Genomic DNA, 41,244 nt, shown 5'->3' with positions numbered 1-41,244 from the left:
CCCCGCCGCTAAGCGCTCCGCTCGAGGTGCCGCGATATGCCGTCGATCGTCTGCGGCACCATCGCGGCTGGTCGCGCAGTTCCCCGCGCCCCTTTGGGGCGCTGCCGAACCGCAGCGGACTTCGCCCGACCTACTTAGTCCCTGCCGTCACACTCCCGCCTGCCCCGCGACGCTGGCCCTGACTAGCGGTAAGGGGCCGGTCTCCCGCGAGAACGTGCTGTGCCGCCACCGGCGCCCTCGATGGCTACGCTCGGTGATGGGCAGCCGGATGGCGGTCCGGTCTGTGGTGGCGGCCCGTTCGGGGGGAGCATGGTGGAGCGGGACGAAACGCGGTGAACCGGGCCACGGGCCGGGCCCGGCCGGAGAGCCGGTACGGGACGGCGTGCCGTTGCGCACGGTGGAGGCGGTGCCTGGGATGACGTCAGGATCCTTCGTGGCGGGTGGCGAGGAGCCGGTGCGCGGGTCCGCGGGGCCGAGCGGGCTGCTGGACGTACTGGGCGTGGCGGCGGTGCTGCTCGATGCGCAGGGGCGCATCGTCCTGTGGAGTCCGCAGGCCGAGGAGCTGTTCGGTTACACCGCCCAGGATGCGCTGGGCCAGTACGCGGCCCGGGTCCTGGTCCACGAGAAGCACCTCGATGTGGTGACCAAGCTGTTCGCCGATGTGATGGCGACCGGGAGCGGCTGGGCCGGGGCCTTTCCCGTACGGCACAAGGACGGCGGCGTACGCCTTGTGGAGTTCCGCAACATGCGGCTCCTCAACGATCGCGGAGACTTCTACGCCCTGGGGCTGGCCGCCGATCGGGCGGCCGTGCGCCAGGTGGAGCGGGATGTCGCGCTGTCCATGCAGATGGTGACGCAGTCGCCGATCGGGCTCGCGGTACTGGACACGGATCTGCGGTTTGTGTCGGTCAACCCGGCGTTGGCGCAGATCAACGGCGTGCCCGCCGAGGACCACATAGGCCGCACGTTCCACGAGGTCCTGCCGTTCCTGGACATCGACGCCATCGAGTCCGCCCTTCGGCGCGTGCTGATGACAGGCCGGCCGCTGATCGAGCGGTCCGCCGTGGGGCGGACTCCGGCGGATCCGGGCGAGGACCACGCCTGGTCGGTGTCGTACTACCGGCTGGAGGACGCCGCGGGGGCGGTTCTGGGGGTGGCCATCTCGGTCCTGGACGTCACCGAGCGCCACCGGGCGGGCGTCGAGGCCGAGACCGCCCGGCGGCGCCTGGCCCTCATCGCCGACGCCTCCGCCCGCATCGGCACCACGCTCGACCTGAACCGGACAGCCCGCGAACTCGCCGACATCGCGGTGCCCGAGCTCGCCGACATCGCGACCGTGGACCTGCTGGACACGGTGGTGGAGGGCCGCCGCAGCGGCCTCTCGAGCGGCGACGCGGCGGTGATACGCGCCGTTGCGGTTCAAGCAGGCCATCCCACGGAGGCGCTCAAGGCGGCCGACCCGGAAGGGCAACTGGCCTGGTATCCCGCTGATCGCCTCGTCACCGAGTGCGTGCGCACGGGCCTCCCGGTCATGGTGCGGCACGTGACGGACCAGGATCTGCGCCGTATCGCCCGCGACGAACAGGCGGCGGCACACCTGGCCCGGGCGGGCATCCACTCCTATCTGGCGGTGCCGCTCATCGCCCGCGGCGAGGTGCTCGGCGCCCTCGACCTCAAGCGCAGCCGCAACCCGCGGCCCTTCAGCGAGGACGACCTCGTCCTGGCGCGTGAGCTGGCCTCCCGGGCGGCCGTGGCGATCGACAACGCCCGCTGGTACCAGAACGCGCGCAACACCGCCGTCACGCTCCAGCGCAGCCTGCTGCCCGAGCGCCCGCCCGCCGCTCCCGGTCTCGAGGTCGCATCGCGCTATCAGCCGGCCGGAGCGGCCAGTGAGGTCGGCGGGGACTGGTTCGACGTCATTCCGCTGGAAGGCGACAAGTCCGCGCTGGTCGTCGGCGACGTCATGGGCAGCGGCATCGACGCCGCCGCCACCATGGGCCGGCTGCGCACCGCGACCAGCACCCTGGCCTCCCTCAACCTCGCGCCCGCCACGCTCCTCGAACACCTCGACAAGATCACCGAGGGCCTGGACCACTACATCGCCACCTGTGTCTACGCCGTGTACGACCCCCACACCCAGCGCTGCGAGATCGCCAGGGCCGGACACCTGCCGCCCGCGCTGGTACGCCCCGGCCGCCCCCCGGAGCTGCTCGATCTGCCGACGGGTGTGCCGCTGGGCGTGGGCGGTGTCCCCTTCTCCACGACCACCGTCGACCTGCGCCCCGGCGACCAGCTCGTGCTGTACACCGACGGCCTCGTGGAGACCCGCCAGCATTCGCTCGACGAACGTCTGAGCACGCTTCTGTGGCTCCTCAACGAGCCGGGCCGCCCGCTGGACGACACCTGCGACCATCTGCTGCGGGCGCTGCGCCATCCCGACAACCACGACGACGTCGCCCTGCTCATCGCCCGCGCACGGCGGTGGAATCCATCAGGCCCCTCATCGCCGACGCAGTGACGGCACACGCTCAGCAGGGTCGAGGACCAGGGGTCAAGAGGGGGTCGGCTTGATCCACCCGAGCGCCCGCTCGACGGCGCGCTGCCAGTTGTCGTACTCCGCCTCCCGTCGGCCGGGGTCCATGTCCGGCAGCCATTGGGCGGCGCGGTGCCAGTTGCGGCGGAGTCCTTCGAGGTCGGGCCAGTAACCGACGGCGAGCCCGGCGGCGTAGGCGGCGCCGAGGGAGACCGTTTCGGCGACCATGGGGCGTACGACGGGGACGTCCAGCACGTCGGACACGAACTGCATGAGCAGGTTGTTCGCCGTCATGCCGCCGTCGACCTTGAGCTCCTTGAGAGGGTTCGGCGAGTCGGCGTTCACGGCGTCGACGACCTCGCGGGTCTGCCAGGCGGTGGCCTCCAGTACGGCGCGGGCGAGGTGCCCTTTGGTGATGTACGACGTGAGGCCGACGATGACGCCGCGCGCGTCGCTGCGCCAGTGGGGGGCGTACAGGCCGGAGAACGCGGGGACGATGTAGCAGCCGCCGTTGTCGTCGACGGTGCGTGCGAGGGTCTCGATCTCGGGTGCGCTGCCGATGAGTCCCAGCCGGTCACGGAACCACTGCACGAGCGAGCCGGTGACGGCGATGGGGCCTTCCAGCGCGTAGACCGCCGGCTCGTCCTTGATCTTGTAGCCGACCGTGGTCAGCAGCCCGTGCCGTGACCGGATCACCTGGGTGCCGGTGTTGATCAGGAGGAAGCTGCCGGTCCCGTAGGTGCATTTCGCCTCGCCGGGCGCGAAGCAGGTCTGTCCGAACAGCGCCGCCTGCTGGTCGCCGAGGGCCGCTCCGATACGGACGCCGGGCAAGAGCGCATCCGCGACGGCGTAGGGCTCCGCCGAGGGCCGTATCTCGGGGAGCATCGCGCGGGGTACGCCGAAGTACGCCAGCAGCTCCTCGTCCCAGGCGAGGGTGCGGGTGTTCATGAGCATGGTGCGGCTGGCGTTGGTGACGTCGGTGATGTGCCGTCCCCCGGCGGGTCCGCCGGTGAGGTTCCAGATCAGCCAGGTCTCCATCGTGCCGAAGAGCACGTCGCCCCGTTCGGCGCGCTCGTGCAGGCCCTCGACGTGGTCGAACAGCCAGCGGATCCGGGGTGCGGAGAAGTAGGTGGCGAGGGGCAGGCTGCAGCGGTCGAGGAAGAAGTCGTCCCCGGTCGTGCGCCGCAGGTCCTCGACCATCGCATCAGTGCGGGTGTCCTGCCAGGAGATCGCCCTGCCCACGGGAGCGCCCGTCGTCCTGTCCCACAGCACCGTCGTCTCACGCTGGTTGGCGATGCCGATGGCCGCCACCTGGCCGTCTTCGACTCCGTCCAGGGCCTGCGGCGCGATGCGCTGGAGGTTGCGCCAGATCTCCACGGCGTCGTGCTCGACCCAGCCGGGGCGCGGGAAGTGGTGCTGGTGCTCGCGCTGGGCGACCGACACCAGGCGCCCACGGTGATCGAACAGGATGCATCGCGTGGAAGTGGTGCCCTGGTCGATGGACATCACATAGCGTTCAACCATGAGCGGGCCTTCCGTCGGATGCGGGCGAGGAGGGCGTGGACGTCACTTCACCAGCGGGCGGCTCCGAGATCGCGGGAGACCGCGCGGGCGGCGTCGCGTACCAGGGCGACGAGGTGGGGATGGGGCCGGCCCCGCGTGTCGCAGATGCGCTCGACCGCTCCGGACACGCCGATGGCGCCGACCACGAGGCCGCCCTGCCCCCTGATCGGCGCGGCGATCCCCGCCTCACCGATGATCATTTCCTGGATCTCGGCGGCCCATCCGGTGTCCCGGATCTCGGCGAGCGCGCGATCGAGTTCCTCGGGGGTCGACACCGTGTGGCGGTTGTACGCCTCCAGGCCGGCCTCCACGAGCGGCGCCACGGGCGTGCCCCCGTAGGCCAGCAAAACTTTGCCGAGCGCGGAGGCGTGGAGCGGCAGCAGCGAGCCGACGTCCAGGGTCTGGAGCGTGTCGTCGGGCCGGAAGACGTGATGGACGACCAGTACCTGGCCCTCGAGGGGCGTGCCGATGCGGACCGCCTCGCCGCTGCGGGCCGCCAGGGCGTCGGCCCAGTTGATGGAGCGGGACCGCAGTTCGTTGACGTCGAGATAGCTGGTGCCGAGGTGGAGCAGGGCTGCCCCGAGCTGGTACTTGCCGGTCGCCTGGTCCTGCTCGACGAAGTCGACGTGCTGCAGGGTGCGCAGGATGCCGTGGGCGGTGCCCTTCGCCAGGCCCAGTGAGGCCGCCACCTCTCCGAGCCCGAGTCTACGGTGGCCGCTGGCGAGCAGACGCAGGATCGCCGCAGCTCGCTCGATCGACTGGACCGCGCCGGGCATGGTGCGATCGTAACTCCGCCTCGGTGTTCGGCACTGTCGGGCCGCACGCAGGCGGCTCTCGCCAGGCTGGGCAACCGGTCCGGATTTAACCGAATGTTTCGATTCTCGTTCGATGGCCGACATCTTCGTTCGGCATTGTCGACCGCTATTCATTGACCGGCCGCGTCTCGCTCCCTAGCGTGCCCTATTAGCGCAGTTTCCACCATTGCGCGGCGCGCGACGTTCCCTCGTCGACAGCGCGCCGGTGGCGCTCGACATGTGCGTCACCACCGAAGGGCGTCCGGAGGAGGACACGTGGTAGCACGGCTGAACACCCCACGGCCGGGCTCGTCGGCGAGCTCGCGGGGCGGCAGCACAGCTGGCGTCCCTGGCCTGCCGTGCCTGCTCGCCCGCTCGGACGCGCGTCCGGCCGCCCGGCTACGGGCCATGGCAGGCGTACTGTGAGCGCCACCGCCGTGGGCGGGTTCCCCGGTGCTCGGATGACGCCGAAGGCGGACCCAGGCATTGAGCACGGCAGGCACGGCATCGAGCATGTCTGTCCGGTGCCGCACATACCCGAGGCCGTGGCCGCTGTGCGCCAACACGCTCGCACGGTCCTGGCCGACTGGAAGCTGCCTCCGGACACCACCGAGGACGCCCTCCTGGTGGTCTCGGAACTGGTCACCAATGCGGTCACCCACGCCCGCCCTCAGACCGTGCTGCGACTGGCCTGGACCCGGCTCGACGGCCGCCGCGCCCTGCGCATCGAGGTGACCGACGGCGGTCCCGTGTCGCTCGCCGAGCGACCGGCCGACCTGCAGCCGGACGAACACGGCCGCGGCATCCCGATCGTCGCCGCCCTGTCCGCCCGGCACGGCGTCCGCAGCGACTGCGGCGGGGTGACTCGGTGGGCGGACATCGAGACATCGTGACTGTTAGTCGACTGTGAGTCGACTGTGAGTCGCCGTCACAGCGCCATCCGTGCGCGGATGAGTCGCGCAGCCGGTGCTTACTCCCCGTATTCGCGGTCGTGGACCGGCGCATCCGGCAATTGGCTGTCCAGCGATTCCCGGTAGCGGACGCATCCGCGCAGGAAACGCGGCCATGGCGGCACCGCCACGTCCGGTTCGACGCGCTCCGGCAGCAATCCCCACAGCCGGGGGTGGTGCCAGCACAGATCGTGCCCGGAACTGTCCCTGTGCTCACGGATGCCCGTACGCAGCCGCCGCACCTCGGCCACCAGTTCGTCACGGCTCAGCCGACCGAGATCATCGTCCAGGTCCATGGCCCGCACCCTAGACCCGGCGGCAGCTCTCAGCCGGCTGAACCACGCCGTATGTCAGTCGTCGTCCGCGTCAGTCGTCGTCCGTGTCACGCGGGTCGAAGGACCGCGTGTCCACCGTCAGCGGAGTCGGGAAGGCCGACGCCACCGCGTCCCAGCGCACGAACTTGAAGTTCGTGGCGTCCCGGTCGCCGTCCTCGGGAGCGGCCTCTCCGTCGTGGGTGACCAGCAGGCCCTTGGGGAACGACGCGCCCAGCGGGACGTTGACCACCATGGCGCCGTCGGACTCCTGCACGCTGTCGGTCGCCGGGCCGTCGGCGATCTCGAACTGGCCGACGTACGCGTTGCCGCTGTCGCGCCGGTACACGGCGAAGGTGTTGTCGCCCTGGCTGGAGGCGAGGACGTAGCCCTTGCCGTCAGCCGCGTGGTACACGGTGATGCCCTCGGCGTCGGCGGACAGGTGCGTGCCGCCGTAGCCGGGGTCGTTGGCCGTGTCGATCACGCACTCCTCCTCCGCTGCGTCGTACGTCCACGGCACGCCGTACTCGCGGACCTTGTCGATGAGGGCGGGCGTCTCGAACTCCGCGTCGTCCAGGGGGATCCGCCACAGGCCGACGTCCTCCTGTGCCGCGTACAGCACGTGCTTCTCCTGGTCGACGGCCATGCCCTCGAACTGCGCACGGTCGCCCGGGTCGGCGCACGGCGTCCACTGCTGGCCGTTGGGCAGCGTGAACGAGCCGGGCATGTCGATGGTGTCCTCGGTGGCGTAGCCGACCTTGCCGTTGCTCGCGGTCAGCTTCAGCAGCTTCAGGCGGGTCTCGGAGCGGCGGCTGACCACGACGTACACGTTGCCGTCCTCGACGTATGCGGCCAGGCCGTACGCGGTGCGCTGCTCGTCGACCGCCGTCTCGGAGGCGGAGAAGACCGGCGCCACTCCGGCGGCGGTCACGTCGGTCAGCGGGGGACGGCCCTCGGACACCGCCTTCGGGTCGATGGCGTAGATCCGGATCCGGTCCCGGCCGCGGTCGCTGACCAGGGCCAGGTCGGTCTTCTTCCCGGCGAGTTCGAAGCCGTAGACGACGTCGACGTTGTTGAACCGGCCCGGCTCCGCGTCCTCGCTCGGCGCTGCCGGAGCGGCGATGTGCTGCAGACGCTGCCCGTTCAGGCCGTACACGTCGAGTCCGGCGTTCTTCAGCGTGCCGATGACGATGCTGCGCGCAGGGTCGGCGGGGTCCACCCATACGGCGGGATCGTCCGCATCCGCGTCGCCGCCGGCCTCGTCGTCGTACACCGCCGGGCTCTCCACCGACGCCGTGGTCGCGACCGGCGCAGGCACGGAGACCGCGAACGCGGCGGGGGCCGAGCCGGCCAGCAGCAGGGCGGCGAGCGCGGCGAGGGTACGGGGACGGCCGAAACGGGATGACGCGGACACTCTGGGGGCTGCCATGAGGCTCCTCTGTCAGGAACAGATCAACATGGATCGTTTTCGCTCGGGGGCGGTCCCGAAAACTAGGCCCCACCGGTGAACTGCGGCCGCCGACCGCATGGACAACCACGGCACGCCGCGGAAACGATCACCGGTACGGCGAGCACCGGCCCAGCCCGGAAGAGTGACCGGCCCAGCCCGGAAGACTGACGGCTCTCCGGGTGACGACAGGTCGGAGCATGCCAGTCCGGCGTGCGCCCCGAGCGGCAACCGAACTCCCGGCGAGCGTAAGGGAGTTGACGGATCGGCATGATCTTGATCCTCCCCCAACAGAGCCAAACGGTCGATGATCGTCACCACGGTCGAGGCGAATGGATCGTGCTAAGCGAGGTCTATGAGACTGTCCCGATTCGCGGCATGTGCCTCCTCGCTCCTCCTCGCCGTCTCCTGCGCTGTCACCGGCGCCGCGACGGGGCAGGCGTCCCCAAGGGAGGCGGCAGCCACCGGTTATGTGGCCCTCGGTGATTCCTACTCCTCCGGTGTCGGAGCCGGAAGCTATATCGGCTCCAGCGTCGACTGCCTGCGCAGCAACAGGGCGTATCCCGTGCTGTGGGCCGCCGCCCACTCACCCTCCTCGTTCAGCTTCACCGCGTGCAACGGCGCTTCCACGCGCGACGTCCTGGCCCGCCAGCTCGGGCCGCTCAGCGCCCGTACCGGCCTCGTCAGCATCACCGTGGGCGGCAGCGACGCGGGCTTCGCCGACGTCATGACGACGTGTGTGCTGCAGGACACCAGGGCATGTCTGTCCGACATCGCCCAGGCGCACGCGTACATGGAACGGAAGCTGCCCGACGCCCTCGACCGTGTCTACACGGCCATCAGGAGAAAGGCCCCGGCTGCCCACGTCGTGGTGCTCGGCTACCCGCGCCTGTACCAGCTCGACGGCACCTGTACCGGCGGCCTTTCGGAGACCGAGCGGTCCGCCCTCAACGACGCCGTGGACCATCTGAACGGCGTGACCGCGAAGCGCGCCGCCGACCACGGATTCACCTTCGGCGACGTCAGGACCACCTTCTCCGGACATGGGATCTGCTCCCGCCGGCCGTGGCTGCGCAGCATCAACTGGCTGGCCCTCACCGAGTCGTACCACCCCACGGCGACCGGACAGGCGCGTGGCTACCTTCCCGTGTTCACCGACGCGACGTGACCTCCGGGGGCCGACACACAGGCTGACCTGCTGTGCTTACGCCTTCACCGCCCCCGCCGTCCTCCCGGCGGGGGCGGGGGCGGCAGCGACTGACTCCGGCTAGCCGAGCGCACGGTCCAGATTGAAGGCCGCGCTGATCAGCGACAGGTGGGTGAAGGCCTGGGGGAAGTTGCCCTGCTGCTCCCCGGTTTGGCCCACCTCCTCGGCGTACAGGCCGAGATGGTTGGCATACGTGAGCATCTTCTCGAACGCGAGTCGGGCCTCGTCCAGGCGGCCGGCGCGGGTCAGCGCCTCGACGTACCAGAACGAGCAGATGGAGAAGGTGCCCTCCTCGCCGCGCAGGCCGTCGGGGCTGGCCTGTGGGTCGTAGCGGTACACCAGGGAGTCGGAGACGAGGTCCTCACCCAGCGCGTCGAGCGTGGAGAGCCACTTCGGGTCGGTGGGTGAGATGAACTTCGCCAGCGGCATCATCAGCAGGGACGCGTCGAGGACGTCTCCGCCCTCGTACTGGACGAAGGCCTGCCGCTTGTCGGACCAGCCGCGGCGCATGATCCGGCGGTAGATCGCATCGCGGGCCCGCCCCCAGCGCACCAGGTCCGCCGGCAGCCCGCGATGCCGGGCCATCCGCATCGCCCGTTCGATCGCCACCCAGCACATCAACCGCGAGTAGAGGAAGGCCTTGCGTCCGCCGCGGGTCTCCCAGACCCCCTCGTCGGGCTGGTCCCAGTGGTTGCACACCCAGTCGACCAGGTCGCAGATGCTGTCCCAGTGACCGCTGGAGATGGGCTGCCCCCACTTGTCGTAGAGGTAGAGGGAGTCGATGAGCGCTCCGTAGATGTCCAACTGGAGCTGTTTGACGGCACCGTTGCCGATGCGTACGGGGGCCGAGCCGCGGTAGCCCTCGAGGTGGGGCACTTCGCGCTCGGGCAGCTCGTGGCGTCCGTCGATGCCGTACATGATCTGCAGCGGACCGATGGGGCCGGCCGACCGGGGCTGCTCACGGCTGATGTGCTCGGTGAGGAAGCCCATGAAGGCTTCCGCCTCGTCGGTGAACCCCAGCCTGAGCATGGCGTACACGCAGAACGCGGCGTCGCGGATCCACACGTAGCGGTAGTCCCAGTTGCGCTCGCCGCCGATCTGTTCAGGAAGGCTGGTGGTCGGTGCGGCGACGATGGCGCCCGTCGGGGCGTATGTCAGGAGCTTCAGGGTGAGGGCGGAGCGGTGGACCATCTCCCGCCATCGGCCCCGGTAGCGCGACCGGGACAGCCACCGCCGCCAGTAGCGGACGGTGGCGTTGAACTGCTGTTCCGCCTCGCTGAGGGCACAGAACCGGGGTGCCACGCCCCCGCCGACCCGGTCGAGGGCGAAGACGGCCGACTCGCCCTCGTGCAGTTTGAACAGCGACCACACGTCCTGGCCGGTGACCTCGACCGGGACCGTGGACGTCAGCGCGAGGGCGAGCGAGGGCGTCTCGAAGATCGCCTGACCGTCCTGCACGTGCACGGTGTGCGGCTGTGTCCCGTACTCGAAGCGGGGGGCCACGCGGGCATGGAACGGCAGCGATCCTCGTACGCACACCACGCGCCGGATCAGCCGATGCCGGTCGGCCTCGCGCGAGTCGTCGACGACCGGCATGAAGTCCTGGATCTCGCCGACTCCGTCGTCCGCGAAGAAGCGGGTGATCAGCACGTTGGTGTCGGGGAAGTAGAACTGCTTCGTACGTGCCGGGACGTCCGCGGCGAGTTCGAAGGATCCTCCCTTGTCGGCGTCGAGGATCGAGGCGAAGACGCTGGGCGCGTCGAAGCGCGCGCAACAGTACCAGTCGATGGTCCCGTTCGTGCCGACCAGCGCCGCGCTGCGCAGATCACCGATCAGTCCGTGCTCGGCGACCGGAAGATAGCGGCTCGCGCCGCGGCTCGTATCGGCGCCGCCGGGCCATCCGCCCGGGGAGCCGGACCTGCCCGCGGCGCCTTCGGCCTCGACTGTCACGTCGGCCTCTGTCACGTCAGCCTCTGTCACATCGGCCTCCTGCGGCGTCTCCCACTTGTCCGCGGCCCCGCTCTTCAGGCTACGAGTCGCCGGGCCGCACAACCACGCTTGTGCGGCCCGCCCGCGAAAGCCTGGACGCGGCGAGGCGTCCAGGCTCGAGACAGCGCGGCGTTCGTGGATCAACGTCCACGCTTGAAGGCGTCCTTCACGTTTTCACCGGCCTGCTTGACGTCGCCTTTGACCTGCTCGGTCTTGCCTTTGGACTCCAGGCTCTCGTCGTCGGTCAGTTTGCCGGTTGCTTCCTTCGCCTTGCCCTTCATCTTCTGGGCGGCGTTCGAGGCCTTGTCTTTCCTGGCCATCACATATCTCCCAGCGATGTGCATTTCCGGACGAAAACACCCAATCTGCGCATACCCGGATTCAAGGGTCCGAACCTGCGGCGCTGGGAGACGCCGCCGTACCCGATCAGGCCGTACGCGAGCAGCTCGTTCCCGTCGTTTCGCCGTCACGATACGGGCTACCCGAGCCGCGACAGTCACAGGAGGTGAGCGGCGATGCAGCATGACGAGTTCATCGGCCAGGTGCAGTCACGTGCCCGCCTGGACAGCCGGGGCGCGGCCGAGGCGGCGACCCGCGCGACGCTGGAGACCCTAGCCGAACGCATCCCTGCCGGGCTGGCTGAGAACGTGGCCGCTCAGCTGCCGCAGGAGATCGGCGAGCACATCCGGCGTGTCGAGACGGCCCCGGACCACCCGGTCGCGGGCGTGCGCATGACCCGGCAGGAGTTCTTCGACCGGGTTGCTCAGCGGGAGGGCAAGGACGTCCCCAAGGCGGTCCACGATGCACGTTCGGTGATCGAGGTCGTCGGCGATGCCGTGCAGGGTGGTGTGACGGACAAGATCCGACGGTCGCTGGACGACGATACGGCCACCGTGCTTTTCGCGGGCAGCACGGGGACCGCCGGCGGTTAGGAGCTCTGGTCGGCTTCGGGCAGCGCTTCGACCCTGGGAGCCTGCGGCGACTGATAGACGCCGGTGACCAGCATGCGCACCTCGCCGGCCGGGCTGATCTCGGCACGGAGTATGCCGGTGGGATCGCTGTACACGGGATGTCCGCCCGGTCCCACAGCGTCGGTACGCTCGACGATCACCTCGTCCGTCACTACGCCGGCCCCCGATGACCGATCGGTGAACGTCAGCCGGTAACGGTCGACGGTCTTCATGACGGCCTCCCACAGACGAAACCCCACATGGCGGACAATTGTGAGCCTCTCTTTCATGATGCCCCCGGAACATCCCGACAAAGTGCGCTCTCCCGACGACTCCGATGCGTTCTGTTGTGCCCGGACCAGGGGTTCGGTGCGGTGGTGTGGGGCACTCGGGTCGCCTCGGGAGGTTCCAGAGTCCGGAGGGACATCATGGGCGTTCCAGTACGAGACACCAGCGGTCCGGTGCGGGAGAGGATGCTCGGCATCTACCTCAATGATCATGTGGCCGGGGCGACGGGCGGCGTCGAGCTGGTCCGCCGTATGGTCAAGGAGCACCGCGATACGGCGTACGGCCCCGATCTGGAGGGCCTCGCGACCGAGATCGCACAGGACCGGCATGCGCTGCTGCGGCTCCTGGCAGACCTCGACGTGCCGGCTCGCCGTTACAAGATGTACGGGGCCTGGCTGGCCGAGAAGGCCGGGCGCGTGAAGCCGAACGGCCGTCTCCGGCGTCGCTCGGGCCTCACCGTCGTCATCGAGCTCGAAGCCCTGCGGGTCGGCGTCGAGGGCAAGGCACTGCTCTGGCGTTCCCTGCTCGCGGCCGCCGCGCGCGACTCCCGGCTGGACGCCCGGCGGCTCCAGGAGCTGCTCGACAGGGCACGCACGCAGACCGAGGTCCTGGATTCCCTGCACTCAAGAGCCACGTCCGCGCTGCTGTCGCCCGGCCCCAGCGCACCGGTGGGAGTGCAGGCAGGCGTCGCTTCGTGAATCCGACTACGCCCGCGTCCCGGCCGCACTCCACCCGCCTCCCGGCCGGACTCCACCCGCCGCCCGGCCAGACTCCACCGGCTGCCCTCGGCCCCACTCCACCTGCCGTCCTCGCCTGACCTCCCTCGGCCGGCCTCCCTCGGCGTGAGATCGCGGGATCCGCGCCCGCGAGATCCCCGGAATCGCCATCCAACGACCGCTCTCGGACGTATCCCGTTCGGGGACACGTTGGAGGAGGGAAGCTGAGGAGGGAAGGTCATGCTGATCTTCAGTGATCTATGTCCCGCCAAACACGATCACGACAAGAAGGGCAGGACGACGTCGAAGCGAACCGACACGACGGGCAAGCGGCGCCGTCGCCGTCGTCGTCGCCACCACCACACCCGCGACCACAAGTGGTGATCTGCAAGTGACGGCTGAGCGGGCCGGAGCCCGGAGGCGGGAGCTCTCGGCCCGCTCGGCCCGCGATCCCGTTTTCTGAGGAACGCGTGCCATGGCGCGTGTCTCGCGGCCTGCCCGGCTGCCCGGTTGGTGGTCTGCCCGGCTGGCCGGCCGGTGGTCTGCCCGGCTGGCCGGCCGGAGGTCTGCCCGGCTGCCGGGACGGCGGTCTGCCCGGCTGCCTACCCGGAGATCTGCGCCCCGCTCTGCCCAGCGATCTGGGCCGCACTCTGCCTGGCGATCCGAGCCACGGTCTGCCTGGCGGCGGCCCCTCCTGCGGCGCCTGCTGTCGGTGGCCGAGGACTCCGACGCCGTGGTGGCCGCCGCGCCGCCCGTCCGCCCGCGCGAGGTGTTCCGGCGCTTCTGGCCCTACACGCGGGGCGGTCGGCGCTGGCTGCTGCCCATACTCGGCTTCAGCATGGTCGGGCCCCTCATCGACGCGGCGGAGATCTGGCTCTTCAAGATCGTCGTGGACGACGTCCTCGTCCCTCGCGACCTGGACCCGTTCCTGTGGATCGCCGTGGCCTATCTGGGACTCATCGTCTGCTCCGGCGTTCTGGGCTTCGCCGACGACGTGCTGTCGACCTGGGTCAGCGAGCGTTTCCTGCTCGCGCTGCGGTCGGATGTGTTCCGGCACGTCCAGAGCCTGTCGCTCGGCTTCTTCGAGCGGCGGCGGCTGGGGGACGTACTGGCGCGTGTCACGGGCGATGTCGACGCGGTGGAGACATTCCTGCTGTCGGGGGTGGCGAACGCCCTGTACCACGTGATCCAGCTGGGTGTCTTCCTCGGCCTCCTGTTCTACCTGCAGTGGGACCTCACCCTCCTCGCCCTCGTCATCGTGCCGCTGTTCTGGCGTGCGGCCCGGCACTTCTCCCGGCTGATCAAGGCCGCGTCGCGCGAGCGCAGACGGCGCAGCGGTTCGATCAGCGCGATCGCCGAGGAGTCGCTCGGCAACGTCGCCCTGGTACAGGCGTATAACCGCCAGGCGTGGGAGCAGCGCCGGTTCGACCGCGAGAGCACCGGCAAGTTCCGGGCGGCGATGGCCTCGGCACGGATCCGTGCCGTCTACGAGCCGATCGTCGAGGTCGTCGAACTGGCCGGCGCGCTGGCCGTGATGGGCCTCGGCACCTGGAAACTGGCACAGGGTCAGCTGACGCTCGGCGGGCTCCTGGTGTTCATCGCGCTGCTCAGCAGGCTCTACAGCCCGATCCGCGATCTGTCCCACCTCACCAGCACGTTCTACGCGGCCTCCGCCTCCGCCGAACGGATCATCGAACTGCTCGATCAGCGCCCCCAGGTCACCGAGGCCGCGCATGCCCGGCGGATCGGGCGCGCCCGGGGAGATGTCGAGTTCGACGGCGTGTCGTTCCGTTATCCGGGTACGTCCCGGTGGGCGCTGTCCGGCGTGTCGTTCCACGTGGCGCCCGGCGGAACACTGGCGCTGGTCGGGGCGAGCGGCGCGGGCAAGTCCACCGTCGCGAAGCTGCAGTTGCGCTTCTACGACCCCGACGAGGGAGTGGTCCGCCTCGACGGCGTCGACCTCCGCGACCTGCACCTGTCCGAGCTGCGGGAGAACGTCGCCGTGGTGCTCCAGGAGACGCTCGTGTTCCACGGCACCGTGCGGGAGAACATCGCCTACGGCCGACCGGACGCGACAGAGGCGGACATCGTCGCGGCAGCCCGCACCGCAGACGCGCACGGCTTCATCCAGCTGCTGCCCGACGGCTACGACACCGTGGTGGGGCAGCGGGGGCGCACACTCTCCGGAGGGCAGCGCCAGCGCCTGGCGATCGCCCGCGCGATGATCAGGGACGCGCCGGTCCTGCTCCTCGACGAGCCGACCACGGGCCTGGACGTCCAGTCGGGCCGGCGGATCATGGAACCGCTGCGCAGGCTGATGGCCGGGCGCACCACCATCGTCATCTCCCACAATCTGCTGACGGTCCGCGACGCCACCTGCATCGTCGTCCTCGACCGCGGCCGGGTCGCCGAGTGCGGCACCCACCAGGAACTGGTGCGGCGGGGCGGGGCCTACGCCCGGCTGCACCGGCTGCACGAGATCACCGGCCCCATGCCGGCCGGGTCTCCGACCGGATCCTCCTGGCCCCTGAACACGGGGACGGTGCTCCCGTGACGCACGGCGGTGCCGCCCTTGCGGACGTTCTGGCCCCCGGGACGAGCCCAGCGCCGGGCTACGAGATCCTGGCGCACCTGACGCGGACCGGCTGGCTCGATCTCTACGACACCTGGAGCGAGGAACGGCACTGCCGCTGCGTGACCAAGCTCGTGCGGCCGGACCGCCGCCACGAGGAGCGACTCCACGAGCGACTGCTCCGGGAGGGCCGCTGGCTCCGGGCGTTCACCCATCCGCACCTGGTCCGCGCGTACGAGGTCGTCGAGTCGCCGGAACCGCTCGTCGTACTGGAGACGCTGACCGGCGAAACGCTGTCCCACCTCATCCGGCGGCTGCGGCGCCGGCCGGCCGCCCGGGACGTGGCGCTCCTCGGCGCGCAGCTGTGCTCCGCGATCCACTACCTCCATGGTCAGGGGCTGCTCCACCTCGACCTCAAGCCGTCCAACGTCGTCGTCGAGTGCGGGCGCGCCAAAGTGCTCGACCTCAGCGTCGCGCGACCGCCCGGCACGGCGCCGCCGGGCATCGGCACGTTCTGCTATCTCTCCCCCGAACAGGCGCGCGGCGCACCGCTGTCGGCAGCGGCCGACGTATGGGGCATCGGCGTCACGCTCTACGAATTCGCCACGGGTGACGCACCGTTCGACAGCGGAGAGACCGTGGACGACGGCGGCTCGGCCACACCGACCACGACCGTCGTCACATCAGCCACACCGGTCACATCGGGCGGCAGCGCGAGCGGCAGCGACGACTGGTATCCGCAACTCGAAGGCACCGCCCCGGCATTGGCGTCCCGCCGACGCCTGCCGCACGGACTCGCGCCGGCCATCGACGGCTGCCTCAGCCCCGATCCGGCCGCCCGGCCCACTGTCCGGGAACTGGCCGTCGTGTTCGACGCGACGCTGAACCGACTGATGCACGCGGCGAACCGCCTTTGAGCCGGACGGGATCGGCGAGCGGTCGGCGGGCCGGGGCCGAGGGCTGGAGACCGGGGGACTGTGAACGGGGGGCTGGGGACCGGGTCGGCCGTCACACGTCTGAAAGGCCGGCCGCGTACCGCCAGAAGTCCCGCATCAGAAGCGGCGGGGTCGGCCCGGGCATCTGCACCTGGGTGAGCAGGATGGCCGCCGTGCCCGTGGACGGGGTGATGTGGGCCGTCGTACCGGTGCCGCCGATCCAGCCGTAGCGTCCCGGCACGTTCCAGGGATCGACGGCCTGGACGTCGACCGAGCCGCCGAAGCCCCAGCCCTGGCCCTCCAGGAACAACCGGCCGGCCTCGCGCTGGGGCGGGGTCAGATGGTCGGTGGTCATCTGCCGCACCGAGTCGGGCGACAGGAACCTACGGTCGTCCACGGTGCCCCCGGCGAGCAGCATCCGGGCGAAGGCGTGCAGGTCGTCGACGGTCGACACCAGCCCGCCGGCGCCGGACGGGAACGCCGGCATGGCGGACCACTGCCCGTCAGGGGCGTCGATGAGTTCCAGGCCGCCCGGTGGATCGGTTCGGTAGTAGCTGGTGAACCGGTCGAGCTTGCCGGCCGGTACCGCGAAGCCCGTGTCGGCCATGCCGAGCGGCTCGAACAACCGCTCAGCCAGGAACTCGGGCAGTGGCCGGTCCGAGACCCTCGCGATCAGCACGCCCTGGATGTCGGAGCAGGTGTTGTACAGCCAGGCCTCGCCCGGCTGGTGCAGCAGCGGGATCCGGGACAGAGTGGCCATCCAGTCGTCGGGCTCGGCGACGTTCTGCGGTTGCGGCGGTCCTTGTTTCAGATCGCTGAACAGCGGTCCGACCGCCGGCAGCGAGAAGTCGGACGGGAAGCCGTACCCGGCGCGGGAGGTGAGCAGATCGAGCACCGTGATCGGCCGGGCCGCCGGAACCACGTCGTCGACGGGACCGGCCGGTGTCCGGACGACGACCGGAGACGCCAGCTCCGGCAGCCATGGCGCGACCGGGTCGTCCAGCGCGATCCGGCCGTCATCCACCAGCATCATGACCGCCGCGGCAGTGACGGGTTTGGTGATCGAGGCGATACGGAAGATCGAGTCCCTCGCCATGGGGGCCGTGCCCTCGGCATCGGCGGAGCCAGCGGCCTCTGCCTCGATGCGGTCGCCACGCGCGACCAGGGCCACGGCCCCCGGCACCGATCCGTCACTGACGTGCGGCTTCAGAAAGTCGTACAGGCTGGTCATCGGTCGGCCGGGTCCTTTCGGTCCTCGCGGTCCCGCCTGCATGGCGCTGCCGGGCGGGCTTGCGGACATAGGACTCCCACGGCGGAGCGGAATCATCGGTCGGGCGCCGTCAGATCCGACGCGACGGTCGGCCGCAGCTCACCGTCACCACCTCACGGTCACCACGCCACCGTCACTGCGTCACCGTCACGGTGGTCACCATCGAGGCCGTCGGCCGGCCCCAGGCCTACGAGGCCGCCACGAAGCGCGCCACGGCCAGGACCGTACCGTCGGCCGAGGTCAGACGGACGCCCGAGAGCGTCGACGGATCCACGGGGGCCGGGGCGCCCCAGTAGCCGTATCCGTCATGCACCTCGAACGTGCCCACTTTCACGGTGGTGCCGTCCGTGCGCTCCAGCAGGCAGGTGATCTTCCCGCTGTACGAGATCCCGGCGTCGTCGAGGTCGACGGACATGTAGACCCAGCCCGGCTCCCGGGCGTAGGCCCAGATCTCACCGGCTTGAGGCCGATCGGGACCGGCTCCGGTCAGGTCTGCCCACAACAGGCCCGAGGGGGATTCGGCCTCTTGCGAGGGGGCGGCCGTCCAGGTCTCGATGGCCGTGCCGACGGCCCAGCCGCCGAAGCCGAAGACGAGCGCGAGCGCGGCCGCGGCAGCAGCGACCCGGAGCCGTAGCCGACCCGGTCGTCGTCCGCGGAAACCCCTGGGCGCGCGGCCGAGTCCGCGCCCGGGCAGACGTCGTCCTTCATGCGCGCCCGACGCCTGGGTCAGCGCCCGCGCCACCCGGGTTTCGAACCCGACCGGCGGCTCGCTGCCCGGCAGCAGGCCGATCAGCCCGTCGCCGACGAGGGTCAGCTGCTCGACGTACTCCCGGCAGTCCGCGCAGCGGTCCAGGTGCGCGACCCCCTCGGCCCGCTCGCGGCCCGGCAGCACGCCCAGAGCCAGCTCGGCCCCGATTTCCCGCAGCGTCTCGCAGGTCACGTCATTGGACATGGTCGCCTCGCTTCGGGGACGTGAGCGTGGTCCGCAGCTTGCCCATCGCTGTCCTGATGCGGGTCTTGGCCGTGCCCAGGGGGATGTGCTCCCAGTCCGCGATCTGCTGGGCGGTCATTCCGTAGATGCCCGCCATCACCAGGGCGCGGCCCTGTTCGCGCGGCAACTGTGCCACGGCGGCGCGCAGCCTGGCCGACGCGTCGTCGGCCAGCGCACGCTGCTCGGGGGTGTCGGTCACGACGTCGAGGAGGGCGTCGAGGTCCTCGGGCGCCACCGGCTCGGGCCTGCGGGACCGGATGGCGTCGATGGCGAGGTTGTGTGCGATGGTCGTCAGCCAGGTCGTCACCGATCCGCGGCGGGAGTCGTAGATCTGCGCGTGCCGCCACGCGCGCTCGAACGTCTGCTGGGCGATGTCCTCGGCGAGCTGCGGGTCGCCGGTCACGGCGATGGCGACGCCGAAGACCGTGTGCTGGAACCGCCGTACGAAGGTGACGGCGAGCTCTGGATCGCCCGTGGCCAGGCCGGACAGCAGAGCCTCGTCCGGGAGGCGGCCCACCGGGAACCGAAACCTCTGCATACCCGTATATACGGTCCGTATCGGCTGCGGGATTCCCCGGCGGCCGCGGAGGATCCTCCTTCCGTGTAAGGCGAATCCGCCGCGCGATCCATCGGAGCGATCCATCGGAGCGATCCGCCAGTGCTTGCAATCCTTCGGCCGCTGCGGCCCGTATCCCATGTGCTGGGCTTCGTCCGCCCTCTCGCCCTCTCGCTCTCTCACCCTCATGCCGACAGCCGGCCTGTTCGCCGTCATCTTGATGCATGGAGGAAAGAGGAGAAATCTAGTGATTTGTCGCTATGTCGGGTCGGGCTGGTGAACGAGAGGCACATCGCACCCGTCGGCACCCCGCCCCCGGCCATGGAGCCCTGCGTCGACATCCGGGGGCAGTCGGTGCAGAAAGCGAACCATCCATGAAAGTGACCGCTCCGCGGCTCCGGACCGCGTCGCGTCCGGACGCCGCCGCTTCCCCACCCCTGACCACGTCCGCCGCCGACGTCGGGATGCTTCTGCTCCGACTCGCCGTGGGTCTGCTGCTGGCCGGCCACGGTGCGCAGAAACTCTTCGGCATCTTCGGTGGCCCCGGGCTGAGCGCGAGCGGCAAAGGCTTCGCCGAGCTCGGCTACCACCCCGGTGAGTTCTTCGCCGGCCTCGCCGGTGCCTCGGAGCTCCTCGGCGGGCTCGGTCTGGCCGTCGGCCTGCTCACCCCGCTGGCCGCCGCGGCCGTGGTCGGCGTCATGATCAACGCCATGGCCACGACGTCGTCGAACGGTCTGTGGGCGGACAAGGGCGGCATGGAGTATCCGCTGGTCCTTGCCTCCGCCGCGATCGCCGTCGCCGCCGTGGGTCCCGGGCTTCTCTCGCTGGACCGGCCGTTCCGGTGGCGGCACGGCGGATGGCTCCCGGCCGGCGTGGCGGTGGGCCTGGGCGCCGTCGGCGCCGTCGTCGTCCTCGCCTTCACATGACGTCTGCACTCGATTGACGTCTGACGGCCGCAGGCAGCTCACGTCCTCGGCCGCGGCGTCCCGAGCCGCCCTAAGCCGCCGCTACGTCGACGCCTCGCGCGCGGGCGCCGCGGTTGTTCTCACCGGTTCATACTGAAAAAGGAGGCAGTACCAGCCGCTGTGTGGAGAATCTGCTATGCCGGATCCCAGGCCTGCGGGGGACTGGAGAGCCCTGGTCGACGATCAGGCCGGAGCCCGGTGGGACGTGCTGCCGGTCGCCCTCGTCGTCCTCGACGGCGGCGGACGCATAGTGCAGTGGGCCCAGGCAGCCACCGACCTGCTCGGTTACGCGGCCGACGAGGTCCTCGGCCGTGACAGCACCGAGTTCGTGCTCCCCCAGCAGCGGGCTGCGGCCCGATCCCTGCGGGAGGCCGTCGCAGCCGGGCGGAGTGCGACCGGGTCCTTTCCCGTACGCCACAAGACCGGCCGCACCGTCCAGCTGGAGGTGTGGCTGTGTCCGGTTACCGGTCCCGGCCGTGCGGGCCGGGGCATGCTGTGCCTGGCCGCCGACGCCCGCGAAGCACAGCGCACGCGCAGTGGTCAGGCGCTGCCTGAGGGGTGGTTCACGGGCTCGCCCGTCGGCCTTGCCTTCTTCGACACGGAACTGCGGTTCCAGCAGATCAACCCCGCGCTGGAGGCCATGAACGGCCTGCCCGCGGCGGCGCACCTGGGCCGGCGCCCGGTGGAGGTGCTGCCCGGCGTCAACTCCGAGCAGATGGAGGCTGCGCTGCGCCGGGTGCTGGACACCGGCGAGCCGGTGGTGAACTTCCGCCGCATCGGCCGCACGCCCGCCGACCCGCAGCGCGACCGCGTCTGGTCCTGCTCGTACTTCCGTCTCGACGACCCCGCCGGGCGGCCGCTGGGCATCAGCGGTTCGATCATCGACATCACCACCGACGAGCGGGACGACCTGTCCAGCACCACCGCCCGCCGGCGCGTGACCATGCTCAACGAGGCGACGCTACGGGTCGGCTCGACCCTCGACGTCGCCCGCACGGGTCAGGAACTCGCCGACCTCGCCGTTCCCCGGCTCGCCGACATCGCCACGGTCGACGTCCTGCGGACGGTCACCGATGCCGCCGAACCGCTGACCGGACTGGCTGCGGACGCCGCCCTGCGCCGCCTCGGCAAGGCGCCCGTGTACGGATCCCGCATCGCCGACGTCCTCGCTCCCGTCGGCCGCATCCTGTACTTCCCGGCCGTCGCCCCCTACACGCAGGCGCTCGTAGACCGCCGCCCCTTCCTGCTGCCCCTCGTCGACGCCCGCGCCGTCGCCCCCGCCGCCCGCTACACCTCCACACCAGAGCAGATCCGCCGCATGGGTGTCCACTCGCTGATGATGGTGCCCCTCATCGCCCGCGGCCTCGTCCTGGGCGTGGCCACCTTCCTGCGGGCGGACGAACCCAGCTCGTTCGACTCCGCCGACCTCGCGCTCGCGGGCGACCTGGCCGCTCACGCCGCCATCTGCATCGACAACGCACGGCTGTACCACCGGGAGCACGACACCGCTCTCACCCTGCAGCGCAGCATGCTGCCCCGCCGTCCGCAGGCCCCGGCGGGCATGGAGATCGCCCACTGCTACCGCCCGGCGTCCGACATCAACGAGATCGGCGGCGACTGGTACGACGTCACCGAGATCACCCCGGAGAGAACCGCGCTCGTCATCGGCGACGTCATGGGCCACGGCATCACCGCAGCCGCCGTCATGGGCCAGATGCGCACCACGGTGCGTGCGCTGTCCCATCTGGACCTGCCTCCCGACCAGCTCCTCGACCACCTCGACCAGGCGATGCAGGAGCTCGACGACCCACTGCTCGCCACCTGCCTGTACGCCGTGTGCGACACCTCGACCCACCGCTGCCGGTTCGCCCGCGCCGGCCATCCCCCGCCCGCCGTGATCACACCCGACGGCAACGCACGTCTGCTCGACCTGCCTCCCGGCGCACCGCTGGGCATCGGCGGCATCACCTACACGACCACCGAGGTCGCCCTGCCGCCGGGAAGCCTGCTCGTCCTCTACACCGACGGCCTCATCGAGGCCCGCGGGCACGACCTCGACGAACGCCTGACGGAACTCACCGATCTGCTCGGGCACACCGGTCAGCAGCCTTCCGGCCTCTGCGACACGCTGGTCACGCACCTTGCCGCGACCCCGGCGGAGGACGACATCGCGATCCTCATCGCCCGCGTCGGCACGCCGACGCCCTGAGGGCGTCTCCGCTCGCCGGACGGCGAGCGGAATCGATCCCGGCGGGCGAACTCCGGTCAGCGAGCTGCGACCGGCGGACGCCGGCCGGGCAACTCCGGCCGGCCAACTCTGGACGCCTAACTCTGGCTGGTGAACAACAATTCACCTACAGTGGTGAATTGCTATTCACCGAATTCTGCTTCCGCGACTCCGCTCGGAGCATGCCGATGTCTCGTGTCCCGGGTGCTCCGGCGCCACCCCTCAGGGAGCGCCTCACCGTGCCCGTGCTGGCCTTCGGCGGGTCGCTCATGGCGGTCATGCAGACGGCCGTCGTACCCCTGCTGCCCGATCTCCCGCGGCTGACCGGTTCCTCGCCCACCGCCGTGTCGTGGCTGGTCACCGCGACGCTGGTGGCGGGGGCGGTGTTCACCCCGGTCCTGGGCAGGGCGGGCGACATGTACGGCAAGCGGCGGGTGCTGCTGCTCGCGCTCGCGCTGATGACGGCCGGCTCGCTGGTGTGCGCCGTGACGTCCGACATCCGGCTGCTCATCGCGGCCCGCGCCCTGCAGGGGTCGGCCGCCGCGGTCGTGCCGCTGTCGATCAGCCTCCTGCGGGACGCCTTGCCGCCGGCACGGACCAATTCGGCGGTCGCGCTGATGAGCTCAACGGTCGGTATCGGCGCGGCGCTCGGGCTGCCGCTCGCGGCGGCGATCGTGCAGTACGCGGACTGGCACGTCATGTTCTGGGTGACGACCGCGCTCGGTGCACTCGGGCTGGTCCTGGCACGGTGGGCGGTCCGGGAATCGCCCGCACGCACCCCGGGCCGCTTCGACGCCGTCGGCGCGGTCGGGCTGAGCACCGGCCTGATCTGTCTGCTGCTGGCCATCTCGCAGGGCGGCGACTGGGGCTGGACCAGCCCGGTGGTGCTGGGTCTCGCCGGTGCCATGGTGATCGTGCTGGCCGCCTGGTGCCTGCACCAGATGCGGGCCCGCAATCCGCTGGTGGACCTGCGGCTGTCCGCCCGGCCCCGGGTGGCGCTGCCACACCTGGCGGCCCTGTTCACGGGCTTCGCCTTCTACGCCAATTCGCTGGTGACCGCCCAGCTGCTCCAGGCCCCGGCAGAGACCGGGTACGGCCTCGACCTGTCCATCCTGCAGACCGGCCTGTGCATGCTGCCGGGCGGCCTGATCATGCTGTGCGTCTCGCCCATATCCGCCCGGATCTCGGCCGCCCGGGGCGCGAAGACCGCCCTGGCCGCCGGGGCCGCCGTCATCGCCGCGGGGTACGGGGTGCGCCTCGCGGACAGCGAGCGACTCTGGCTGATCATCGTCGGTTCGGCCGTCGTCTCGGCGGGCACGGCCCTGGCGTACTCGGCCCTTCCCACGCTCATCATCGAGTCGGTGCCGCCCCACCAGACCGCATCCGTGAACGGCGTGAACGTGCTGCTGCGCACCATCGGCCAGGCCACGTGCAGCGCCGCGGTCGCCGCCGTGCTCACCCACCACACGATGTCGCTGGGCGGCATCGCGGTGCCCACGCTCCACGGCTATCTGCTGGCGTTCGGCATGGCTGGTACGGTCGCGGTGCTGGCCTGCGCCCTGGCGCTCGTCATCCCGCGCCGCCGCGACCCGGCCGGCGGGGCCGGGCCGCGTGTGCGGTCGGCGGCTCCTGCCGCGGCGGAGACGGTGGAGGGAACGTGAGCGGGCCGAGCGCCACCGCCGGGCAAGGCTCCCGGCGCCGGGACGCGCAGGCGTCTCGGGACGCCATCCTGCGCGCCGCCCGGGTCATGTTCGCCCGCCATGCCTACACCGACATCACGCTCAAGGCCGTGGCGGAGTTGGCGGGAGTCAGCGCGCCGCTGATCGTGAAGTACTTCGGCAACAAGGAACGGCTGTTCGCCCACATCCTGTCCTTCGAGGAGGACGCCGACGCGCTGCTGGACGCTCCGCTGGAGGAACTGGGCCGGCACATGGTCGTCCAGCTGCTCACCAGCCAGGCCGAGCGCGCAACGGCTCCCGTGCTGCGTATCGCCTTCGCGCCCCTGCACAGCAGTCATGGCGAGTACGGCGAGGTGCTCCGCGCCAACTTCAGGAGGCAAGTCGTCGCCCGCCTCACGGAACGCCTCACGGGACCGGACGCAGCCGTGCGCGCCGAACTCGCCCTGAGCATGCTGCTGGGCCTGGGCATCATGTACGGCATCGCCCGCGGCGACGCCGTACGCGCGGCCAACATCGACGACCTCGCCGACCGTTACGCCCCCGCCCTCCAGGACCTCCTCAGCGGCAACCGCTGACCCGCGGGCTCCCGGCGGCCGTCCGGCCACTGAATGCCGCAACAGCCTCCACCGGACCCGCCATACTGGGACGCCATCGGAGGCAGGGAGGTGGAACGGTGAGCCAGCAGCAGGATGACGACGTCCTGGTCGTGGGCGGCAGCGGCGTCGACACCATAGTCCGCGTCGACTCCCTGCCGGTACCGCTCGCCGACTCGGTCCTGGTCGACCCCATCGAGGAGTGGCCCGGCCACACCGGCGGGAACGTCGCCCTCGGCGCCCGGGCACTCGGCCTCCGGGTCACACTGCTCGGCCTCATCGGCGACGACTGGATCGGCGCGCAGGTACGCGAGCGACTGGCCAAGGGGGACGTGGAGTTCGCCCCGGTGATCTCCCACGAGGGCACCCGACGCGCGGTGAACCTCGTGGACCCGACGGGCCGCCGGATGTCCTTCTAGGCGGTCCGCAGGCCCGTGAGAAGATCCCTCCGCAGTGCGCGCCAGATTCGACCATGGCCATGGAGGGTCACGATGTACGCGATATCCCTGGGCGACGACGGCGCGGAACTGCGCCCGCTCGAGCCGTGGCAGGCCCAGGAGTTCCTGACCCACATGGACCGGGGCAGGGAGTTCGTCGGCCAGCACATCGCGCTGCCGGACTTCGTCACGGACCTGGAGTCGAGCCGCTCGTTCCTGCAGTCGTACGCGGACAAGACCGCGGCCGACGCCGGGCGGATCCACGGCATCTGGGCGGAGGGCAAGCTGGTCGGCGGAGTCCTCTTCCGGACGATGGACGTCCAGCAAGGGAGCGCCGAGGCGGGCTGCTGGCTGGAGCCGTCGGCTGCCGGCAGGGGTCTGGTGACCAGGGCCGCGCGCGTGATCATCGACTGGGCCGTCGAGGAGCGGGGCATCCACCGCGTGGAGTGGGTGGTCTCGGCGGCGAACGAGCCCAGCATCGCGGTGGCCCGGCGGCTCGGGATGACGAAGGAGGGCGTGCTGCGGGAGAGCTACCGGTACCGGGGGAAGCGGCACGACATGGAGGTCTGGTCGGTCCTCGCACCGGAGTGGCGGGCGGCCAAGCGGGCGTCCAAGCAGGCGCCCTGAAGGGCATCTGCCGACCGCCGGTGAGGCCACACCTAGGTTGTGCCCACCCGTTCCTCCCCCAGAGCCTCAAGGGCCTGGGGGCGCCCCCAGCGGAACGCCTGCCCACAACGGTCAGCGGCGCGCCTGCCGACAACACGTCAGCCCGCCTCGCTCCACAGGGAGAAGGCCAGCCCCAGGCCCGCCAGGGCGATGGCGATCCGCAGCGGCTTCTCCGGGACACGCCGCACCACGACCGGCCCCACGCGGCTGCCGAGCAGACATCCGAGGCTGAGCACCGCCGCGGCTCCCCAGTGGACAGGGGCGAGGAAGGCGTAGGCGATCGCCGCGGTGACGTTGGCCGCTCCGGTGGCGATGTTCTTCACGGCGTTCGTGACGCGCAGCGGCTCGTTCGCCGACAGCGACAGCACCGCCAGCATGAGTACGCCCGCGGCGGCGCCGAAGTAGCCGCCGTAGAGGCCCACGAGGAGGACCGCACAGGTCAGCGGCAGTCTCGCGCGCAGTCCGCTGTCGCCCGGCTGCAGGCGCTTCGCGGCCAGTCGGCGGAGCGGTTCGCGGACCAGGATGAGCAGCGAGCCCAGGGCGATCAGCCAGGGCACGACGCGTTCGAAGGCCGAGGACGGAGTGCCGAGCAGTAGCGCCGCGCCCACCGAACCGCCCGCGGCCGCGAGGAGCGCGAGCCGCACGAGACGGCGCCGCTGGCCGCGAAGCTCCTCCCGCGAACCGGCCGCGGTACCCACCGTGTTGGAGAACAGCGCCACGGTGTTGGTCACGTTGGCGGCCACCGGAGGGAGGCCCGCGGCGAGCAGTGCCGGATAGCTGAACAGCGAGGCCAGACCGGCGATCGACCCGGCCAGGCCGGATGCGACGCCCGCCGCGGCGAGCAGGAGTACGGAGTGGTCCGCCACACGACCTTCCTTTCTGAGCGTGGACGGCCCATCCTCCCCTCTCTCTGCGTCTCATATGAAAAGGCCGTCTACATAGGGAGACAGCAGGGGCTCCCTCCCCCATCGACCTTCGCTTGGGGCGGTCACCCGGCCTCAGGCGTACGGGTCGAACGCGATGCCCGCCGGCTTGGCACTCGCAAGGTGGGCGTTGAAATTCCCGTCCTTCAGGCCGAAGTTGGCGCTGCCGAAGTCGGCCTGGCTCAACTTGTCGCGGAGCCCTGCGGGGTAGCCGTTCCAGCCGACCAACGCGGGGAACTGCCACGTCTGGTAGTGGTTCTCCGGCGGCTCGTCGTTGGAATTGGCGGCTCGGAAGCAGTGCGTGCTCGCACCGTCCTTGTGGTACACGATCTTGGGATGCGTGCCGTCCCACCGGATCCGGTCGCGGCTGTGGACGGTGAAACTGCCGTGGTTGGAGGTGGAGACGTACTGCGCCTGGTTGTTCTGCACCCACACCACGACGTGCTCCCAGTCGTGGCGGTGCCCGCCGAGGCTGCTGCCCGCCACGGCCTGGTCCTTCTCGAAGTAGAGGCCGTACATGAGGGCGCACCAGCCGTTGTTGCACTTGTAGCGCGCGTATCCGTTGGTGTTGTCGAGGTCCCATGAGTCGCGGCACTGGCCGTTGAGGGCACCGGTCGGATTGAGGCCGCCGTTCAGGGTGCCGTCGGGGCCGATGGCGGGCGTGGGGTAGCAGCCGTCGGTGTCGTAGTCGTAGGCCGGTTGGAACGTCTGCTCCAGGCTGTCCGCGTTGGCGGGCAGGGCCTTGGGAGGGTCGGCGAGGGCGCTGCCCGGGAAGGCGACGACCAGCGCGATGGCGCTGCCGAGTATGAGCGGGACCTTGCGCGTGAGCGAGCGTCTCTTCACCGCGTCCTCCTGAGTGACCGCGCCTGGGGGGTAGGCAGGCCAGATTGGCATGCTCAGCTCACTCTTGCGGGCGTCATTGACAACGTGAGCGTCAGGAGGTGTCAGATCGATGAAAGAACAGCCGACGCGGCCTGCTGCTCCGTGCGTTGGCGATTACCGCCAAATTCATCGGGCGAGCGCGCGGCTCAAGTCCCGGATGCGCCTTCGCCCTTGAGTGACGGCCCCGCCACGGACGCGGCCGTGGCCTGGGTGATGCGGTCCAGATCGACGGCCAGTCCCTGCAGCCATGCCTCGGCGTCGTAGTAGAGCGGCGGTGGATCGGGGCTGCCTTGCGGCTGCAGGCTGTCGGCCTTGCCGGAATCCGGGTGGCCGGACGGCGACGCCGGCGGACGTGCGTCTGCGAGGAGGGTGCCGACCAGCTCGTACCGCCTGGCCAGATCGTCACCGTCCCTGGCAAGGCCCGCCCCGTGAACGGGCGCGAGCGGCCGGCCGCCGTCCCACGTCCCCGGATCCAGCAGGCGCCGTGACCCCCGCAGGGCGTGGTGCCCGGCCATCAGCGCCGCCTGCCAGTCCACCCCCGGTGTGCCGGACCGGCGCGGTTCGCTCTGGTACTGCGCATAGGACGACTCCGCCAGGACCAGAGCGTGCTGCAGCGAGGGCCCGCTCCCCCGGTCCTGCGCCTGCCCCCCGGTGAGGACCGACGTGGTCGAGCTGATGGTCGAGCCGATGGTGCCGAGCAGCACGGCGACGTCGCGGCGCAGCTCCTCTTGGGCGCCCCGCGGCCAGGCGAGCAGGCCGATCACCAGCCCGATCACGCTGCCCGTGAGAACGTCGAGGAAGCGGACCTCGGCCAGCTGCCAGGTGGCCGGCGCGAGCTGGGCGAACACGAAGGACACGACCAGAGTGAAGAGGCCCTGCGCCCATCCCGCACCGCGTGTGGGGCCGATCCAGAACGTGGCGAGCATGACCACGGGGAGTGCCACGGCGTAGGCCGTGGTGTTCCCTCCGACGGACACCAGCAGGGCGGCTGCGGCCAGCGCACCCAGCAGGGCGCCGACCAGGGCCTGGCGTACGATCGCGCCCGTCTGCGCGGCCGTGGTGCGGATCAGGGTCAGAGCGGCCAGCATGGCCCAGAATCCGTGCGGCAGGGAGTCGACCCCGGCCACCGTACGTGCGGCCGCCAGGGCCAGGCTGATGCGCACGGCGTTCTGGAAGTACACCGAGCGGGGGCTCAGGTGCGCCACCAGCCGGTGCGCCCACAGCCGTACCGCGCCGTGGCCCGCGTACCAGAAACCCGCGTCCTGCGCCGGGGCGGGCAGGCGGCGGCGTCCCAGGGCGAGATCGGCTGCCGTCGCCAGCGTCACACCGGCATGGGCGGCCTCGATGAGCATCGCCTGACGGTGCATCACCATGCTGGTGGTCTCGCGTGTCGCACCGTCCGCCGGCACCGTGCGGAGGCGCCGGTACCGGGCCAGGGCGTCCGGCAGCCGTACGGGGCCTGCCGGGCTGCCGGTGCGCAGCGCCGTGGCGGTCCGACGGGCCGAATCCGCGATCTCGTGCAGAAGTTCGACGGATGGGGGATGGCGGCCCTGGGGTCCGGGAGCGGGTACGTCTTGCAGACGTGCCAGGAGGACACGGGCGGCCATGCCGGTATGGGCGAGCGCCCGTTCGCGCGGTCCTGGTCCGGCGGGACGCTCCGACTCGGGTACGTGAAGGGGGCGCAGCGCCTCGCCGGCCGACCGTGCCGCGCTGCGCGACTCGGCTGACAGCGTCCATGGCGGGTTCGCGAGTTCGGTCGCGCACCGGGCGGCGGTCGCGGCCGCGTCCGCCGACAGGGCGCGGTACGAGGTGGCGGGCGGGTCGGGCAGCAGCAGGATCTCGGCGAGCACGAGCAGCAGGATGCCCAGCGTCATCCCGCTCAGCCGCTGCCCCAGTGTCTCCGGGGCGTAGGGAGGGAAACACGGCAGGATGTACAGGAGTTGCAGGCCCGGGGCAGCCCCGCCCAGCCGGGGACCGGCCGCCGCAGCGAACGCCAGCAGGAAGCCGATCACCAGCATTCCCGCCACGGCGGCCCACGTGTTCACCGCCAGCAGCGTCCCGGCCGCCACGAGAACCCAGCCGACCGGGAGCACCCGGAGCACCACGGCCGCGCGCTGGCGCCCGGTGCCGGGGATACGGGAGAGACCGGCCATGGCCACCGCCGCGAACAGGGCGTATGTGGCGGTGACCGGCTGGTGCAGGCCGTAGAGGCAGAGGTAGAAGGCGGCGACGGCCGCGACCGTCACCCGGACGGCCCGGCGTGCCGCGCACGCCGATGCGCCCGTGCCGTGCCGCAGCGTGGCGGCCCGGCGCATCGCCCGGGCTGGGCGGGCACGGGCCCGTGCGGTGGCACTGCCGGTGTCCTCCGCCTCAGGGCCCATGGTCAGCATCCCTGCCCGCTCGTCGTCCCTCCCATGATCACATCGGTCCCGAGCGGACGCACGGCCTCCGCCAACGCCGGCGGGAGCGCGTTCGGGCACAAGGGGGCCCGGAGGCGGAGGCTGCGGTGAGGGTTGTCAGCCTTCGGTCTCCGGGCCTATGGGCGTCGCTGTGTGGGCCTGAGCATCGTGTCCGCCAAGGGCATCTCCCTTCGTCGGGCCTACGTGCCGTACGGGTCGCTCCAATCGCATCTCCCTTCGCTACGCGTGCCGTCCGAATCCGCGATCAATCGCGACTCCCTTCCGTACGGGCTCCCTAGGCGGCAGCGGCGCCCGCGAGCAGGTCGAACCACACGACCTTGCCCACGGCCGTCGTCCTACTGCCCCAGCAGTGGGAGAGCAGCTCCAGCAGGTGCAGTCCCCGCCCGCACTCGTCCTCCTCCGAAGCGTGTCGCACGCGGGGCGGGGTGGGATCGCCGTCCTCGACCTCGCAGCGCAGTCCACCGCCCGCGGGGTGCAGCGAGAGCGTGAGCCGGATCGGCCCGCGCGTGTGGCGCAGCGCGTTGGTGACCAGCTCGCTGACCAGCAGCTCCGCGTCCTCGATGTACTCGCCGAGCGACCAGAGCGCCAGCTGGGCGACGGCCAGACGGCGCGCCCTGCGTACCGACGACGGGTCGTGCCGCAGCACCCAGGTGGCCCCGCAGGCGGCCCACTCGGGGGCCGGGCCACGCTGCGGGGTGCGGGGACGCGGTGCGATGGTGAGTGCCGAGTTCATGCTGTCGGTCCGTGATGCGTCCGAGGGGCCGGGATGACGCGTCCGTCGGGTTGGATCTCGCCGTCGTCGGTGAAGACCACCACGCCGTTGCACAGCAGGCTCCAGCCCTGCTCCGGATGGGAGGCCACCATGCGTGCCGAGCCGTGGTCGGGGGCGTCGGCGCGTGGGCACGGGGGTCGGTGGTCGCACATGGAACGGGCCTTCGTGGTCCTCCGCCGGCCGGCGACGGAATCTTCCAGGAACCCAGTCAGGATCGTCCGCACCGCGGAGCCATGGGGAGGGGAGAAATCCCCGAATGGGTACCTGACCCGCTATGGGTAGATCCACCGTTGTCGACGTGGAGTGATGCGGCGATCGCCCTCAGGCATGGGTGCGGGGCATCCGGTTGCCGAAGGGCTCGTACGATCAAGGCGGCGTCCGCCGGAGCATCACGCGTGCGTGGGAGCGGGATCGTGCAGCGCGTGTCCGACGGCCGCGTCCGGCGCCAGCCCGGCCCCCGCCCTGAACGCGTCCTCGTACGCCTGCTCGCCGAGGTCGCCGCGCAGCCGCGCCGCGGTCTGCTCGTGCCCGGCCGCCAGATGCCGGAACCCGGACGGCGACGTGCCGATCGAACGCCACATCGCGGCCGCCGAGCCCAGCATCCGGGCGCTGGCCTCCGGCTGCCCCGACGAGGCGGCGAACCAGGCCAGCACCTCCAGGCACTGCGCCATACCCCATCCGTCCTGCACGGCCCACCGGGTGCGCAGAGCGTCACGCACAAGCTCGGTCCCGCGCCGCGCCTCGCCCTGGCGCCAGCTGTACAGCCCCAGCGCCCACAGCGCGTACGAGCGGGACCACTGGGCGCCTGCCGCCTCGCACAGCGCCAGGCACTCCTCGCCGAAGAGGGCGGCCCGGTAATCGCCGTAGAGGGCGCAGGCCATGGTGAGGTGGTAGAGACAGGTCATCACGCCGTTGCGGTCACCGGCCGCCCGGTGGCCGGCCAGCGCCTCCTGCAGGAGGCGCCCGGCCCGCGGGAAGTCACCCTCGTACAGGGCGAGGGCACCCAGGTGCTGCGTGCACCGGGTCCGGGTGGGGGGATGGTCGAGGTGGAGCGCCAGCGACCAGCACTGCGCAAGCCGCGGCCGCGCCGACGCGGTGTCGCCCTGGGCCGTCGCCAGCCAGGCGTCCACCCACAGCGCCCGGCCGCGGGCCACAGTCGCATCGGGTGCGAGCCGCAGCAGCCGGCCGAGCCAGTGGCGGCCCTCGCTGAGGTGTCCGCCGCAGATCCAGTGCGGCCACAGCGCCGCGGCGATCTCAAGACCCGGCCCGGCCTGGGCGGGATCCGCGCAGGAGAAGTCCAGGGCGGCCCGGAGGTTGGCGTGCTCGCTGCGCAGCCGGGCCAGCCACTGCTCCTGGCGCGGGCTCAGCCACTCCTCCTCCGCCCGGCAGGCCAGCCGGTGGTACCAGTCCCGGTGGCGCCGCTGCAGTGCCGGCGCGAGACCGAGCCCGGCGAGGCGGTCCGCCCCGTACTGCCGGATGGTCTCCAGCAGCCGGTACCGCACCCGATCGCCCTCCTCCTGCCGGACCAGGATCGATTTGTCGACCAGTCCTGCCACCAGGTCGAGGACGTCGTCGCGGGCGATGCCGTCGCCGGAGCAGACCTCTTCCGCGGCCTCCAGGTCGAAGGACCCGGCGAACACCGACACCCGCGCCCAGAGCGCCCGCTCGCCCGGGGAGCACAGGTCGAAGCTCCAGTCGATGGCCGCGGTCAGGGTCTCGTGTCGCGGCGGCGCCGCGGCGGTGATGCCTCGCGCGGGCTCCAGCCGCTGGTCCAGCCGGTGCAGGATCTGCTCGGCGGTGAGCGTCCGCAGCCCGACGGCGGCCAGTTCGATGGCCAGCGGAAGGCCGTCGAGACGTCTGCAGAGCCGCACCACGTAGTCGAGGTTCTCAGGGCCCAGTACGAACCCTTGTACCGCCTGCCCGGCCCGCAGTGCGAAGAGCCGCACCGCCGCATGGTCGGCAAGGCGTTCCGGGGAGTACGCCAGGTCCGGCGCGGGCACCGGCAGGGGTTCGACGGTCATCACCGACTCGCCGTCCAGCCGCAGTGGCTGGCGGCTGGTGACCAGGACCCGGAGCCGGGGCGCCTCCCGCAGCAGGCGGTCGGTGAGCAGCGCGCAGCCCGTCAGCAGGTGCTCGCAGTTGTCAAGCACCAGCAGGGCCCGCTTGTCCCGCAGGTGGTCGACGAGCAGCTGCGTCGGGTGCGGCGCGGCCTGGTACCGGAGTCCGAGTGCGCCCGCGACCGTCTGCGGCAGCAGGCCCTCGTTGTCCAGCGGCGCGAGTTCGACCAGCCATACGCCGTCCGGGAAGGCCGCGCGGACCTGGTCGGCGACGCGGCGCGCCAGCCGGGTCTTGCCGACGCCTGCGACGCCGGTGAGGGTCAGCAGACGCACGTCGGCGAGCAGCCTCCCGGCCTCGGACAGCTCCTGTCGGCGGCCGACAAGATCGGGTTCGCCGGGGAGGTTGCCCCTGTGCCGCGTCGGCGCGTGCTCCGCCGCCATAGTGTTCTCACGCTAGGTCCGGCCACCGAACCGGTCAAATGCAGGTCAAATGCCGCGGCCGCCTGGAGAGATGCCTCCCAGCGCGGTGCGTACGGGGCGGCCCGGGCATAGCCTTGAGGTGTCGGCCCGGTCCGAGCGGGTGAAAAGCCGCTGACCGGGGCTGATTCGAGGCATTCATGGGCGCGGCGGCGACGAACACCTCGGCGGGCGCACAGCCAGGCAGGCTCCCGGCCGAGGTGACCAGTTTCGTGGGACGTCGGCACGAGGCGGCCGACGTGAAGAGAATGCTGGGCACATCGCGGCTGGTGACGCTCACCGGGGTCGGCGGGGTCGGCAAGACCAGGCTGGCGCTGCGCGTCGCCGACGATGTGCGCAGGGCGTTCCCCGACGGCGTATGGCTCGTGGAACTCGCCGCGCTGGGCAGTCCGGACCTGCTCGTCCAGAGCGTCGCCGAGGCGCTGGAGATCCGGGACCACTCGTCCCGGCAGGCCATCGACGTCCTCACCGAACACCTGCGGGACAAGCAGGCTCTGCTGGTGCTGGACAACTGCGAGCACATGGTGGACGACTGCGCGCTGCTCACCGACCGCCTGCTGCGGGAAGCGCCCGGGCTGCGCGTCCTGGCCACCAGCAGGCAGCCTCTGGGCATCGCCTGCGAGCAGACCCTGCCCGTACCGACGCTGGCGCTGCCGGACTCCGCGGGCCGCCGGCTGTCCGCCGCCGCCCTGGCCCAGTGCGACGCGGTGCGGCTCTTCGTGGACCGTGGCGGGGCGATCCTGCCCGGATTCGCCGTCACCGAGGCCAACCGTGACGCGGTGGAGCAGGTGTGCCGCAGGCTGGACGGTATTCCGCTGGCCATCGAGCTGGCGGCGGTACGGCTGAGAGCGCTCTCCGTGCAGCAGCTCCTCGACCGGCTGGACAACCAGTTCCGGCTGCTGACCACGGGGTCGAGGGCCGTGCTGCCGCGTCATCAGACGCTGCGGGCCCTGATCGCCTGGAGCTACGACCTCTGCACCGACCGGGAGCAGCTGCTGTGGGCCCGGATCTCGGTGTTCGCCGGGAGCCTCGATCTGCAGGCGGCCGAAGCGGTCTGTGCCGGGGACGGCATCGCCGACGAAGAGGTCTTGGACCTGGTAACCGGGCTGGTGGACAAGTCGGTGCTGCTCCGCGAGGAACCCTCCTCGGGAGTGCGCTACCACATGCTGGAAACCCTCCGGCAGTTCGGCAGGGAGAAGCTCGCCGAGTCCGGCGAGGAGGCGGCCCAGCTGCGGCGGCACCGTGACTACTACCGCCGGCTGGCGGCGGACGCCCGGGCGGAGCTGTTCGGTCCTGGACAGGTGGCCTGGTTCTCGCGCCTCCAGCTCGAGCACGCCAATCTGCGCCTCGCCCTGGAGTACAGCTTCGCCCAGCCCGACGAGGCTCCGGTCGGCCTGAGCATCGCCACCGACCTCCTCTACCACTGGATCACCAGCTACTACCTCGCGGAAGGGCGCCGCTGGCTGGACGAGGGGCTAGCCGTATGCACCGAACCCACCGAGGTCCGGGCCCGCGCACTGTGGACCGACTCCTGGCTGGCCATCATCCAGTCCGACACCGACGCCGCATCCGCCATGCTGGACGAGGCCCGCGACCTGGGCACCCGGCTCGGCCTTGACTCCGTCCTCGCCTACGTCGCGCTCTACTCCGGCATGGTCGCCATGTACCGGGGCGAGATCGAGTCCGCCATCAGGCTCTACAAGGACGCCGTGGCACGCCATCGCGCCACCGGCGATCCCGTCGGGCTGGCGCTCTCGCTCATCCGCCTCTCGCTGGCCCACTCCTTCTCCGGTGACTCACCGGGCGCCATCGCGCTGGGTGAGGAGTCGCTCAAGGTCTGCGACGCCTACGGCGAGGGCTGGCACCGGGCATACACGATGATGGCGCTCGGGATCGAGGTGTGGCGCCAGGGCGACACGGAGCGCGCGGCCGCTCTGGAGAAGGAGAGCCTCGCGTTCAACCACTCGCTCGACGATCCGCTCGGTGTCGGGGTCAACGTGGAGGTGCTGGCCTGGATCGCGGCCACCGAGAAGCAGTACCGGCGGGCGGCGGGACTCCTAGGAGTCCTGCAGACCATCTGGCAGGCGATCGGCGCTCCCCTGTCCGGATACGGGCACCTGGTGCACTACCACGAGGAGTGCGAGGCGATCACGCGCCGCGCCCAGAGCAAGTCGGCCTTCGAGAGCGCCTTCAGCCTGGGCGCCGGACTCTCGTACGAGGAGGCACTGACCTACGCGCTCGAGGACAGGCTCCCGGCGGCAGAGCCGTCCGACGAGGCGGAGACGCCTTCGCCGCTCACACCCCGGGAGACCGAGATCTCCCAGCTGGTCGCGCAGGGCCTCAGCAACAAGGAGATCGCGGCGACCCTGGTGATCGCCCAGCGGACGGCGGAGGGCCACATCGAGCACATCCTGAGCAAGCTCGGCTTCAACTCCCGCGCGCAGATCGCGGTGTGGGCGGCCGAACAGCAACGGGCATCGGTCAACGGCGATGGCTGAGGGCCGGTCGTCGGGGCTGGTTGCCAGTCGGCCGCTGGCCGCAGTGGTCGCGGTGCCACGTGTTGCGCGGCACGGCGGGACGGGGCCGGCCGGAGGTCAGGCGGGTGCCGGGTGAGAAGACGATCACCACCCATCGGCGGGGCGCGACGCGTGGACGCCGCTCGCCGAAGGCTGACGGTGGCGGACCGGCCCCGTCCGGCACTCATCCTTGTTCGCTCCCCCCGTTATTGCAAGTAACTCGCAATAACGGGTGTGCCTGGAGACGGGTGAGCCTGGAGACCGGAGCTCATACCGGCCGCTGCTCCGAGGACGCCCGCTGCGAGGGAATGAGATGCGCCGATGCGCGACCGTCGGCCTCGTACCGTGGCCGCCCGCCGCCGGCGGTGACCCGAGCCTGCGGGCCCGCAGCGGCAAGGCGGTGCCACGCGGCGGGCAGCAGGACGGATCCGGCTGCCGCTGCCAGGCCGATCGTCCACCCCGCAGGGCCGAGCGGCCGGCTTCCGAAGAACTGGCTGAGGCCGGGAACGGCGACCACCAGCACGAGCACCGCCAGCGATCCCGCGGCCGCGGCGGCCACGACCGGGTCGCGGCCCGCGTCCGCGAGCGTCTGCAGGAGCTGCGATGCGACGAGGGCGACCAGGGAGACCGTGTCGGCCCGGGCGCGGGTGCCGGTCATGCGGGCGATGATCCAGGCAGTGCCCGCCGCGGCCGCGGTGTTGGTGGCACGCAGGCGGATGTGGCGCGTGAGGGCCTTGCCCAGCGACGCCTCGGGCCCTTCCGCGAGCAGCCTTTCAGCGCGTCCCGCCGGGGGCCGGGCGGCGATGGCCATGGCGGGCAGCATGTCCGTGAGGAGGTTCACCAGCAGCAGCTGACGCGCGTTCAGCGCACTGCGCCCCGTCAGCAGGCTGGTCGCCAGGGTGAAAGCGATCTCGCCTAGGTTGCCGCCCAGCAGGATGCCGAGGGCCTTGCGGACGGAACCCCACATCGCCCGGCCCTCGACGATGGCGTCGACGATGGTCTCGATGCGGTCGTCGGTGACCACCACGTCGGCTGCGGCGCGCGCCGCGGGCATCGCCCGGGAGCCGATGGCGATGCCGACGTCGGCGATGCGGATGGCGGGTGCGTCGTTGGCGCCGTCGCCCGTGACGGCGACGACCCGCCCTGCCGCGCGCAGCGCGGTGACGATGCGTACCTTGTGGGCCGGGGTGACCCGGGCGAAGACCGCGACATCCGGGAGGGTCCGGGCGAGGGCGTCGTCGTCGAGGGCTTCGAGCTCGGCCCCGGTCATCATCCGCAGCTCCGCGTCTGGTTGCAGTTCGCCGGCGATCGCGGCGGCGGTGCTGGGGTGGTCGCCGGTCAGCATGACGATCCGTACTCCCGCCGCGGCAAGGCGGTTGACGCTTTCGGCGGCGGTGGCCCGCACCGGGTCGGCGAGACCGAGCAGGCCGAGCAGGCACAGCCCGTCGACGTCCTCGTCGACGAGAGCGCTCTCGTTCCGCCCGGACTCAGCGGGCAGGATGCGCTCGGCGACCGCGAGGACCCTCAGGCCGCGCCGGGCATGGCGTTCGATCTCCTCGTCGGTCCACGCCCGCAGCCGGTCGTCGAACGGCTCGGCGGAGTCGTTCCTGCGGATCCGCTCGCAGCGGGCCAGTACTACCTCCGGGGCTCCCTTGACGACGATGCGTGCCTGCGTGCCGGTCCGGCCGAGCACCGCGTGGTAGCCGCGTCCCGGTTCGAACGGCAGCTCCGCGACCCGTTCCCAGATCGCCGAGGGCATTCCGGCCGCCAGCACCGGCGTAGTGCCCAGCAGTTCGGCCCCGGCTGCGATCGCCCGGTCGGTGGGGTGGGTGAGCGTCGCGGCCGGGCCCGCGGGACCCGCGAGGACTGCCGTGGCGACCACGCGGCGCAGCGCGGGTGTCAGCTGCTCGGGCGGTCGCCGTTCAAGGCCGTCGGACACCTGCCGGAGGCTGATCCGCCCTTCGGTGAGCGTGCCGGTCTTGTCGAAGCAGAGCACATCGGTACGGCCGAGCGCCTCGATGGTGGGGGCGCTGCGTACGAGGGTGTTGCGGCCGGACAGGCGGCGCGCCGCGGCCAGTTCGGCGACCGTGGCGACGAAGGGCAGCGCTTCCGGTACGGCGGCGACGCACAGGCTCACGGCGTTGCCGAGGGCCGCTCCCAGGGGCCGCATGCGTGAGATGTCGGAGAGGAAGAGGACGACGCCCGACGCGATGGACAGCGGCAGGAACCAGCGGCCGAGGGCGTTCAGACGGCGTTCCACGCCGCTTTCCGGGGCCCCGGCCGCGGGAGCCGCCTCAGCGGCGCTGCCCGCCTCGGTGGCGGCGCCGGTGGCGACGACCACGGCGAGCGCGCTGCCGGCCGCGACGGTCGTGCCCTGGTAGAGCATGGAGGTCCGGTCCGCGACCGCCCGCGCGGCCGTCGGCGCGGCTGTCTTCACCACGGGCTGCGATTCGCCGGTGAGGCTGGACTCGTCGACCTCGAGACCCGTCGCGTGCACCACCCGGCAGTCGGCCGGGACCGCATCACCGGCCAGCAGCTCGATCACATCGCCGCGTACGAGCTGGTCGGCGGGCGTGTCGATGACGCCGGGACGTCCGGCCCGGCGCAACCTCGCCCGCGCCGAGGTCGCTTCGAGGAGCCGGCCCGCCGCGCGGTCGGCCCCGACCCGTTGTGCCCCGCCGACGAGTGCGTCGACGCCGAGCACTCCGCCGATGAGCACCGCATCGACGACGGAGCCGAGCGCCGCCGAGATTCCGCCTCCGATCGCGAGGATGGGCGTGAGCGGGTTGGCCAGCTCCTCCGCGACCCTGGCGATCAGGGTGACGGCGTCTGCCGGGCGTTCCGTCCCTTCGAGCTGGCGGCGCCGGGCGGCCTCGGCGTGGTCGAGTCCCCGGGACGACGTGCCCAGCCGCACCATGACCTGACGTACCGTCATGGCGTGCCAGGGTGTGCGCTCGACGCCGACCGGGGCCGGCCGGCCGCGCAACCGCCAGCCCGCCCAGGTGCCCGCCACCAACCCGGCGATGGTCACGCTGTCCGCCACCAGACGGGCGCGGGCCCAGGCCCCGCGGCGCGGCACGGCGAGCGCGACGGTGGCGCCCACGAGTGCCCCTGCGGCTTCCAGGCGGGCGCAGAGCCGGCTCAGTCTGCGCGCTTCCGGGATGGCGCTCAGCAGCAGGTGCGCCACGTCGGGCGGTGCGGCGATGTCCGCGTCCCACGGCACCTGGCGGGCTCCGGTCGTCACGCCGATGCCCAGGTCCGCGCGGCCGAGGGCGCGGCGGGTCCGCGTGGTGACCACGGCGACGCCATGGCCCTCCTCCTGGAGGGAGCGGACCAGTGCGGCCGTGCGGGTGCCGCCGGTGGGTACGGCCTCGTCCAGTCCGAACCTGCGGTGCAGCCCCGGCACCCCGCCCACGAGCACCACCCGGCCGCACGCGCGTGCCGCCTGCACCAAGTGCTCGGCGAGAGGGTGGAGTTGAGGGACCAGTCCGGCGACGGCGACGGGGCGGCCGTGCCGGAGGACCAGCAGAACCCTTGCGCCCTCCTCGGCCCACTGTCTCGCCGATGCGGCGGCCTCCCCGGGGAGTTCGGCTGCCCTCCCGGGCAATTGAGTTGCCTCTTCGGGCAGTTCGGCGCTCGGTGCACCGGTGTCCCCGGTGGCGTACGGCCGCAGCGCCCAGCCTGAGCGCTCCTGCGGTTGCGACGGGTCGGCGTCGTCCATCAACTCGTGGATCCAGGCGTGGATTTCGTCGACGTCGGGAACGCCGGCTTCGCCGATGCCGGCAGTACCGGCCGCCGCCGCCTCGGGCTGCTCGCCGGGCGGCTGAAGTCTTATCAGCGTCCCGACCGTCCAGGTGCCGGTGGCCAGCACCCGGGCGTCGAGGACGACCGTGTCGATACGGTCGAGGCGGCGCAGTGCCTCGGGCCGCAGAATCAGCGCTCCGCGCCTGGAGGCGGTCTGCGCCACGGCGCACGCGAACGACTCCCGGCCGAATCTCGGGCCTCTGGGCGTGGCGGAGATCAGCAGGGCCAGCCCTCGGTCGTGGCTGAGCGTGCCCGCCGCGGTGAGCCCGTACGCGGCGAGGGCGGCGGGCACGGCGACGTTGGCGTACCGGTCCCCCGGTCCGGGCGGCAGTGGAGCGGGCCGTTCGTAGGCCGGTGCCGCGTCATGGCGGTACGCCCCCTCGCGGCTGGCCAGCCGCTGCGCCCAGTCGTGCCAGGCCCTGCGCCGGGCCTGGACCTCGGCGTACCGGGCCCAGGCCAGGGCGGTGGCGACGGCGACGCCCAGCGGGCGCCACATCAGCGTCGTCGTGAGCAGGTTCGCGGCGGCCCAGCCGGTCTCCGCGGCCGCGGCGCCGACTCGGCGGGCGACGCCCTCGCGCACCCGGGGCGTGGCCTCGGCGAGCTGGACGGCCGCCGACAGGGCCGGGGGCAGGCCGCGGATCCCGATCGTCCGGCCCACCACGGCCACGCCGAAGGCGACCACGCTCGCGCCGAGTTGGACGGCCGCACCGATCGCCGCTCGCGGGGCGCCGGGGTAGCCGACGGCGCGGGGTGCCCGCTCCGCGTCGGCACCGGCCGCCGGCCGGCGTTCTTCGTCTGCCGCCTCCGCGCCTGCCGCCTCCGCGCCAGCGTGGGCGTCGGCGTCCGAGACGAGGGCGTCGACGCCTTCCAGGTCCGTCTCCGCCGGATCGCAGCCGACGTACACACATCCGAGCGTCCCGTTGACCTCGGCGCGGTGCACTCCCGGCACCCCCACCAGCCCGGTCTCCAGGTCGCGGGACGCCTGGGCCGTACCCGGCCGCCCCAGATTGCGGACCTCGATCTGCACGCCGCCAGGGGTCTCCCACATCCGGGCCGCATGCGTGGTCAGCAGGCGCGCGAGCGCAGTCAGGCCCGCGGGAGCGGTGGTCACCGCCTCCGTGAGGCTCCGGACCGTTCCGGTGAGGAGTGACCGGATCACGCGGCCTCCAGGGGCCGGCAGTGGTACCCGTCAGTGCCGCCCGGAAGCGACACCCTGTCCCATCAGTATGGCGTCGTCACGCCTCACCGCCCTCCGGGACCCGTGGACGTGAGACGCGTGCCTCTGCATGTCCTCTGCGTGTCCGCACACGCACTCGCCGCGTTCGCAGTCCCCGCGGCAAGGGGCGGACGCAGGCCGCTATTCGACCTTGGCCCAGTTGAGAGTGCGTTCCACGGCCTTCTTCCAGCCCTCGTATCCCTCCGAGCGCTGCTCGTCGCTCCACTGCGGGTCCCAGCGCTTCGACTCCTGCCAGTGCGTGCGGAGTTCGTCCTCGTCGCGCCAGAAGCCGGTGGCGAGTCCTGCGGCGTAGGCGGCGCCGAGTGCCGTGGTCTCGGCGACGACCGGGCGGCTGACCGGCACGCCCAGGATGTCGGCCTGGATCTGCATGCACAGGTCGTTGGCCGTCACGCCGCCGTCGACCTTGAGGACGTCCAGATGGACACCGGAGTCCTGTTCCATGGCCTCGACCACGTCGCGGCTCTGGTAGCAGATGGCTTCCAGAGTGGCCCGGGCCAAGTGACCGTTGGTGTGGTAG

Annotated in this window: 32 protein-coding genes and 1 pseudogene (1 of these 33 cut by a window edge); 15 read left to right on the top strand and 18 right to left on the bottom strand. The window is 71.6% G+C overall.

The window, feature by feature from the left end:
* Positions 1 to 415 precede the first annotated feature (415 nt).
* Positions 416 to 2,518, top strand: coding sequence for a SpoIIE family protein phosphatase (locus STSP_RS20060; protein ID WP_067279767.1), 2,103 nt, complete (start codon positions 416 to 418; stop codon positions 2,516 to 2,518).
* 33 nt (positions 2,519 to 2,551) lie between these two features.
* Here the strand turns inward: STSP_RS20060 and glpK (STSP_RS20055) are convergent, their stop codons facing one another.
* Both glpK (STSP_RS20055) and STSP_RS20050 read right to left on the bottom strand, forming a co-directional pair.
* On the bottom strand, positions 2,552 to 4,057 hold the full coding sequence (gene glpK / locus STSP_RS20055; protein WP_067279765.1) for a glycerol kinase GlpK: 1,506 nt from the start codon (positions 4,055 to 4,057) through the stop codon (positions 2,552 to 2,554).
* Between the two features lie 47 nt (positions 4,058 to 4,104).
* Positions 4,105 to 4,872, bottom strand: coding sequence for an IclR family transcriptional regulator (locus STSP_RS20050; RefSeq protein ID WP_067279763.1), 768 nt, complete (start codon positions 4,870 to 4,872; stop codon positions 4,105 to 4,107).
* Between the two features lie 479 nt (positions 4,873 to 5,351).
* On the opposite strand from STSP_RS20050, the gene STSP_RS20045 reads away from it, so the two are divergent.
* A complete protein-coding gene (locus STSP_RS20045; RefSeq protein WP_067279760.1) occupies positions 5,352 to 5,783 on the top strand; it encodes an ATP-binding protein in 432 nt (143 codons plus the stop codon).
* Positions 5,784 to 5,860: 77 nt separating this feature from the next.
* Here the strand turns inward: STSP_RS20045 and STSP_RS20040 are convergent, their stop codons facing one another.
* Positions 5,861 to 6,136 carry a hypothetical protein gene (locus STSP_RS20040; protein ID WP_107441349.1) on the bottom strand — a complete coding sequence of 92 codons (276 nt, stop codon included), beginning with the start codon at positions 6,134 to 6,136 and terminating at the stop codon, positions 5,861 to 5,863.
* A 70-nt stretch (positions 6,137 to 6,206) separates the two neighbouring features.
* A complete protein-coding gene (locus STSP_RS20035) occupies positions 6,207 to 7,580 on the bottom strand; it encodes a phytase (RefSeq protein WP_078067335.1) in 1,374 nt (457 codons plus the stop codon).
* 373 nt (positions 7,581 to 7,953) lie between these two features.
* Here STSP_RS20035 and STSP_RS20030 point away from each other — a divergent pair, with 373 nt between their 5' ends.
* Entirely contained in the window at positions 7,954 to 8,766 is an 813-nt protein-coding gene (locus STSP_RS20030) for an SGNH/GDSL hydrolase family protein (RefSeq protein WP_067279758.1), read from the top strand.
* Between the two features lie 99 nt (positions 8,767 to 8,865).
* On the opposite strand, the gene STSP_RS20025 is transcribed toward STSP_RS20030, so the two are convergent.
* Positions 8,866 to 10,755, bottom strand: coding sequence for a glycoside hydrolase family 15 protein (locus STSP_RS20025; protein ID WP_107441350.1), 1,890 nt, complete (start codon positions 10,753 to 10,755; stop codon positions 8,866 to 8,868).
* A gap of 179 nt (positions 10,756 to 10,934) precedes the next feature.
* Positions 10,935 to 11,114 carry a CsbD family protein gene (locus STSP_RS20020; RefSeq protein WP_067279755.1) on the bottom strand — a complete coding sequence of 60 codons (180 nt, stop codon included), beginning with the start codon at positions 11,112 to 11,114 and terminating at the stop codon, positions 10,935 to 10,937.
* Positions 11,115 to 11,309: 195 nt separating this feature from the next.
* Here STSP_RS20020 and STSP_RS20015 point away from each other — a divergent pair, with 195 nt between their 5' ends.
* Entirely contained in the window at positions 11,310 to 11,726 is a 417-nt protein-coding gene (locus tag STSP_RS20015) for a DUF2267 domain-containing protein (RefSeq protein ID WP_067279754.1), read from the top strand.
* Here the strand turns inward: STSP_RS20015 and STSP_RS20010 are convergent.
* Positions 11,723 to 11,977 carry a DUF6296 family protein gene (locus STSP_RS20010; protein WP_232789723.1) on the bottom strand — a complete coding sequence of 85 codons (255 nt, stop codon included), beginning with the start codon at positions 11,975 to 11,977 and terminating at the stop codon, positions 11,723 to 11,725. The two genes, STSP_RS20015 and STSP_RS20010, sit on opposite strands and share 4 nt — an antisense overlap.
* 195 nt (positions 11,978 to 12,172) lie before the next feature.
* Between STSP_RS20010 and STSP_RS20005 the strand changes: the two genes are divergently transcribed.
* From STSP_RS20005 to STSP_RS19995, 4 genes are all read left to right on the top strand, one after another.
* The gene (locus tag STSP_RS20005) at positions 12,173 to 12,730 is read left to right on the top strand and encodes a hypothetical protein (RefSeq protein ID WP_067279749.1); all 558 of its coding nucleotides are present in this window, start codon (positions 12,173 to 12,175) and stop codon (positions 12,728 to 12,730) included.
* Between the two features lie 258 nt (positions 12,731 to 12,988).
* Positions 12,989 to 13,132: a hypothetical protein gene (locus STSP_RS39230; RefSeq protein ID WP_157902871.1), complete on the top strand. Its 144-nt coding sequence runs from the start codon at positions 12,989 to 12,991 to the stop codon at positions 13,130 to 13,132.
* A 328-nt stretch (positions 13,133 to 13,460) separates the two neighbouring features.
* Positions 13,461 to 15,302 (top strand): ABC transporter ATP-binding protein, encoded by a 1,842-nt coding sequence (locus STSP_RS20000; RefSeq protein WP_232789722.1) that lies wholly within the window; start codon positions 13,461 to 13,463, stop codon positions 15,300 to 15,302.
* Positions 15,299 to 16,237 carry a serine/threonine-protein kinase gene (locus STSP_RS19995; RefSeq protein WP_067279747.1) on the top strand — a complete coding sequence of 313 codons (939 nt, stop codon included), beginning with the start codon at positions 15,299 to 15,301 and terminating at the stop codon, positions 16,235 to 16,237. The genes STSP_RS20000 and STSP_RS19995 overlap by 4 nt, the downstream gene beginning before the upstream one ends.
* A gap of 91 nt (positions 16,238 to 16,328) precedes the next feature.
* On the opposite strand, the gene STSP_RS19990 is transcribed toward STSP_RS19995, so the two are convergent.
* The 3 genes from STSP_RS19990 to STSP_RS19980 all read right to left on the bottom strand — a co-directional run bounded on the left by STSP_RS19990 (position 16,329) and on the right by STSP_RS19980 (position 19,054).
* Positions 16,329 to 17,486: a serine hydrolase domain-containing protein gene (locus STSP_RS19990; RefSeq protein ID WP_067279744.1), complete on the bottom strand. Its 1,158-nt coding sequence runs from the start codon at positions 17,484 to 17,486 to the stop codon at positions 16,329 to 16,331.
* Between the two features lie 226 nt (positions 17,487 to 17,712).
* Positions 17,713 to 18,477: an anti-sigma factor family protein gene (locus STSP_RS19985; RefSeq protein WP_067279742.1), complete on the bottom strand. Its 765-nt coding sequence runs from the start codon at positions 18,475 to 18,477 to the stop codon at positions 17,713 to 17,715.
* Positions 18,467 to 19,054, bottom strand: a complete 588-nt coding sequence (locus tag STSP_RS19980) for an RNA polymerase sigma factor (RefSeq protein ID WP_067279740.1) — start codon at positions 19,052 to 19,054, stop codon at positions 18,467 to 18,469. Before STSP_RS19980 ends, STSP_RS19985 begins: the two co-directional genes overlap by 11 nt.
* Before the next feature lie 392 nt (positions 19,055 to 19,446).
* Here STSP_RS19980 and STSP_RS19975 point away from each other — a divergent pair, with 392 nt between their 5' ends.
* The 6 genes and pseudogenes from STSP_RS19975 to STSP_RS19950 all read left to right on the top strand — a co-directional run bounded on the left by STSP_RS19975 (position 19,447) and on the right by STSP_RS19950 (position 25,600).
* Positions 19,447 to 19,998: a DoxX family protein gene (locus tag STSP_RS19975; protein WP_067279738.1), complete on the top strand. Its 552-nt coding sequence runs from the start codon at positions 19,447 to 19,449 to the stop codon at positions 19,996 to 19,998.
* 175 nt (positions 19,999 to 20,173) lie between these two features.
* Positions 20,174 to 22,246 (top strand): SpoIIE family protein phosphatase, encoded by a 2,073-nt coding sequence (locus tag STSP_RS19970; RefSeq protein WP_067279736.1) that lies wholly within the window; start codon positions 20,174 to 20,176, stop codon positions 22,244 to 22,246.
* A 200-nt stretch (positions 22,247 to 22,446) separates the two neighbouring features.
* Complete coding sequence (locus STSP_RS19965; protein ID WP_067279733.1) at positions 22,447 to 23,925, top strand: MFS transporter; 1,479 nt, start codon at positions 22,447 to 22,449, stop codon at positions 23,923 to 23,925.
* Positions 23,922 to 24,518 carry a TetR/AcrR family transcriptional regulator gene (locus STSP_RS19960; protein ID WP_067279730.1) on the top strand — a complete coding sequence of 199 codons (597 nt, stop codon included), beginning with the start codon at positions 23,922 to 23,924 and terminating at the stop codon, positions 24,516 to 24,518. Before STSP_RS19965 ends, STSP_RS19960 begins: the two co-directional genes overlap by 4 nt.
* Before the next feature lie 125 nt (positions 24,519 to 24,643).
* Positions 24,644 to 24,952 (top strand): annotated as a pseudogene (locus STSP_RS19955) (carbohydrate kinase family protein); the annotation flags it as partial.
* A 75-nt stretch (positions 24,953 to 25,027) separates the two neighbouring features.
* Positions 25,028 to 25,600 (top strand): GNAT family N-acetyltransferase, encoded by a 573-nt coding sequence (locus STSP_RS19950; protein WP_067279728.1) that lies wholly within the window; start codon positions 25,028 to 25,030, stop codon positions 25,598 to 25,600.
* 137 nt (positions 25,601 to 25,737) lie between these two features.
* Here the strand turns inward: STSP_RS19950 and STSP_RS19945 are convergent, their stop codons facing one another.
* From STSP_RS19945 to STSP_RS19920, 6 genes are all read right to left on the bottom strand, one after another.
* Entirely contained in the window at positions 25,738 to 26,505 is a 768-nt protein-coding gene (locus STSP_RS19945) for a sulfite exporter TauE/SafE family protein (RefSeq protein ID WP_067279726.1), read from the bottom strand.
* Positions 26,506 to 26,637: 132 nt separating this feature from the next.
* Positions 26,638 to 27,405, bottom strand: coding sequence for an NPP1 family protein (locus tag STSP_RS19940; protein WP_067279724.1), 768 nt, complete (start codon positions 27,403 to 27,405; stop codon positions 26,638 to 26,640).
* A 185-nt stretch (positions 27,406 to 27,590) separates the two neighbouring features.
* Complete coding sequence (locus STSP_RS19935; RefSeq protein ID WP_232789721.1) at positions 27,591 to 29,825, bottom strand: FUSC family protein; 2,235 nt, start codon at positions 29,823 to 29,825, stop codon at positions 27,591 to 27,593.
* 313 nt (positions 29,826 to 30,138) lie between these two features.
* Positions 30,139 to 30,597, bottom strand: a complete 459-nt coding sequence (locus STSP_RS19930) for an ATP-binding protein (RefSeq protein WP_067279722.1) — start codon at positions 30,595 to 30,597, stop codon at positions 30,139 to 30,141.
* Positions 30,594 to 30,788 carry a DUF5999 family protein gene (locus tag STSP_RS40330; protein ID WP_067279721.1) on the bottom strand — a complete coding sequence of 65 codons (195 nt, stop codon included), beginning with the start codon at positions 30,786 to 30,788 and terminating at the stop codon, positions 30,594 to 30,596. Before STSP_RS40330 ends, STSP_RS19930 begins: the two co-directional genes overlap by 4 nt.
* 237 nt (positions 30,789 to 31,025) lie before the next feature.
* Complete coding sequence (locus STSP_RS19920) at positions 31,026 to 33,134, bottom strand: ATP-binding protein (RefSeq protein ID WP_067279720.1); 2,109 nt, start codon at positions 33,132 to 33,134, stop codon at positions 31,026 to 31,028.
* Between the two features lie 248 nt (positions 33,135 to 33,382).
* Between STSP_RS19920 and STSP_RS19915 the strand changes: the two genes are divergently transcribed.
* The gene (locus tag STSP_RS19915; protein WP_232789720.1) at positions 33,383 to 35,668 is read left to right on the top strand and encodes an ATP-binding protein; all 2,286 of its coding nucleotides are present in this window, start codon (positions 33,383 to 33,385) and stop codon (positions 35,666 to 35,668) included.
* A gap of 286 nt (positions 35,669 to 35,954) precedes the next feature.
* Here STSP_RS19915 and STSP_RS19910 read toward each other — a convergent pair whose 3' ends face one another.
* The gene (locus STSP_RS19910) at positions 35,955 to 40,649 is read right to left on the bottom strand and encodes a cation-translocating P-type ATPase (protein WP_232789719.1); all 4,695 of its coding nucleotides are present in this window, start codon (positions 40,647 to 40,649) and stop codon (positions 35,955 to 35,957) included.
* 198 nt (positions 40,650 to 40,847) lie between these two features.
* Positions 40,848 to 41,244, bottom strand: partial view of a glycerol kinase GlpK gene (gene glpK / locus STSP_RS19905; RefSeq protein WP_067279716.1) — the end only. It continues 1,121 nt past the right edge of the window; the window shows 397 of its 1,518 coding nt (coding positions 1,122-1,518); the start codon falls outside the window, past its right edge — the gene reads right to left on this strand; it ends in the stop codon at positions 40,848 to 40,850.

Source organism: Streptomyces jeddahensis (assembly GCF_001642995.1).
Lineage (GTDB): Bacteria > Actinomycetota > Actinomycetes > Streptomycetales > Streptomycetaceae > Streptomyces > Streptomyces jeddahensis.
The sequence above is the reverse complement of the archived record's forward strand: the minus strand, read 5'-3'. Positions and strand labels throughout refer to the sequence as shown.

Coding starts and splice junctions, on each gene's coding strand:
- STSP_RS19950 (WP_067279728.1), top strand. CDS start 25,028: ATGTACGCGATATCCCTGGGCGACGACGGCGCGGAACTGCGCCCGCTC.
- STSP_RS20040 (WP_107441349.1), bottom strand. CDS start 6,136: ATGGACCTGGACGATGATCTCGGTCGGCTGAGCCGTGACGAACTGGTG.
- glpK (WP_067279765.1), bottom strand. CDS start 4,057: ATGGTTGAACGCTATGTGATGTCCATCGACCAGGGCACCACTTCCACG.
- STSP_RS20035 (WP_078067335.1), bottom strand. CDS start 7,580: ATGGCAGCCCCCAGAGTGTCCGCGTCATCCCGTTTCGGCCGTCCCCGT.
- STSP_RS19980 (WP_067279740.1), bottom strand. CDS start 19,054: ATGCAGAGGTTTCGGTTCCCGGTGGGCCGCCTCCCGGACGAGGCTCTG.
- STSP_RS20050 (WP_067279763.1), bottom strand. CDS start 4,872: ATGCCCGGCGCGGTCCAGTCGATCGAGCGAGCTGCGGCGATCCTGCGT.
- STSP_RS19935 (WP_232789721.1), bottom strand. CDS start 29,825: ATGGGCCCTGAGGCGGAGGACACCGGCAGTGCCACCGCACGGGCCCGT.
- STSP_RS20015 (WP_067279754.1), top strand. CDS start 11,310: ATGCAGCATGACGAGTTCATCGGCCAGGTGCAGTCACGTGCCCGCCTG.
- STSP_RS19990 (WP_067279744.1), bottom strand. CDS start 17,486: ATGACCAGCCTGTACGACTTTCTGAAGCCGCACGTCAGTGACGGATCG.
- STSP_RS19985 (WP_067279742.1), bottom strand. CDS start 18,477: ATGTCCAATGACGTGACCTGCGAGACGCTGCGGGAAATCGGGGCCGAG.
- STSP_RS19920 (WP_067279720.1), bottom strand. CDS start 33,134: ATGGCGGCGGAGCACGCGCCGACGCGGCACAGGGGCAACCTCCCCGGC.
- STSP_RS20030 (WP_067279758.1), top strand. CDS start 7,954: ATGAGACTGTCCCGATTCGCGGCATGTGCCTCCTCGCTCCTCCTCGCC.
- STSP_RS20020 (WP_067279755.1), bottom strand. CDS start 11,114: ATGGCCAGGAAAGACAAGGCCTCGAACGCCGCCCAGAAGATGAAGGGC.
- STSP_RS20045 (WP_067279760.1), top strand. CDS start 5,352: ATGACGCCGAAGGCGGACCCAGGCATTGAGCACGGCAGGCACGGCATC.
- STSP_RS19970 (WP_067279736.1), top strand. CDS start 20,174: ATGCCGGATCCCAGGCCTGCGGGGGACTGGAGAGCCCTGGTCGACGAT.
- STSP_RS39230 (WP_157902871.1), top strand. CDS start 12,989: ATGCTGATCTTCAGTGATCTATGTCCCGCCAAACACGATCACGACAAG.
- STSP_RS40330 (WP_067279721.1), bottom strand. CDS start 30,788: ATGTGCGACCACCGACCCCCGTGCCCACGCGCCGACGCCCCCGACCAC.
- STSP_RS20010 (WP_232789723.1), bottom strand. CDS start 11,977: ATGAAGACCGTCGACCGTTACCGGCTGACGTTCACCGATCGGTCATCG.
- STSP_RS19975 (WP_067279738.1), top strand. CDS start 19,447: ATGAAAGTGACCGCTCCGCGGCTCCGGACCGCGTCGCGTCCGGACGCC.
- STSP_RS19930 (WP_067279722.1), bottom strand. CDS start 30,597: ATGAACTCGGCACTCACCATCGCACCGCGTCCCCGCACCCCGCAGCGT.
- STSP_RS20005 (WP_067279749.1), top strand. CDS start 12,173: ATGGGCGTTCCAGTACGAGACACCAGCGGTCCGGTGCGGGAGAGGATG.
- STSP_RS20060 (WP_067279767.1), top strand. CDS start 416: ATGACGTCAGGATCCTTCGTGGCGGGTGGCGAGGAGCCGGTGCGCGGG.
- STSP_RS19965 (WP_067279733.1), top strand. CDS start 22,447: ATGCCGATGTCTCGTGTCCCGGGTGCTCCGGCGCCACCCCTCAGGGAG.